This is a genomic window from Streptomyces sp. NPDC004284 (assembly GCF_042874035.1).
Taxonomy (GTDB): Bacteria; Actinomycetota; Actinomycetes; order Streptomycetales; family Streptomycetaceae; genus Streptomyces.
The window spans coordinates 496,492-550,424 of the sequence record NZ_JBIAMJ010000002.1 but is presented as its reverse complement, the minus strand read 5'-3'; the positions used below and the strand labels follow the sequence as shown (position 1 = coordinate 550,424).

General features: G+C 72.6%; 54 protein-coding genes and 3 pseudogenes (2 of these 57 only partly in view). 32 read left to right on the top strand and 25 right to left on the bottom strand.

The features are described 5' to 3' along the window. From ACFYUS_RS07645 to ACFYUS_RS07630, 4 genes and pseudogenes are all read left to right on the top strand, one after another. Positions 1 to 495, top strand: the final stretch of a protein-coding gene (locus ACFYUS_RS07645) for a MerR family transcriptional regulator (RefSeq protein ID WP_388847764.1). Its footprint begins 576 nt before the window's first position; 495 of the gene's 1,071 nt are visible here — the last part of the coding sequence; its start codon lies beyond the left edge, outside the window; its stop codon occupies positions 493 to 495. 22 nt (positions 496 to 517) lie between these two features. After that, positions 518 to 1,027 carry a hypothetical protein gene (locus ACFYUS_RS07640; RefSeq protein ID WP_388846955.1) on the top strand — a complete coding sequence of 170 codons (510 nt, stop codon included), beginning with the start codon at positions 518 to 520 and terminating at the stop codon, positions 1,025 to 1,027. Continuing rightward, positions 1,024 to 2,024 (top strand): annotated as a pseudogene (locus tag ACFYUS_RS07635) (IS481 family transposase). Before ACFYUS_RS07640 ends, ACFYUS_RS07635 begins: the two are co-directional and overlap by 4 nt. A gap of 101 nt (positions 2,025 to 2,125) precedes the next feature. After that, the gene (locus ACFYUS_RS07630; RefSeq protein WP_388847762.1) at positions 2,126 to 2,347 is read left to right on the top strand and encodes a hypothetical protein; all 222 of its coding nucleotides are present in this window, start codon (positions 2,126 to 2,128) and stop codon (positions 2,345 to 2,347) included. A 9-nt stretch (positions 2,348 to 2,356) separates the two neighbouring features. Here the strand turns inward: ACFYUS_RS07630 and ACFYUS_RS07625 are convergent. Together ACFYUS_RS07625 and ACFYUS_RS07620 are read right to left on the bottom strand one after the other, a co-directional pair. Next, positions 2,357 to 3,287 (bottom strand): annotated as a pseudogene (locus ACFYUS_RS07625) (IS5 family transposase). A gap of 175 nt (positions 3,288 to 3,462) precedes the next feature. Further along, on the bottom strand, positions 3,463 to 4,002 hold the full coding sequence (locus tag ACFYUS_RS07620) for an SMI1/KNR4 family protein (protein ID WP_388847760.1): 540 nt from the start codon (positions 4,000 to 4,002) through the stop codon (positions 3,463 to 3,465). Between the two features lie 682 nt (positions 4,003 to 4,684). Between ACFYUS_RS07620 and ACFYUS_RS07615 the strand changes: the two are divergent. After that, positions 4,685 to 5,856: pseudogene (locus tag ACFYUS_RS07615) on the top strand (DNA/RNA non-specific endonuclease); the annotation flags it as partial. A 21-nt stretch (positions 5,857 to 5,877) separates the two neighbouring features. Next, positions 5,878 to 6,558, top strand: coding sequence for a histone-like nucleoid-structuring protein Lsr2 (locus ACFYUS_RS07610; RefSeq protein WP_388847758.1), 681 nt, complete (start codon positions 5,878 to 5,880; stop codon positions 6,556 to 6,558). Between the two features lie 31 nt (positions 6,559 to 6,589). Here ACFYUS_RS07610 and ACFYUS_RS07605 read toward each other — a convergent pair whose 3' ends face one another. Continuing rightward, on the bottom strand, positions 6,590 to 7,555 hold the full coding sequence (locus tag ACFYUS_RS07605; protein ID WP_388846953.1) for a pirin family protein: 966 nt from the start codon (positions 7,553 to 7,555) through the stop codon (positions 6,590 to 6,592). 104 nt (positions 7,556 to 7,659) lie between these two features. Here ACFYUS_RS07605 and ACFYUS_RS07600 point away from each other — a divergent pair, with 104 nt between their 5' ends. The 4 genes from ACFYUS_RS07600 to ACFYUS_RS07585 all read left to right on the top strand — a co-directional run bounded on the left by ACFYUS_RS07600 (position 7,660) and on the right by ACFYUS_RS07585 (position 10,221). After that, entirely contained in the window at positions 7,660 to 8,004 is a 345-nt protein-coding gene (locus ACFYUS_RS07600) for a tetratricopeptide repeat protein (protein ID WP_388846951.1), read from the top strand. 96 nt (positions 8,005 to 8,100) lie between these two features. Beyond that, on the top strand, positions 8,101 to 8,478 hold the full coding sequence (locus tag ACFYUS_RS07595; protein ID WP_388846949.1) for a DUF6153 family protein: 378 nt from the start codon (positions 8,101 to 8,103) through the stop codon (positions 8,476 to 8,478). A 107-nt stretch (positions 8,479 to 8,585) separates the two neighbouring features. Then, on the top strand, positions 8,586 to 9,233 hold the full coding sequence (locus ACFYUS_RS07590) for a DUF305 domain-containing protein (protein WP_388846947.1): 648 nt from the start codon (positions 8,586 to 8,588) through the stop codon (positions 9,231 to 9,233). A 103-nt stretch (positions 9,234 to 9,336) separates the two neighbouring features. Continuing rightward, positions 9,337 to 10,221, top strand: a complete 885-nt coding sequence (locus ACFYUS_RS07585; RefSeq protein WP_388846945.1) for a F510_1955 family glycosylhydrolase — start codon at positions 9,337 to 9,339, stop codon at positions 10,219 to 10,221. On the opposite strand, the gene ACFYUS_RS07580 is transcribed toward ACFYUS_RS07585, so the two are convergent. Together ACFYUS_RS07580 and ACFYUS_RS07575 are read right to left on the bottom strand one after the other, a co-directional pair. Further along, positions 10,215 to 11,885, bottom strand: a complete 1,671-nt coding sequence (locus ACFYUS_RS07580) for an amidohydrolase (protein ID WP_388846943.1) — start codon at positions 11,883 to 11,885, stop codon at positions 10,215 to 10,217. The genes ACFYUS_RS07585 and ACFYUS_RS07580 overlap by 7 nt on opposite strands. Positions 11,886 to 11,927: 42 nt before the next feature. Beyond that, on the bottom strand, positions 11,928 to 13,340 hold the full coding sequence (locus tag ACFYUS_RS07575; RefSeq protein WP_388846941.1) for a purine-cytosine permease family protein: 1,413 nt from the start codon (positions 13,338 to 13,340) through the stop codon (positions 11,928 to 11,930). 164 nt (positions 13,341 to 13,504) lie between these two features. Here ACFYUS_RS07575 and ACFYUS_RS07570 point away from each other — a divergent pair, with 164 nt between their 5' ends. Then, on the top strand, positions 13,505 to 14,131 hold the full coding sequence (locus ACFYUS_RS07570) for a TetR/AcrR family transcriptional regulator (RefSeq protein ID WP_388846939.1): 627 nt from the start codon (positions 13,505 to 13,507) through the stop codon (positions 14,129 to 14,131). 7 nt (positions 14,132 to 14,138) lie between these two features. On the opposite strand, the gene ACFYUS_RS07565 is transcribed toward ACFYUS_RS07570, so the two are convergent. After that, positions 14,139 to 15,584, bottom strand: coding sequence for a dihydrolipoyl dehydrogenase family protein (locus tag ACFYUS_RS07565; protein ID WP_388846937.1), 1,446 nt, complete (start codon positions 15,582 to 15,584; stop codon positions 14,139 to 14,141). A 112-nt stretch (positions 15,585 to 15,696) separates the two neighbouring features. On the opposite strand from ACFYUS_RS07565, the gene trxA reads away from it, so the two are divergent. Continuing rightward, on the top strand, positions 15,697 to 16,062 hold the full coding sequence (trxA, locus tag ACFYUS_RS07560) for a thioredoxin (protein ID WP_388846935.1): 366 nt from the start codon (positions 15,697 to 15,699) through the stop codon (positions 16,060 to 16,062). Between the two features lie 67 nt (positions 16,063 to 16,129). Here the strand turns inward: trxA and ACFYUS_RS07555 are convergent, their stop codons facing one another. The 3 genes from ACFYUS_RS07555 to ACFYUS_RS07545 all read right to left on the bottom strand — a co-directional run bounded on the left by ACFYUS_RS07555 (position 16,130) and on the right by ACFYUS_RS07545 (position 19,098). Then, entirely contained in the window at positions 16,130 to 17,317 is a 1,188-nt protein-coding gene (locus ACFYUS_RS07555) for a thiolase family protein (protein WP_388846933.1), read from the bottom strand. A gap of 138 nt (positions 17,318 to 17,455) precedes the next feature. Next, on the bottom strand, positions 17,456 to 17,725 hold the full coding sequence (locus ACFYUS_RS07550; protein ID WP_388846931.1) for a hypothetical protein: 270 nt from the start codon (positions 17,723 to 17,725) through the stop codon (positions 17,456 to 17,458). Positions 17,726 to 18,063: 338 nt separating this feature from the next. Next, positions 18,064 to 19,098, bottom strand: coding sequence for a LacI family DNA-binding transcriptional regulator (locus tag ACFYUS_RS07545; RefSeq protein ID WP_388846929.1), 1,035 nt, complete (start codon positions 19,096 to 19,098; stop codon positions 18,064 to 18,066). 155 nt (positions 19,099 to 19,253) lie between these two features. Here ACFYUS_RS07545 and ACFYUS_RS07540 point away from each other — a divergent pair, with 155 nt between their 5' ends. The 4 genes from ACFYUS_RS07540 (at position 19,254) to ACFYUS_RS07525 (ending at position 23,043) form a co-directional block, all read left to right on the top strand. Further along, positions 19,254 to 20,525 carry an MFS transporter gene (locus ACFYUS_RS07540; RefSeq protein ID WP_388846927.1) on the top strand — a complete coding sequence of 424 codons (1,272 nt, stop codon included), beginning with the start codon at positions 19,254 to 19,256 and terminating at the stop codon, positions 20,523 to 20,525. A gap of 69 nt (positions 20,526 to 20,594) precedes the next feature. Continuing rightward, positions 20,595 to 21,302, top strand: coding sequence for an alpha/beta fold hydrolase (locus tag ACFYUS_RS07535; RefSeq protein WP_388846924.1), 708 nt, complete (start codon positions 20,595 to 20,597; stop codon positions 21,300 to 21,302). A 14-nt stretch (positions 21,303 to 21,316) separates the two neighbouring features. Further along, positions 21,317 to 21,547, top strand: a complete 231-nt coding sequence (locus ACFYUS_RS07530; protein ID WP_388846922.1) for a hypothetical protein — start codon at positions 21,317 to 21,319, stop codon at positions 21,545 to 21,547. An 83-nt stretch (positions 21,548 to 21,630) separates the two neighbouring features. Beyond that, positions 21,631 to 23,043: an SPFH domain-containing protein gene (locus tag ACFYUS_RS07525; RefSeq protein ID WP_388846920.1), complete on the top strand. Its 1,413-nt coding sequence runs from the start codon at positions 21,631 to 21,633 to the stop codon at positions 23,041 to 23,043. 60 nt (positions 23,044 to 23,103) lie between these two features. On the opposite strand, the gene ACFYUS_RS07520 is transcribed toward ACFYUS_RS07525, so the two are convergent. Then, positions 23,104 to 23,274 carry a hypothetical protein gene (locus tag ACFYUS_RS07520; protein ID WP_388846918.1) on the bottom strand — a complete coding sequence of 57 codons (171 nt, stop codon included), beginning with the start codon at positions 23,272 to 23,274 and terminating at the stop codon, positions 23,104 to 23,106. 149 nt (positions 23,275 to 23,423) lie between these two features. Between ACFYUS_RS07520 and ACFYUS_RS07515 the strand changes: the two genes are divergently transcribed. After that, entirely contained in the window at positions 23,424 to 23,840 is a 417-nt protein-coding gene (locus tag ACFYUS_RS07515; RefSeq protein ID WP_388846916.1) for a type II toxin-antitoxin system PemK/MazF family toxin, read from the top strand. A 9-nt stretch (positions 23,841 to 23,849) separates the two neighbouring features. Here ACFYUS_RS07515 and ACFYUS_RS07510 read toward each other — a convergent pair whose 3' ends face one another. Further along, positions 23,850 to 24,680 carry a TIGR02452 family protein gene (locus ACFYUS_RS07510; RefSeq protein ID WP_388846914.1) on the bottom strand — a complete coding sequence of 277 codons (831 nt, stop codon included), beginning with the start codon at positions 24,678 to 24,680 and terminating at the stop codon, positions 23,850 to 23,852. Positions 24,681 to 24,861: 181 nt separating this feature from the next. On the opposite strand from ACFYUS_RS07510, the gene egtA reads away from it, so the two are divergent. From egtA to egtD, 4 genes are read left to right on the top strand one after another with little or no spacing between them, the layout of a single operon-like run. After that, positions 24,862 to 26,121 carry an ergothioneine biosynthesis glutamate--cysteine ligase EgtA gene (gene egtA, locus ACFYUS_RS07505; protein ID WP_388846912.1) on the top strand — a complete coding sequence of 420 codons (1,260 nt, stop codon included), beginning with the start codon at positions 24,862 to 24,864 and terminating at the stop codon, positions 26,119 to 26,121. Then, on the top strand, positions 26,118 to 27,443 hold the full coding sequence (gene egtB / locus ACFYUS_RS07500; RefSeq protein ID WP_388846910.1) for an ergothioneine biosynthesis protein EgtB: 1,326 nt from the start codon (positions 26,118 to 26,120) through the stop codon (positions 27,441 to 27,443). Before egtA ends, egtB begins: the two co-directional genes overlap by 4 nt. Further along, positions 27,443 to 28,195: an ergothioneine biosynthesis protein EgtC gene (egtC, locus tag ACFYUS_RS07495; RefSeq protein WP_388846908.1), complete on the top strand. Its 753-nt coding sequence runs from the start codon at positions 27,443 to 27,445 to the stop codon at positions 28,193 to 28,195. The genes egtB and egtC overlap by 1 nt, the downstream gene beginning before the upstream one ends. Next, positions 28,192 to 29,157, top strand: coding sequence for an L-histidine N(alpha)-methyltransferase (gene egtD, locus ACFYUS_RS07490; RefSeq protein ID WP_388846906.1), 966 nt, complete (start codon positions 28,192 to 28,194; stop codon positions 29,155 to 29,157). The genes egtC and egtD overlap by 4 nt, the downstream gene beginning before the upstream one ends. Here egtD and ACFYUS_RS07485 read toward each other — a convergent pair. The 3 genes from ACFYUS_RS07485 to ACFYUS_RS07475 form a co-directional block, all read right to left on the bottom strand. Beyond that, positions 29,052 to 29,993, bottom strand: coding sequence for a lysophospholipid acyltransferase family protein (locus tag ACFYUS_RS07485; protein ID WP_388847756.1), 942 nt, complete (start codon positions 29,991 to 29,993; stop codon positions 29,052 to 29,054). The genes egtD and ACFYUS_RS07485 overlap by 106 nt on opposite strands. Positions 29,994 to 30,007: 14 nt before the next feature. Beyond that, the gene (locus tag ACFYUS_RS07480) at positions 30,008 to 30,844 is read right to left on the bottom strand and encodes a GNAT family N-acetyltransferase (RefSeq protein ID WP_388846904.1); all 837 of its coding nucleotides are present in this window, start codon (positions 30,842 to 30,844) and stop codon (positions 30,008 to 30,010) included. Positions 30,845 to 30,982: 138 nt separating this feature from the next. Next, entirely contained in the window at positions 30,983 to 32,233 is a 1,251-nt protein-coding gene (locus ACFYUS_RS07475; protein WP_388846902.1) for an extracellular solute-binding protein, read from the bottom strand. 278 nt (positions 32,234 to 32,511) lie between these two features. On the opposite strand from ACFYUS_RS07475, the gene ACFYUS_RS07470 reads away from it, so the two are divergent. Further along, positions 32,512 to 32,727 (top strand): dodecin, encoded by a 216-nt coding sequence (locus ACFYUS_RS07470; RefSeq protein WP_388846900.1) that lies wholly within the window; start codon positions 32,512 to 32,514, stop codon positions 32,725 to 32,727. 35 nt (positions 32,728 to 32,762) lie between these two features. Here ACFYUS_RS07470 and ACFYUS_RS07465 read toward each other — a convergent pair whose 3' ends face one another. Further along, a complete protein-coding gene (locus tag ACFYUS_RS07465; protein ID WP_388846898.1) occupies positions 32,763 to 33,251 on the bottom strand; it encodes a hypothetical protein in 489 nt (162 codons plus the stop codon). Between the two features lie 72 nt (positions 33,252 to 33,323). On the opposite strand from ACFYUS_RS07465, the gene ACFYUS_RS07460 reads away from it, so the two are divergent. Next, positions 33,324 to 34,343, top strand: coding sequence for an MsnO8 family LLM class oxidoreductase (locus ACFYUS_RS07460; protein ID WP_388846896.1), 1,020 nt, complete (start codon positions 33,324 to 33,326; stop codon positions 34,341 to 34,343). A gap of 51 nt (positions 34,344 to 34,394) precedes the next feature. Then, on the top strand, positions 34,395 to 36,761 hold the full coding sequence (locus ACFYUS_RS07455; protein ID WP_388846894.1) for an ATP-binding cassette domain-containing protein: 2,367 nt from the start codon (positions 34,395 to 34,397) through the stop codon (positions 36,759 to 36,761). Positions 36,762 to 36,777: 16 nt separating this feature from the next. On the opposite strand, the gene ACFYUS_RS07450 is transcribed toward ACFYUS_RS07455, so the two are convergent. The 5 genes from ACFYUS_RS07450 to ACFYUS_RS07430 all read right to left on the bottom strand — a co-directional run bounded on the left by ACFYUS_RS07450 (position 36,778) and on the right by ACFYUS_RS07430 (position 41,711). Next, on the bottom strand, positions 36,778 to 37,605 hold the full coding sequence (locus ACFYUS_RS07450; RefSeq protein WP_388846892.1) for a tyrosinase family protein: 828 nt from the start codon (positions 37,603 to 37,605) through the stop codon (positions 36,778 to 36,780). Positions 37,606 to 37,626: 21 nt separating this feature from the next. Further along, positions 37,627 to 38,007, bottom strand: coding sequence for a tyrosinase cofactor (locus ACFYUS_RS07445; protein WP_388846890.1), 381 nt, complete (start codon positions 38,005 to 38,007; stop codon positions 37,627 to 37,629). Between the two features lie 290 nt (positions 38,008 to 38,297). Then, the gene (locus ACFYUS_RS07440) at positions 38,298 to 39,047 is read right to left on the bottom strand and encodes a succinate dehydrogenase/fumarate reductase iron-sulfur subunit (RefSeq protein ID WP_388846888.1); all 750 of its coding nucleotides are present in this window, start codon (positions 39,045 to 39,047) and stop codon (positions 38,298 to 38,300) included. Next, complete coding sequence (locus tag ACFYUS_RS07435) at positions 39,044 to 40,984, bottom strand: fumarate reductase/succinate dehydrogenase flavoprotein subunit (RefSeq protein ID WP_388846886.1); 1,941 nt, start codon at positions 40,982 to 40,984, stop codon at positions 39,044 to 39,046. The genes ACFYUS_RS07440 and ACFYUS_RS07435 overlap by 4 nt, the downstream gene beginning before the upstream one ends. Before the next feature lies 1 nt (position 40,985). After that, positions 40,986 to 41,711, bottom strand: coding sequence for a succinate dehydrogenase (locus tag ACFYUS_RS07430; protein ID WP_388846884.1), 726 nt, complete (start codon positions 41,709 to 41,711; stop codon positions 40,986 to 40,988). A 96-nt stretch (positions 41,712 to 41,807) separates the two neighbouring features. On the opposite strand from ACFYUS_RS07430, the gene ACFYUS_RS07425 reads away from it, so the two are divergent. Then, positions 41,808 to 42,686, top strand: coding sequence for a LysR family transcriptional regulator (locus ACFYUS_RS07425; RefSeq protein ID WP_388846882.1), 879 nt, complete (start codon positions 41,808 to 41,810; stop codon positions 42,684 to 42,686). 67 nt (positions 42,687 to 42,753) lie between these two features. Here the strand turns inward: ACFYUS_RS07425 and ACFYUS_RS07420 are convergent, their stop codons facing one another. Both ACFYUS_RS07420 and ACFYUS_RS07415 read right to left on the bottom strand, forming a co-directional pair. Further along, a complete protein-coding gene (locus ACFYUS_RS07420; RefSeq protein ID WP_388846880.1) occupies positions 42,754 to 44,919 on the bottom strand; it encodes a putative bifunctional diguanylate cyclase/phosphodiesterase in 2,166 nt (721 codons plus the stop codon). Next, on the bottom strand, positions 44,916 to 45,728 hold the full coding sequence (locus tag ACFYUS_RS07415; RefSeq protein ID WP_388846878.1) for an SAM-dependent methyltransferase: 813 nt from the start codon (positions 45,726 to 45,728) through the stop codon (positions 44,916 to 44,918). The genes ACFYUS_RS07420 and ACFYUS_RS07415 overlap by 4 nt, the downstream gene beginning before the upstream one ends. Positions 45,729 to 46,273: 545 nt before the next feature. Between ACFYUS_RS07415 and ACFYUS_RS07410 the strand changes: the two genes are divergently transcribed. The 3 genes from ACFYUS_RS07410 (at position 46,274) to ACFYUS_RS07400 (ending at position 48,553) form a co-directional block, all read left to right on the top strand. After that, on the top strand, positions 46,274 to 47,020 hold the full coding sequence (locus tag ACFYUS_RS07410; protein ID WP_388846876.1) for a hypothetical protein: 747 nt from the start codon (positions 46,274 to 46,276) through the stop codon (positions 47,018 to 47,020). A 50-nt stretch (positions 47,021 to 47,070) separates the two neighbouring features. Continuing rightward, positions 47,071 to 47,835, top strand: coding sequence for a hypothetical protein (locus tag ACFYUS_RS07405; protein ID WP_388846874.1), 765 nt, complete (start codon positions 47,071 to 47,073; stop codon positions 47,833 to 47,835). A 163-nt stretch (positions 47,836 to 47,998) separates the two neighbouring features. Continuing rightward, positions 47,999 to 48,553: a hypothetical protein gene (locus tag ACFYUS_RS07400; protein WP_388846872.1), complete on the top strand. Its 555-nt coding sequence runs from the start codon at positions 47,999 to 48,001 to the stop codon at positions 48,551 to 48,553. Positions 48,554 to 48,664: 111 nt separating this feature from the next. Here ACFYUS_RS07400 and ACFYUS_RS07395 read toward each other — a convergent pair whose 3' ends face one another. Further along, entirely contained in the window at positions 48,665 to 49,192 is a 528-nt protein-coding gene (locus ACFYUS_RS07395; protein ID WP_388846870.1) for a hypothetical protein, read from the bottom strand. Between the two features lie 405 nt (positions 49,193 to 49,597). Between ACFYUS_RS07395 and ACFYUS_RS07390 the strand changes: the two genes are divergently transcribed. Then, positions 49,598 to 50,257 carry a class F sortase gene (locus ACFYUS_RS07390; RefSeq protein WP_388846868.1) on the top strand — a complete coding sequence of 220 codons (660 nt, stop codon included), beginning with the start codon at positions 49,598 to 49,600 and terminating at the stop codon, positions 50,255 to 50,257. A gap of 67 nt (positions 50,258 to 50,324) precedes the next feature. Here the strand turns inward: ACFYUS_RS07390 and ACFYUS_RS07385 are convergent, their stop codons facing one another. Further along, positions 50,325 to 51,188 carry a polysaccharide deacetylase family protein gene (locus ACFYUS_RS07385; RefSeq protein WP_388846866.1) on the bottom strand — a complete coding sequence of 288 codons (864 nt, stop codon included), beginning with the start codon at positions 51,186 to 51,188 and terminating at the stop codon, positions 50,325 to 50,327. Between the two features lie 90 nt (positions 51,189 to 51,278). On the opposite strand from ACFYUS_RS07385, the gene ACFYUS_RS07380 reads away from it, so the two are divergent. Continuing rightward, on the top strand, positions 51,279 to 51,740 hold the full coding sequence (locus ACFYUS_RS07380; protein ID WP_388846864.1) for a universal stress protein: 462 nt from the start codon (positions 51,279 to 51,281) through the stop codon (positions 51,738 to 51,740). 23 nt (positions 51,741 to 51,763) lie between these two features. Here the strand turns inward: ACFYUS_RS07380 and ACFYUS_RS07375 are convergent, their stop codons facing one another. Beyond that, a complete protein-coding gene (locus ACFYUS_RS07375) occupies positions 51,764 to 52,966 on the bottom strand; it encodes a CapA family protein (RefSeq protein WP_388846862.1) in 1,203 nt (400 codons plus the stop codon). A gap of 260 nt (positions 52,967 to 53,226) precedes the next feature. On the opposite strand from ACFYUS_RS07375, the gene ACFYUS_RS07370 reads away from it, so the two are divergent. Next, positions 53,227 to 53,769: a sigma-70 family RNA polymerase sigma factor gene (locus tag ACFYUS_RS07370; RefSeq protein WP_388846860.1), complete on the top strand. Its 543-nt coding sequence runs from the start codon at positions 53,227 to 53,229 to the stop codon at positions 53,767 to 53,769. Between the two features lie 55 nt (positions 53,770 to 53,824). Beyond that, a protein-coding gene (locus ACFYUS_RS07365) for a PaaI family thioesterase (RefSeq protein WP_388846858.1) crosses the window boundary here: on the top strand, positions 53,825 to 53,933 show its start. Its footprint extends 314 nt past the window's final position; 109 of the gene's 423 nt are visible here — the first part of the coding sequence; the start codon lies at positions 53,825 to 53,827; the stop codon falls past the right edge of the window.

Genomic DNA, 53,933 nt, shown 5'->3' with positions numbered 1-53,933 from the left:
CGGGCTGCGGTCGCGGCGAGCCGCCGCAGCCCGCTGGTGCGACTGGAAGCGGTCTCGAACGGGATCTGGTTCCGCGTGGCCGACCGAGAGGACCGGCACTGCCGGTTGCTGCCCGAGGAGTTTCCCGACTATCGGCTGATGCTCGCGTCACTGGGCGAGGTCACGACTCGCGCGACGGTCTCGAAGGATCTGCTCCTGCGAGCCCTGGAAGAACACCCCGGCGAGCGCATCGGGCTGCATGTCGCTGACCACGGAGTGAGCGTCATGTCAGCGGACGACGGACACCCCGACACCCCGCTCCCGGCCACCGCGGCGGGCCAGGCCCTCCAGATCTGGTTCGAGCTGACCACGCTCTATCCCGCCGTGAGCACGGCGATCGGCCCCGACGTACTGCTCGACCTACGGGGACACGACCAGCCCGTCGCGATCCGATCCGCCGACCGCGGCGATCTCACCACCCTGGCCATGCCCATCAAGTCCGACCACTTCGCCTGAGAAAGACGACGAGGAACAGTCCATGACCACCGCACCCGCCAGCCCCGACCCGACCATGGAAGCAATAGGCCACGCCGTCGCCGAGGGCCGAGCCGGTAACAGCGCCTCCGCCCGCCGGAAACTGCTGGGCCTGTGGTCTGCGATCGGTGTCACCGGTGACCCGCTGCACCGCTGCTCGCTCGCCCACTACCTGGCAGATCTCTACGAAGATCCCGCCCAGGCCCTCGCCTGGGACATCCGGGCCCTGGACGCTGCCGACGCCGTGACCGAACAGCGCGTCCAGGAGCACCACGCCGGCCTCCACATCGCTGGTTTCTATCCCTCCCTGCACCTCAACCTCGCCGACAACTACCGCCGACTCGGCTCCTTCGAAGCCGCCACCGAGCACATCAACGCGGCCAAGACGCACGCCCCCAGCCTTCCTCAGGATCCCTACGGCAACCTTCTTCGTGGCGCCATCCAAGAGGTCGCTGAGGCTATCGCCGAGCGAGACCGGTCACAGCGAGCCTCTGCACCTGGTTCCGCTGCGTGACGCACAAGAATGCACCCCTCGCCATGGAGGGACGGCGTCGCCTCGTCGAGCGATGCCGTACGAGGCCCATCGCCCATGTTGCAGCCGAGATGGGGATCTCCCGGGCATGTGCATCGAAGTGGGTCAACCGATACCGGCGACACGGCGAACTCGGGCTTGAGGACCGCTCCTCCGCACCTCACCATCAGCCCACCGCGACATCGTCCGAGATCCTCAACCTCACAGAAGAACTGCGCCGCACCCACAAGTGGTCCGCAGCCAGGATCGCCTTCGAGCTGTCCCAGGCCGGCACGCCAATCGGCCGAAGAACCGTGAGCAGGCACCTGGCCGAGATCGGCCTCAACCGACGCCGATTCATCGACCCCGACGGTGAAGCCAACCGACAGCCGCGGAAAATCCACGCCCGACGGCCCGGCCACATGATCCACATCGATGTGAAGAAGGTAGGCCGCATCCCCGACGGCGGAGGCTGGCGTGCGCGCGGACGCGGCAGCGACCAGGCGAAAGCCGTGGACCGGCGGAAGAAGAAAACCGAGCGCGGGGCTATGTCTACCTGCACTCGGTCGTCGACGGGTACAGCCGGCTCGCCTACAGCGAAGCACTGCCCGACGAGAAGGCCACCACGGCGATTGTCTTCCTCCATCGTGCCCGGGCCTGGCTCTCAGCACATGGGATCACACGCATCGAACGCATCGTGACAGACAACGGCGCCTGCTACCGCGCCGAGAGCTTCTCCCGGGCTCTCCTCGGCGCCAGACACCAACGCATCGCCCCATACACCCCACGGCACAACGGCAAGGTCGAGCGATACAACCGCATCCTGGCCGAGGAGTTCCTCTACGCCCGGACCTGGACATCGGAGGCCCAACGCACCCGACTCCTGGGCCGATGGAATGTCCACTACAACTACCACCGACCCCACACCGCGATCGGAAGCCAACCACCGGCAGCACGGCTACCAGCCGGCGTCACCAACGTCATGACCTCCTACACCTAGGACTTGTCCGGGCGATCACCGTCTCGACTGTCCCGCATGCGTTGCCTGGCCCTGCCATCGCTTGCTGACCGGGCGATGGCAGGTCTTACGATCGGCTCGTGATGGATACTCCGACGCACTGGACCGTGCGCCATTTCTCGCAGGCCAACCCCGCCGGCCCCGGCTGCGACAGCGTTCCAGCCCTCTTGCGGCGGCTGGCGGATTCCATCGAGGCGCTGGGCCCCGCCGAGATCCAGGACGTGGTGATCGCGTCCGAGATGACCGAGCACGGCCCCTGGCGGTCGGGAACCGTCTACTTCCACCTGCCCGAGGATGAGGAGTGATCCTCGCCCTCACGAGCGGAGCCAGATGGTGAGGGCTGCGACGGTCGCGGTCCCGAGGAAGACGTAGCCGCGCTTGTCGTAGCGGGTGGCCACGGCTCTGGCGTGCTTGAGCCGGTTGATCGCCCGTTCGACGGTGTTGCGCTTCTTGTACCGCTCTTCGTCGAAGCCAGGTGGCCGTCCGCCGCGTGACCCTTTGCGCAGACGGGAGGCCTGGCTGCCGCTCTTCTCCGGAATCGTGTGCCGGATGCCCGGCGCCGCAGATACTCGCGGCATGGGCCGTTGCTGTAAGCCTTGTCCGCCGCGATGCTGTCCGGCTTCTCGCGCGGTCTGCCCGGCCCGATCCGCGGAACGCGAATCTTCTCCAGCACGGGCTTGAACTGCGTGCAGTCCGCGCGCTGTCCCGGTGTGACGATCAGGGAAAGCGGGCGGCAGCGGCCGTCCGCGCTCAGGTGGAGCTTGGTGGTGAACCCGCCCCGCGAGCGGCCCAGGCCCTCACCTCCCGCACCACCTCCACCAGGCGGGCGAGGAGGCTCTGCCACGGCGCTTCGCCCTGGTGTTCTGCCGCTGCGTCCCCCTTTGAGGCGGGAGCCGGCGGTGGTTCGGTGCGGGCGCCGGCGGCGTGCTGGTGTGCCCGCACGATGGTGGAGCCGACCGAGATGTCCCAGTCGATCTCTCCGGCCGCGTCGGCCTCGGCCTGGACCTGCTGGAGCAGACGTTCCCAGGTGCTGTTGGCCGACCGCAGGCGGTGGCGTTCGTAGACGGTCTTCCACGGCCCGAACCGTTCGGGCAGGTCACGGCACTGCACCCCGGTCCGCACCTGGTGCGGAATCCTGTCGATCACCTGCCGGTGGTTCCGCCACCTGCCGCAACGGCTGTTGCTGACCGGCAGGAACGGCCGCAGCCGTTCCCACTCGGCATCCGTCAAATCGCCCCGCCCCATGTCCACATCAACGACACGACTGCGGAGGAGTCACATGATCGGCCGGACAAGTGCTGACCGCATGACCGCCATCGCCGCGGCCGTCCTCACCCTGCAGCAGCAACGCCGATGAAGCTCATTGCCGTTCCGGGGTGAGGACGGAATGGCGATGGCCGTCATGCGGTGGGGAACCGTCTCACGACCAGACGAGCCGGCCCTCGACGACCCCACAGACCAGGTAGCTTCCATCGGCGATCTTCGTCAGCATCTCCGCTAGGGAGTCGAAATACTGGGCCATCGATTCGTACTCGCCCGTGACCGTGACCTCACCCACGAACCACCTGCCGACACGCCCGTCCCGCACATCGATGAACTTTCCCATCCAGCCGTCCTGGTCCGACAGGAACGGGATCCACTCATTGCGCCAGAACGGATTGTCCGGCTGGTCCGGAGGGTCGAATCCACCGGGCATGGAGCGGTTCGCGTAGAGCTTCTCCATCGCCCGGATGCCCAGAAAGAAGCTTCCCTCGTCGGGGAACCCGTCGAAGCCGCAACATTGCACTTCGTCGTCGACGTCTTCCTCAGGCAGATCCAGACTGTTCTGCAACAGCCACGTCCGCAGATCCCCGGGCAGGGAGATCCCCATCCGCTCCTCGGCGGCCGCGAGCATCTGCTCCGTCGCGGGCCCTGGCAGATCCGCGTGATCGGCCGGGGCGTGCTGCTGAAGAAGAGTCATCACGCGGGACCAACTCTCAGCCACACTCATTGCACTCTGTCCCCTCTACATGGATGCCTATGTCCGACTGCGCCACGACGGAGGTTGCGAAGTGCCGACCGGAGAACCTTCCAGGATGCTACTGCGAGCATGTCTCCCATCCCCTTCGCACGGCCATCTTGCGACCCCAGGCGCTGGGCCGGCTCCTCAGCGAGGTGACCGCCCACGACTTTCCACAGACAACCTCTACGCCCGGCGGGCCCAGCCGAGGAGCCTCCAGGACGGGGGGCCACGGCGTCCGGTAAGAGAAACCGCAACGGTCACATGCCGAGGCCGCCGAGTGCACAGACCGAGCCACCCTGCTCCTGTGCTTCCTTGCCCACCTCTTCTCGGCCCTCCGGGCCAGTCGGCCGGAGGGCCCGCTCACGCCCACCACACGACGTCAGCCGCCGGTGGTGACTTGCCGAGCTCCGCGAGGCCGTGTCCCCTACCTCCTGGAGCCCAGTCGCATGTGCGACGACGTTCACGGTTCGCTGCGCAGGTCCCATTGAGTGCACAAGCGCGTGAGCTGTTGCGTTCATCAGACCGCGGATGTTTTGCGCCATCCATCCGGACAGGTTGCTATAGCGGATTACATGTCGTCCAGACACCGCGGTAGGAGTGTTTGGCTGACTGGTCATCACCTGACGGGGGATTTCACGTCATGGCTGTCACGGTGCCGGACTGGGCGGAGACGCTGCTCGACTTGATGGGGGTGAACTGGCCCAACGTCGACGAGGGCGCCTACCGGGAGATGGCGGACGCGCTGCGGGGGTTCGCGGACGATCTCGCCGACGACGGTCGGCTCGCCAACAACCACATGGAGCGTCTGCTGTCGTCGGGTCACGGCGAGGCGATGGACGCGCTCGACGAACAGTGGACCAAGGGCAAGGGCAAACACCTGAAGGACAAGGGCATGGTCTCCGCGGCCCGTACGATCGCGGACGCGCTCGACATGGCGGCGGGCGCGATCGAACTCATGAAGGGGAAGGCGCTCGTCGAGCTGGGGGGGCTGGCCGGCCGGACCGGTCTCGCCATGGCGCTGATCCCGGTGACCGGTGGCCTGTCCGCGCTGCTCGGTGCCGGAGCGATCGCCTTCGCGAAGAAGCAGGTGCTGAAGCTCATCACGCAGGCGATGGAGGAGGCCGTCGACCACATCGTCTCGGTGATGACCGAGCCGGTCGTGGCAGCCCTCGAGAACATGGCGGCGGACCTGGTCGTCCAGGTGAGCAGGGACGCGCTGGGCGTCCAGAACGGCGTGGACCTCGACCAGACGAGACAGGCCGGCAAGGACGGCTTCGACGACGGGGGCAGGGCGCCGAGGAGGGGTTGAACCTCGCCTCCGCCGGAGGTGGGGGCGGCGGCGGTCGATCCGGGGGCAAGGGCTTCCACATCGAGCACGACGAGCACGGGCGTCCCTACGAGATGCGCGCGGTGATCACACGGAACATGCTCGACGAGGGCACGCACGCCCGGAACTCGATCATCCCTCCCGGGTACCAGTCGGGTAAGGGACAGGCCCGCGGGCACATGCTGGCGCGGCAGCTCGGCGGGGCCGGCGACATCGACGACAACCTGTTCACGATCTCTCAGAACCCGACGAACACGCCGGAGATGAGCGTGTTCGAGCAACGGGTGTACGACGCTGTCTACGACCACGACGTCGTCCACTACAACGTGTACCTGGAATACGCGGACGACGATCCCGATTCGCCTCCTGCGGTCATCCAGGTCGAGGCGTTCGGCACGAAGAAGGACCGCCACGGAAACCTTCTGTTCGACGAGGGGACCTTCTTCGACGACCCCGCCCACCTTGAGCCCCGCCCCAGACGCCGCCCCCGACCACCGAGGGAACCGATGATCTCTCTCGCCGCGCTGACCGCGCTGTGCCCGCCTCCTGCCGTCGTTCCCCCTGCTCCCGACTGGCCGCGGGTCGAAGACACGCTGGGCATGGGCCTGCCCCAGGACTACAAGGAGCTCATCACCACGTACGGACCGGGCCGGTTCTGTGGGTTCATCACCCTCTACCAGCCGCATGCCCCCAGCGAATGGGCCGATCTGACCGGCCCCATGCCGGCGCGTCTGCGGGGGCAGATCGAGGAGGTCCGGCAGGCCGCCCGGCACCCCTGGCAACTGCCGCACTCCCCGGAGGACCTCTTCGCCGTGGGAGTCACCGGCAACGGGGACTACCTCTTCTGGGTCACTCGGCCTGTCGGTACCCCGGACGAGTGGACCGTCGCCGTCAACGAAGCCCTGCGCGCGCCCTGGTTCACCTACAACGGTTCCTTGACCGAATTCCTCGTCAGCGTTCTCAGCGGGACCACAAGCGTCCCCATGTTCCCCAAAGATCTCCTCGACCTCGCTCCCGCCTTCACCCCGTCGCCCCTCGAAAGCGGCTCACCGGCCGCAGTCGCCCGGACGCCGGCCAGCACACGGGTCATCCGCGACTGGGCCAGCGCCAAGGGATACGACCTGCCCGAACGCGGACGCATCCCCATCGAAATCATCGAGGCATGGAAGCAAGAGAATCCCAACTGACACATGTCAGCCACGAGGAGGAAAGCCCAGGTCAGCGCACCCTCCCCCGCGCCTTCAACTGGGTCGCCGGGACCTCCGGGGCGTCCAGACGGTCCCCGTCGTACCCCTTGACCTCGCCGAAGCGGTCGCCCGTCATCCACTGCTCGCGCGCGACGCGGATCTCCTCGTCCGTGCGGCCCACGAAGTTCCACCACATGACGATCTCCTCCTCGAAGGGTTCGCCGCCGAGGAGCATCAGGCCCGCGTCGGAGAGGGCGCGGAGGGGGAGTCCGGTGCGGCCGCAGCCGAGGTAGAGCATGGAGCCGGGGAGGACGGGGACGCCGTCGACGTGGGCTTCGCCGGACATGGCGAGGACCGCGTACTCGAAGTCGGGGTCCAGGGGCAGGTCCGTCTCGGTGCCGGCGGTGAGGGAGAGGTCGGCGCCGACGAGGGGGGTGTAGGTGGTGCCCGGGGAGGAGGCGCCGTCGAGGGTGCCGAGGATCACCGTGGCGGTGAGGCCGGGCGCGGTGACCCGGGGGAGTTCGGCGTGGTGCTGGAAGTGCGGTTCCACGTGGCGGTGGGCGTCGGGGAGGGCGACCCAGAGCTGTGCGCCGTGGAGGAAGCGGGCGTGCGGCCGGGGACTCTCCTCCGAGTGGGAGATCGCCCGGCCGGAGGTCATGAGGCCCAGTTCGCGCGGGCGGATCGTCTGCAGGCTGCCGGTGGAGTCGCGGTGCAGCACCTCGCCCTCGTGGAGCCAGCTGACGGTCTGCAGTCCCATGTGCGGGTGCGGCGGGACCTGCATGCCGGGTTCGTCGGCGATGTCGTCGGGGCCGTAGTGGTCGACGAAGGCCCAGGCTCCGACCATGCGCCGGCCCAGGTTCGGGAGCAGCCTGCGGACCTCGGTCGACTCGCCGAGCTGGACGCGGCGGGGGCTGAGGAGCTCCCGCACCGGTTCGGCGACGACGAAGCCGCGGCCGCCGCACACGGTCAGCGCGGCCTGGCGATCGAGATTGCTCATGGTGCCCCATCCATCCTTGGTGGAATGTTCAACTGACCTGCGGTGTTGACCTGGTCGACCACCCCACAGGGTGACAGATCCGGAGCTCCGGAAAGGGAGAGCAAGTGAGCGACACGTACTACGAGTTCGGAACGGCCGGAGAGCGGTGGGACCGAGCGCAGCTGTTCTTCGAAGCCAAGGAGTACGGAACGGCCATCCGCATCCTGAACGGCCTCGTCGCCGAGCACCCGGAGCAGACGGCCCAGCGGCTCCTCCTCGCCCGGGCCTACTACCACTCCGCGCAGCTCTCCCGCGCCGAGACCGAGCTGCGCGCGATCCTGGAGCGCGACCCGGTCGAGCACTACGCCCGGCTGATGCTCGGGCGCACCCTGGAGCGCCAGGGCCGCCCGGACGAGGCCGCGCCGCACCTGCGGATGGCCGCCGCCATGACGGGCGAGACCCTGTCCTGACGCGCGACTGATACCCCCGCACGGTATATTCGCGGCCAGGAGGTCCTGGCTGTGCGTACACACCGAGCGGAACGCGGTGGGCGAGCAGGAGGTGCCGTGGCGCACCTCCTGCTCGTCGTCGTGCTCGCGCTCGGGGTGTTCCTGATGCACGCGGTGGGCCACCCCGAGGGCTCCGGCGGCGGCATGGACGCCGCTCCCGCCTCGCACCACAGCGCCCCGGCGCAGGCCGCCGCCGCCCCGCACCACGGCGACAGCTCCGACGCCCGGCACGAGCCGGGGACGGGGATGGACATGACCACCCTCTGCGTGGCCGTCCTCTGCGTCTGGCTGCTCGCGGCGCTCATCCGGGCCGCGCTCGCGCGCCGCCCCGACTGGCTCGCCGTCCTCCTCGCGCGGCTCACGCCCGCGCTCGGCCCGCACGCCCCGCCGCGCCGGCCCCCCGACCTCGCCCAGCTGTCCGTCCTGCGGATCTAGGCCGTACGCCACCGCGGGCGCGTCTCGCGCTGCCCGTGAACGTTTCGGCCTGCCCTTTTCCGTACGCGTACTCCGTACGTACGAACAGCACACGAGGTGTCACCCCCATGCGTGCCTTCACCCACCGCACCGCCCGTAAGTTCGCCCTCGCCGGAGCCGTCACCGCGGCCGGGCTCCTGCTCGCCGCCTGCGGCACGGAGGACGGCATGAGCGGGATGGACCACGGCGGCACGTCCGCTTCCGCGTCCGTCACCGTCTCCCCCTCCGCCACCGCGGCCGGTGGCGAGGCCGGCGCGCCCGGCGCCTTCAACGACGCGGACGTCATGTTCGCGCAGATGATGATCCCCCACCACCAGCAGGCCCTGGAGATGGCGAAGCTCGCCGACGGCCGGGCCGAGGACCCCGAGGTCAAGAAGCTGGTCGCCGCGATCGAGCAGGCCCAGGACCCGGAGATCCGGAAGATGAGGGCCTGGCTGAAGGGCTGGGGCAAGCCCGAGTCGCCCGCGATGAACCACGGCGGCATGGCCGGGATGATGTCCGAGCAGGACATGAAGGACCTGGCCGCCACCAAGGGCGAGGACTTCGACCGCAAGTTCGCGGAGCTGATGATCGCCCACCACGACGGCGCCGTCGCCATGGCGAAGGACGAGCAGCGGAGCGGCGGCAACGCCACGGCCAAGAAGCTCGCCGACGACGTCGTGCGGACCCAGTCCGCCGAGGTCGCCCAGCTGAAGAAGATCCTCGACCGGCTCTGATCCGGCCCGGCTCCCGGGCGGCCCGTCCCTTCCCGGACGGGCCGCCCCGCCGCCGCGCCCCCGCCCGTCCCGTACCTCCGTGCCCCACCCTGGCGAAAGAACCATGAAGACGTACTTCTCCGGCCGCCCGGCCACCACCCTCGGCGCCGTCCTCACCGCCGCGGCCCTCGCGCTGACCCTGACCGCCTGCTCCTCCGGGGACCCGGCCCCCGCCGACGGCTCCGGATCGGCCCTCAGCCACATCCACGGCCTCGGACTGCGCGGCGACACCCTCTACGTCGCCACCCATCAGGGCATCCACAGCCCGGACGCCGACGGCCGGCCCAGGCTCGTCGGCGACCGGCGCGACGACTTCATGGGGTTCACGGTCACCGCGAAGGGGGACTTCCTCGCCAGCGGGCACCCGGCGCCCGGCACCGACGGGCCCGCCGACCTCGGGCTCATCGCGTCGACGGACTCCGGCCGCACCTGGCGGGAGAAGTCCCTCGCGGGGGAGGTCGACTTCCACGCCCTCGACACCGGGTCCGACGCCACCGTCTACGGCTACGACAGCGCCAGGGGCGTGCTGCGGGTCAGCGCCGACGGCGTCGCCTGGGACGAGCGCGCCGAGCTGCGCGCCCTCGACATCGCCGTCTCCCCCACCGCCCCCGGCACCGTCCTCGCCACCACCGAGACCGGCGTGGTGCGGTCCACGGACGGCGGCCGGACCTTCGCGCCCGCCTCCGAGCGGGTCCTCGCGTACGTCTCCTGGGCCGCCCCCGACGCCCTCTACGGCATCGATCCCGACGGCGTCCTCTTCCGCGGGACGGACGGGGGCGCCTCCTGGACGCGGGTCGCCTCCGTGCCGGGCGGCGCCCCGCAGGCGCTCACCGCCGTGGACGTCCGCAGGCTGCTCGTCGCCACCCAGGACGGGGTGTACGAGTCGCGTGACGCGGGCCGCCGCTTCGAGCGGCGCATGGCGGTGGAGTCCGGCAACGGCGGTCACTGAGGGGCCGGGTCACCCGCGCGGTCCACGACCACCTCGCCGCCCACCACGACCGTCTCCGCCACCGTGCCCGGGATCTCCTCGGGGGCGATCCGGAGGATGTCGCGGGAGAGGACGACGAAGTCGGCCAGCTTGCCCACCGTCAGCGAGCCCCGCTCGTGCTCCAGGAAGTTGGCGTGGGCCGAGCCCATCGTGTAGCCCTCGACGGCGGTCGCGACGTCGATCGTCTCGCCCGCCGTCCAGGCCTCGCCGCCGCCGGGCGGGCGGCGGGTGACGGCGGCGTGGATGCCGACCATGGGGTCCATCTCGGCGACGTTCCAGTCGCTGGAGAGGGCGAGGACCGCGCCGGCCGCGTGCAGGCTGCGCAGCGGCCAGGCCTTGTGCCAGCGCTCGGGGCCGACGTTCTCGGCCCAGTCCTGGCCGGGTCCGGCGATGTCGGGGGCGGCGTGCCGGGGCTGCATGCAGGCGACGACGCCGAGCGCGGCGAAGCGCGGGGTGTCGGCCGGGTCGAGGCACTCGACGTGGACGACCTGGTGGCGGGCGTCGCGCGGCCCGTTGACCGCGCGGGCCCGCTCGACGGCGTCGAGGACCGTGCGGATGCCCCGGTCGCCGGTGGCGTGGACGAAGCACTGGAAGCCGCGCGCGTCGAGCCGGGTGAGCAGCTCGGCGAACTCCTCGGGCGGGTAGAAGGTGTCGCCGCGGTGGTGGGAGCAGCCGGCGTACGGCTCCAGGAGGGCGGCCGTGCGGGGTTCCACGACGTCGTCGATGTACAGCTTGAGCGGGCCGACCCGCAGCCGGTCGTCGGCGTACGCGCCGGCCGCCGCCTCGAAGGCGTCCAGGTCCGCGTCGGTGGTGCCGCGCGGGTGGAAGAGGGCGGCGACGATGCGGGAGCGCAGCCGGCCCTCGTCGCGGGCGCGCTCGAAGAGGGCGAGGTCGTCGAGGGAGTTCTGCGGTTCGACGACGGTGGTGATGCCGTAGCCGATGGCGTCGTCCAGGCTCTTGGCGAGCCGTCCGTACTGCCGGTCGGGCGAGGCCCAGGGGAGGCCGAGCTCGCGCAGGGCGCGGTGGCCGTCGCGGGAGAGGCCCTTGACGGCGAAGTCCTTGACGAATCCGGTGGGTTCGCCGCTGGCGGGGTCGGTGACGGCCCGCCCGAAGGGCAGCTCGGTGTGGTCGCGGTCGACGCCGAGCGCCCGGAGGGCGGCGGTGTTGAGCCAGGCGGTGTGGACGTCGTAGCTGAGGACGAAGGCGGGGGTGTCCCCGGTGGCCGGGTCGAGGTCGGCGGCGGTGGGCATCCGCCCGTCGGGGATCGCGGAGTAGTCGAAGGCCTCGGCCTCGATCCAGCGGGCGTCCGGGTGGGCCTCGTGCCAGGTGCGGACGCGTGCGTGGATCGCGTCGAGGGTGCGGGCCCCGGCGAGCTGGACGCAGGCGTCGTCGGAGCCGAGGCGGACGTGGTTGTGGGCGTCGACGAAGCCGGGCAGGACGAGCCGCCCGCCGGCTTCGAGGACGCGGGTGCCGGGACCCGTCCAGCCGGCCGCTTCGGCGTCGGAGCCGATCCAGACGATGCGGCCGTCGCGGACGGCGAGCGCCTGGGCCTCGGGGAGTGCCGGGTCGACGGTGTGGATGCGGGCCCCGGTGAGGACGAGGTCGGCGGGGGCGGTGCGGTTCATGGGGTGGGGCTCCGTGTCGTACGAGGGGAGTTACGGGAGGGGTTACGGGACGGGGACGGGGGCGACGGTGCGGCGGGCGAGGAGCACGTACACCAGGGCGGAGACGACCGAGCCGAGGAGCGTGAGGTCCGCGCCGCCGAGCGGGGCGACGAGGGGGCCGGTCCACAGCTCGGAGTCGCAGGTGAGCGCGGAGAAGAGGAGGCCGGCGAGGAGTGCGGTCATCCCGGCCGGGTGCCAGCCGGAGCGGTACCAGTAGGCGCCGCCGGTGTCCGCGTGCAGTCCTGCGGAGTCGTAGGTGCAGCGGCGGAGCACCATGTCGGCGAGGAAGACCCCGCCCCAGGGGGCGAAGACGATGATCAGGAGGGAGAGGAAGGAGAGCAGGGAGGTGGTGAAGTCGGTGAGGAAGAGGGCGCCGAGGGAGCCGACGGCGGTGACGGCCGCGCTGATGACGATGGCGCGGGCGCGGCTCCAGGGGATGCCGAGGACCTGGAGGTTCAGGCTCGACGAGTAGAGCGTGATGATCGAGTTGGTGACGGAGCCGCCGAGGACCAGGGCGAGGAAGAGGGGCTGGAACCAGCCGGGGAGGAGGCTCTCGGTGCCCGCGACGGCGTCGGTCATGTCGGTCTGGGTCGCGGCGGCCACCCCGGCGACGCCGAGGGCGACGGAGGAGACGAAACCGCCGAGGGCGCCGCTCCAGGTGACCGCCTTCAGGCTGGTGGTGCGGGGCAGGTAGCGGGTGTAGTCGGCGGGCATGGGGAGGTACGAGAAGGGGCCCGCGAGCATGACGACGAAGGCGAGGCTCCAGCCGGAGGCGCCGGGCGCGGCGGCGGGGGCGGAGGTGTCGGCGCCGGGCAGGACGAGGACGAGCAGGGCGGCGAAGCCGGCGGCGAGGACGTACGCCATCCAGCGTTCGGCGAACTGGACGGTGGCGTGGCCCCAGAGGGCGACGGCGAAGGTCAGCGCGAGGGTGACGGCGAGCGCGAGGGCGCGGGCGGTGGGTCCGCCGTTCCAGCCGAGGTCGGGGAAGAAGGCTTCGAGGGCGAGGGTGCCCACCACGGTGTTGACGATGGTGTAGCCGATGCTGACGATCCAGTTCAGCAGGCCGGCGGGCCAGTTGCCGCGCCGGCCGAAGGCCGCGCGGGAGATGACGAGGGTCGCGGTGCCGGTGCGCACGCCGCTGAGTCCGGCCGCGCCGATGGCGAGGAACGAGAGGCCGCCGAGCACGACGACGGCGGTGGCCTGCCAGAAGGAGAGCCCGAAGGCGACGGCGAGGGCGCCGTTGATGACGTAGGTGAAGGTGAGGTTCGAGCCGAACCAGAGCCAGAAGACGTCCTTGGCTCCGCCGTGCCGCTCGGCGTCGGGGATGGGGTCGATCCCGTGCTCCTCGACCTGGAAGACCTCGTCGGTCGCCGTCCGGCCCGTGGTGGTCACGGGCGCCGTCTCGTGTTCGAGCACATCGCACTCCTGTCGTGGATCGATCTTGAATGCCGTTCTAAGTCTTAGAACGGCATTCAAGATGTGCGATGGGTTCAGGCCACGTCAAGACCTCGGCAGGTTGCGGTTAAGGTCGGTTCCGGACACAGCGGAACGCACAGGGACACGGAACGGGGACGGCGGCGGTGGCAGGCGCGGCACGACGGCGGGACGGACACGTCACCCAGGAACGGATGCTGGAGGAGGCCATGGCGGCGATCGCCGAGGACGGCCTCGCCTCCCTCACCATGTCGGCGCTCGCCGAGCGGCTCGGCACGAGCGGCGGCCACATCCTGTACTACTTCGGCAGCAAGGACCTGCTGCTGCTCGCCGCCCTCCGGTGGAGCGAGGCCGCGCTCGCCGAGGAGCGGCGCGCGCTGCTCGCCCGCCGGATCACGGCCGAGCGCAAGCTCGACCTCTTCCTGCGGCTCTACCTCCCGCGCGGCCCGCGCGATCCGCGCTGGACCCTGTGGATCGAGCTCTGGGCCCGCACCCCCGGCAACGCCGCGCTCCGCGAGGCACAGGCCGAACTGGACGCGGGCTGGCAGGAGGACCTGGAGACCCTGCTCGCGGCGGGCGCGGCACGCCGGCGTTTCGCCCCGCTGGACGCCGGCGCCCGCGCCTCCGAACTCCTTGCCCTGCTCGACGGGTTGAGCACCAGGGTGGTCCTGGGCCAGGAACCGGGCCGGGACCCCCGGCCCGCCCTGGAGGCCGCACGCTCGGCAGCGCGCGCCATGATCCCCCTCGACACCGAGAGGAGCGAAGGGAAATGACGGGGCGTCAGCCCCGGTAGGCCTCGAGCAGGCGCAGCCACGCCTCGCTCAGCGTCGGGTACGCGGGGACTGCGTGCCACAGGCGGGCGATCGGCACCTCGCCCGCGACCGCGACCGTCGCCGAGTGGAGGAGCTCCCCGATGCCGGGCCCGACGAAGGCGGCGCCGAGGACCACCTCCCGGTCGAGGTCGACGACCATCCGGGCGTGCCCCCGGTACCCCTGGGCGTACAGACCGGCTCCGGCGACGGCCCGCATGTCGAGGTCCACGGCCCGGACCCGGTACCCGGCCCGCTCCGCCTCGGCGAGGCTGAGCCCGACGGCCGCCGCCTCGGGGTCGCTGAACACGACCTGCGGCACGGCGGCGTGGTCGGCGGTGGCCGTGTGCGCGCCCCACCGCCCGGTGTCCAGGGACGCGTCGCCGCCCTGCGCGCGGGCGGCGATCGCCGCGCCCGCGATCCGGGCCTGGTACTTGCCCTGGTGGGTCATCAGGGCGCGGTGGTTGACGTCCCCGACGGCGTAGAGCCAGTCGCTTCCGGTGACCCGGAGGCTGTCGTCGACGTCGAGCCAGGAGCCCGGCGTCAGGCCGACCGTCCCCAGGCCGATGTCCTCGGTGCGCGGCTTCCGTCCCGTCGCGAAGAGCACCTCGTCGCCCTCGACGTGGTCGCCGCCCTCCAGGACCACGGTGACCGGGCCGGTGCCCCCGTCGCGCACCACCGCGCTCACCGCCACGCCGGTCCGGACGTCCGCGCCGCGCGAGGCGAGCGCGGCGGCCACGTGTTCCCCGAGGAACGGTTCCATGCGCGGCAGCAGCCCCCCGCCCCGTACGAGCAGGGTCACCTTCGCGCCGAGGGCCTGCCAGGCGGTGGCCATCTCCACGCCCACCACTCCCCCGCCGACCACGACGAGCCGCTCGGGGACCCGGTCGGAGCTGGTCGCCTCACGGCTGGTCCAGGGATGCGCCGCGGGCAGTCCCGGCAGCTCCGGGAGGAGCGGGCGGGTGCCGGTGCAGACGGCGACCGCGTGCCGGGCGGTGAGCACGTGGCGCTCGCCCTCGGGGCTCGTGACCTCGACCCGGCGCGGCCCCTGGAGCCGGCCGTGCCCCCGGAAGGCCCGTACGCCGATCGAGTCCAGCCAGTCGATCTGGCCGTCGTCCTTCCAGTGGCCGACGACCCTGTCCCGGTGGGCGAAGACCTCCATCGCGTCCAGCGGGCCGTAGACCGACTCGCGCAGGCCGGCGACCTTCCGCGCGTCCGAGCGGGCGATCGCGGGGCGGAGCAGTGCCTTGCTGGGCATGCACGCCCAGTACGAGCACTCGCCGCCGATCAGCTCGCTCTCGACGATCGCCGCGGTGAGGCCGCCCGCCCGCACCCGGTCGACGACGTTCTCTCCGACCGGGCCCGCGCCGATCACCACCACGTCGTAGGCGTGCTCGTCTTCCACCGTTCGTGTCATGGGTCCCAGTCTGGTGGCCGCGGTGCGGAATAGCGCGGCTCGATACGCCGTTGTGCCGGGCGAGTCCCCAGGGGAACGTGAGGACCACGCCAGGACCCGAAAGGCAGGCAGCATGAGCACCGTAGAGCTCACCAAGGACAACTTCGACGAGATCGTGGGCGGAGGGGACTTCGTTCTGATCGACTTCTGGGCTTCCTGGTGCGGTCCCTGCCGTCAGTTCGGCCCGGTCTTCGAGGCGGCCTCCGAGCGCCACCAGGACCTCGTCTTCGCCAAGGTGGACACCGAGGCGCAGCAGGAGCTGGCGGCGGCGTTCGAGATCCGCTCGATCCCGACCCTGATGATCGTCCGGGACAACGTGGCCGTGTTCGCGCAGCCCGGAGCGCTGCCGGAGGCCGCCCTCGAGGACGTCATCGGGCAGGCGCGCAAGCTGGACATGGACGAGGTGCGCAAGTCCATCGCGGAGGCGCAGGCGAAGTGACCCGCGGCGAGGGGGGTACGGGAGAGCCTCCCGTACCCCCCTCGCGTCATGTCCGTACGCCTGGGGCCTAGCGCTCCAGGACCAGCGCGATGCCCTGGCCGACGCCGATGCACAGCGCCGCGAGGCCCGTGCCGGAGCCGGCCGCCGCGAGCTGGTGCGCCACCGAGCCGGCCAGCCGGGCACCGGACGCGCCCAGCGGGTGCCCCAGGGCGACCGCCCCGCCCCGCGGGTTCACGATCTCGGGGTCCAGTTCCGGCCATTCCGCGAGGCAGCCGAGCGCCTGGGCCGCGAAGGCCTCGTTGAGCTCGAAGGTCGTCAGGTCGGCGAAGGAACGCCCGGCCTTCCCCAGGGCCCGGCGGACCGCCTCGACCGGGCCGAGGCCGAAGAGCTGCGGCTCGATCCCGGTGACCGCGGAGGTACGGATCCGGGCGAGGGGCTCGCGGCCGGTCTCGCGCAGTCCGTCCTCGTCGACGAGGAGCAGGGCGGCGGCGCCGTCGTTGAGCGGCGAGGAGTTGCCCGGGGTGACGGTGCCGCCCTCGGCGCGGAAGGCGGGCTTGAGCTTGGCGAGGGCCTCCATCGACGTGGAGTCGCGGATGCACTCGTCGCGGGTGAGCTCCACCCCGGGGTACGGGACGACCTCGTCGTCGTAGAGCCCCTTCGCCCAGGCCTCGGCCGCCTTGCGGTGGCTGGCGAGGGCGAAGGCGTCCTGCTGCTCGCGGGTCAGGCCGTGCTTGTCGGCGACGAGCTCGGCGCCCTCGCCGAGCGCGACCGTCCACTCGGCGGGCATCTTCGGGTTCGTCATGCGCCAGCCGAGGGTCGTGGAGTGGAGCTGCTGGTGGCCGGCGGGGAAGGCCCGCTCGGGCTTCTGCAGGACCCAGGGGGCACGGGACATCGACTCGACGCCGCCCGCGATCGCCACGGAGGCGTCGCCGAGGGCGATGGCGCGGGCCGCCTGGACGACGGCTTCGAGGCCGGAGCCGCAGAGGCGGTTGACGGTGACGCCGGGGACGCTGACGGGCAGCCCGGCGAGCAGGACGGCCATCCGCGCGACGTCGCGGTTGTCCTCGCCCGCGCCGTTGGCGTCGCCGAAGTAGACGTCGTCCACGCGCGCGGGGTCGAGCGCCGGCGAGCGGTCGACGAGCGCGCGGACGACATGGGCCGCGAGGTCGTCGGGACGGACGGAGGCGAGGGCGCCCCCGAACTTCCCGATCGGGGTGCGGACGGCGTCGACGATGTAGACGTCGCGGATGCTCATCGGTTCTCTCCCACGTGACCTGCGGAACGACTCTGTTCGCCTGGTGAAGCAATCTTCGCCCCATCGGGCGCGCAGAGTCTCTGCCGGACGGCCCGCCGTGTCAACGGGCCCCTTCGGGACACCGGGGAGGGAGGGGGATCAGTGGGTCGCCGCGGGGCGGACGAGGGCCGTGAGGCCGTAGTCGAGTTCGCGGCCGTCGACGAGCAGCGCCTCGACCGTGAGCGTCCCGAGGTCGATGTCGGCACGGATCCCGTGTCCCTCGTAGATCGGGTAGCCCGTCTCGCCGTGCCGCCCGGTGGCCTCGACGACGGCCGTGCGGACCGCGCTGTCCACGACCGAGGCGCCGCCCCGGTCCTCGACGTGCTCGGGCACCAGCAGGATCTCGAACCGCTTCGGAACTGTGCTCATGCACCGAAGCTAAGCGCTCGACCGAAGCCCCGCCCGCCCGAACCCGACCCCCGGCCGGACTCCCGCCGGACCACGGCCCCGGCCGCCGTCACCGCTCCCCGGACCCCCACCCGGCAGCGGTCCCGCCGATCAGCCGGACTCCCGCCGGACGACGACCCCGGCCACTGCCACCGCTCCCCGGACCCCCGCCCGGCAGCGGTCCCGCCGATCAGCCGGACTGCCGCCGGACGACGACCCCGGCCTATCCCGCCGCCCGGCCGGGCTCCCGCCGGACGGCACCCCGGCCGTCGTCACCGCTCAGCCGGCCCGCCGGGCGGCACTCCGGCCGTTCCCGCCGTTCAGCTGGACTCCCGTCGGACGACCCGCGAGTCGAGCAGGTCGCGGGAGAGGGGCACGGTGTCCGGTTCCCGTACGGCGCGGTCGACCAGCTCCGCCAGCTCGTGGCCGGGCACCATGTCGATCCGTACGGTGCTGAGGCGGGGCCGGAGGAGCCGGCCGAGGAGCAGGTCGTCGGCGCCGATCACGGCGGTCTGCTCGGGGACGGAGATCCCGACGTCCTGGAGCGCCCGCATCAGGAGCATCGCGTACTCGTCGTTGTACGCGAAGACGCCGTCGAGCCCCAGCTCGCGCCACCGCGCGGCGAGCGCCTCCGCCGACTCCTCCTCGTACCGCAGCGGCAGGGGTACGACGGTGGCGCCGGTGCCCTCGGCGGCGCGGCGCGCCCCGTCGAGGCGGGGGCCGGAGAACAGGCTGAGGCCCGGCTCCTCGGGCACGACGACGCCGATCCGACGCCGGCCGGTCTCCACGAGGTGCCGGGTGGCGACCTCGCCGACCCGCCCCTGGTCCATGACGAGGGCGTGGGCGCCCTCCACGCGCTGGGTGCCGAGGGTGATCACGGCCCGGGCCCCGGACCGCTTGAGGATCTCGACGCCCGGCCCGGTGAGCTCGACCTCGCCGACGGAGACCACGGCCACCGGCCGCAGCTCGGCCCAGGCACGGGCGGCCTCCTCGGGCTCCAGGCCGACGCTGCCGTACTGCACGACCGTGTAGTCGAGGCGGCGCAGCGCCCACTGGAAGTCGTTGAAGAACTGGCTGTACAGCGGCCCGACCGCGACGTGGGGGGTCGGGAGCAGCACCATGCGGCTGTGGCCCGCGCGCAGGCTGCGGGCCGCGGCGTGCGGCACGTAGCCCAGCTCCTCGGCGGCCTCGCGCACCCGCTGCCGGGTCGGCTCGCTGATGCGGACGGCCGCGGTGTTGTTCAGGACGTACGAGACGGTGGCCCGGGACACGCCCGCGAGGCGCGCGACATCGGCGCTGGTCGGGACCGCGCGCCCGGAGGGGCGTTCGGGGGACTGTTCGGTTGGCTGGCTCATCGATCCGGCATCTTTCCAGACCAATCCGGCCCCGGGTCTGGCGGATGGCCGGAAATGAGTGCTACACAATGTTCACACGTGTCAGTGACACGTGTAACCATATCGTTCAATCCGCTCCTCGCCCCCGCATCGGGCGATCTCCTCAGGAGGGCAAAGTGGCCCTTTCCTCCCCCGGGACCGGCTCCGACACGGGCGCCCCCGACTCCGCCACCGCCACCGGCTCCCCCGCGCCCCCCCGGCCGACGCGCGGCCTGCTGCCCCTGCTGCTCGCCGGGAACACCGCGATGTACGCCCTGTACATCGGCGTCCCCGGCATGCTCCTCGCGCTCCAGATCGAGGACATCGACCCCGCCGACAAGGTGGCGAACTTCGGCCTCGTCTCCGGCATATCCGCGATCTTCGCCACGGTCTTCAACCCGGTCGCGGGCGCCCTCTCCGACCGCTCGGGCCGCCGCAACCCGTGGATCCTCGCCGGCGGCCTGCTCGCCCTCCCCGTGATGCTGCTCCTCGGCAGCGTGCACACGATCCTGCTCGTCACCATCGCCTGGTGTCTGGGCCAGGCCGTCATGAACATCTACCAGGCGGCCATCACCTCCGTGGTCCCCGACCGGATCCCCATGGCCTCGCGCGGCAAGGCCTCGGCCGCCGTCGGACTCGGCCTCCCCATCGGCTCCACGATCGGCGCCCTCGTCGGCGCGGCCTTCTCCGAGCACTACCGCACCGGCTACCTCGTCTTCGGCGCGATCGTCGCCGCCACCGCCGTGCTGTTCACCACCTGCGCCCGCGAGGAGCGCATGCCCCCGAAGGCGCCGCTGCCGGTCAAGGAGCAGATCGCGGCCTTCGGCAGCGCCCTCAGGAACCACGACTTCCGCTGGGCCTTCATCGGCCGCGCCCTGCTCATCCTCGGCTACTTCGCGGTGGCCGGGTTCCAGCTGTACATCCTCAAGGACCACACCGACCTGCCCGCCGGGCTGAGCCCCGAGGAGGCCGTGGCGATCCTCATGCCGGTCAACTCGGTCGCCATGGTGGTCTCCACCGTCCTCGGCGGCTGGCTCTCGGACCGCTTCGCCCGCCGCAAGCTCTTCGTCGGCGCCTCCGCCGTCCTCGCCGCCGTCGCGCTGGTCATCCCGGCCGTCTCCAGCAGCTGGGCCGCGATGCTGGCCTTCTCCGTCGTCAACGGCCTCGGCTTCGGCTGCTACATGGCCGTCGACACCGCCCTGGTGACCATGGTGCTGCCCAAGGCCGAGGACGCGGCCCGGGACATGGGCGTCCTCAACGTCGCCAACGCCGGCCCGCAGATCGTCGCCCCCTTCGTGGCCTCGCTCATCGTCTCGCTGAGTGGCGGATACACGGCGCTCTTCCTGATCGCGGCCGTACTGTCGGTACTCGGCGCGCTGGCCGTGCGCCCCATCCGCAGCGTGCGCTGACCCCGTCGGCACCCGCCGAGCACCGAGCACCGAGCACCGAGCACCGAGCACCGAAGGAAAGGTGGCGCCATGCGACTGCACACCACCACATGGGGATCCGGTGACCGGACCGCCCTGCTCGTCCACGGCATCATGGCCGACCACCGCACCTGGCGCCGGGTCGGGCCGGCGCTCGCGGAGCGCGGCTACCGGGTGATCGCCGTGGACCTGCGGGGACACGGGGCGAGCGGCCGGGCCGCGGGCCCGGAGGCGTACCGCCCGGAGGACCACGCCGACGACCTCGTCGAGACCCTCCCCGCCGGCGCGGAGCTGGCGATCGGCCACTCGCTCGGCGGGCTCGTCCTCGCGCAGGCGGTGGAGCGCCTCGCGCCGGCCAGGGCGGTGTACTCCGACCCGGCCTGGCACCTGTCGGCCGGCCCCTGCGGCTACCGGGCCGAGCTCTTCGTCCGGGGCAAGTCGATGACCCGGGAGCAGATCAGGGGCTTCAACCCGCACTGGCCGGAGGAGGACGTCGACATCGAGATGGCCTCGGTACGGGACTGGGACGAGCGGACGGCCCACGGCCTCACGCCGTTCGTGGGCGCCGACCTGTGGCCGGCCCGGCCCGTGGTGCCCTCCCTCGTCACCCTCGCCGATCCGAGCGTGCTGGTCCGGCCGGAGCACGCCGGGATGCTCGCCGACCGCGGATTCGAACTCCGTACGGTGGAGGGAGCGGGGCACACGATCCACCGGGACGACTTCGACGGGTTCATCTCCGCCCTGGAGGGCTGGATCTGACGTACCGTTCAGCCATGGACGACGAGTCGATGGACAGCTCGATGGTGGGACTGCTCGGCCGGGTGACCGGCACCGTCGGCCCCGGCCTCGTCGGCGAGGTGATCGTCCGGATCCGCGGTGGTGCCGAGCACTTCCTCGCGCATCCCGCCTCGCCGAAGGAGCGGATCGAGGTCGGAACGGTCGTGATGGTCATGGAACATCTCCCTCCACGCACCGTCTATGTCACAGCCGCGTACGACAGTTGACCGAACCGTTGAGTGTGCGCCCGTCACGGGCGCACACTCCCTTCACCGGGTCCGCTCGGCTCCGGTGAAGGGGGACCTTGTCCATGAGCATCGGCATTCTGGCGGGCGTCGTCGTCGGCGCGCTCGTCGTTCTGATCGGTGTGTTCAAAATGATGTGGCGCGTCGCGGAACCCAACGAGGCGCTGATCATCTCCGGTTCCAACCACAAGATGGAGGGCCTCGGCACGGGCATGGGGTTCCGCATCGTCACCGGTCGGGGCACCCTCGTGCTCCCCGGTGTGCAGGCGGTGCGGAAGCTCTCGCTGGACCTCAACGAGACGCAGCTGTCCGTCGAGTGCGTCACCCACCAGGGCATTCCGCTGAAGGTCCGCGGTGTGGTGATCTTCAAGGTCGGTGACGACTTCGTGTCGATCGCCAACGCCGCCCGCCGCTTCCTCGACCAGCAGAAGCTGATGTCGGAGCGGGTGCACATCGTCTTCGCCGGTCATCTCCGCGCCATCGTCGGCGGGTTGACGGTCGAGGACATGATCCGTGACCGGGAGAAGCTGACCGGGCAGGCGCGGTCGGCCTGTGGCACGGAGATGGAGAAGCTCGGTCTGATCGTCGACTCGCTGCAGATCCACGAGATCGAGGACCCGACCGGGTACATCAAGAACCTGGCCGCCCCGCACGCGGCCGCCGTCCAGCGGGACGCGCGGATCGCTCAGGCGGAGGCGAACCGGCGGGCGACCGAGGCCGAGCAGCAGGCCGCGGCGCGCATGTCGGAGGCGACCCGCGACAGCGAGATCCTCCAGGCGGGCTACCAGGCCGAGCGGGACCAGGCGTCCGCCCGGGCCCGGCAGGCCGGCCCGCTCGCCGACGCGGCCTCGCGCCAGGAGGTCGTCGTCCAGGAGACCCGGGTCGCCGAGCTGGAGGGCCTCCGCAAGGAGCAGCAGCTCCAGGCGGAGGTCCGCAAGCCGGCCGACGCGATGGCGTACGAGACCCGGACGCTGGCCGCGGCCGAGCGTGACGCCCGGATCTCGGCCGCCGAGGCCGAGGCGAAGGAGACGGAGCTGGCGAGCGCGGCGAAGGCCACGGCGACCCGGCTCACCGGTGAGGCCGAGGCGGCGGCGCAGCACGCCAAGGGCCTCGCGGTCGCCGAGGCCACGCGCGCGAAGGGTCTGGCGGAGGCCGAGGCGATCAAGGCACGGGCGGCGGCGCTCGCGGAGAACCAGGAGGCCGTGGTCGCCCAGCAGCTGGCCGAGAAATGGCCGGAGATCGTCTCCGCGGGCGCGTCCGCCTTCGGGAACGTCGACCAGATGGTCCTGCTCAACGGCGCCGACGGCATGGCGGACGTCTTCGCCAAGGCGCTGACCATGGGCGGAACGGGCCTCGGCCTGGCCCGCCAGCTCCTGGCCACGATGAACCCGGCGGCGCAGGAGAAGCTGGGCGGAGCGGTTCTGCCGGCACCACGGGCCGAGGAGACCGTGGAGATCCCGGTCGGCGACGAGCGGTAGGCGCGTACGAAGGGCCCGGTGCCGTCACGGCACCGGGCCCTTTCGTGTGATCCGCTCGGCCTAGTTGTGGCCGAACTTCCGCTCCTTGCGGTGGGACGCGTGCTCGACGAGGGGCATCGACGTCTCTCTCGCGGGGGCCGGCGCGCTCTTCTCCTTCGCGACCGCGTCGGTGCGGTGCTCATGGCCGCCGGTACGGGCTCCCCGGTTCGTCCGGGTCTGTTTCTTGCCCACGATCGTGCCTCCCGTGACGGGTGTCGGACGGTGGTCCGCCTGCCCTCAGCCTGGCACGGGGGTACGAGACCCGCACGTCAGGCCGGTCGTGTGCATCGCGTACGGAGAGAGGCCCCGGAACCGTCCCGGCAGGCCCTACGGTGGCCCTCATGACGACGTACCCGCACTCCACGACCGAGGCCGATCCGCAGCTGATCGGGCCCGTCCGCACCTCCTACGCGCCGGACTGCGACGGGGCGCCCGACCCCGGGGAGATCGTCTGGACCTGGGTGCCGTTCGAGGAGAACGACGGCAGGGGCAAGGACCGGCCGGTGCTCGTCGTGGCGCGGGAGGAGTCCGGCACCCTGCTCGCCGTCCAGCTGTCCAGCAAGCGGCACGATCACGACCGGGAGTGGGTGCCGATCGGAACGGGTTCCTGGGACGCCGACCGGCGCGAGTCCTGGGTGGACCTGGACCGGGTGCTGCGGGTGCACGAGTCGGGCATGCGCCGCGAGGCCTGCGCCCTGGACCGGCCCCGGTTCGACCTGGTGGCGGACCGGCTCGTGGAGCGGTACGGCTGGTCCTGACGGTCCCGGTCAGCCGCCCTCGCCGAGCACCCGCCGGAACGCGGCGAGGGTCGGGGTGCCGGTGGAGCGGTCCAGGACGGCGAAGGTGATCTCCTCGAAGTGACCGGCGAAGCGGCCCTCGCCGGTGAGGAGGGCCTTGAAGGCGCCCGCGACCTCCGCCGGGTCGTTCTGGAAGACGCCGCAGCCCCAGGCGCCGAGGACGAGCCGCCGGTATCCGGCCGCGGCGGCCGTCTCCAGGACGCGTTCCGCGCGGGAGGCGAGGGCGGCGGGCAGGCGGTCGGCGCGTTCGGGGGTCCGGCGGCGGACGACGCCCGCGTTGGGTGCGGGCGAGGTGAGGAAGCCGACCGTGAAGGGCTCGGGGAGCAGGGCGCCGCGGTCGTCGCGGAAGACGGGGACGCGGGGCGAGTGGATGACCCGGTCCGTGTAGAAGGCCTCCCGTTCGGCCCGGTGGTGGGCGTAGTAGGCGGGGGCGCGCAGCAGGGTGGAGTGGAGGGCGGAGGCCCGGCAGAGGGCCTCTTCCTGGGCCTGGGCGCCGTTGAGGTAGCCGCCGCCCGGGTTGCGGGCCGAGGCGAAGTTCAGGACGGCGACCGGGCGGGTGGGGTCCGCCGTGGTCATGCGGCGGGCCGCCGCGAGGCTGCTCTCGGGGGTGACCGTGAGGGTGGGCACGCGGTCGGTGTCGGGGGTGACCGGGACGGGTTCGGGACCGTGGAGACGGGTTCCGGCCAGGGCGGCGGCCAGGTCCTCGGCCAGGGAGACCGTCCGGCCGTCGGGGGCGCGGTAGTGGCCCGCCGCGACGATCTCCTCGGTCTGCCGCGCGATCGCGCGCAGTCGTGCACTCATGCTCCTCAGCTTGATCGTTTCGTTCCGGTGGGGACAACGGGTTTTACGGGGCTGCGGGGAATTTTGGACAAGTGGGGGCACAGGGGGCGCGCGGGGGACGACCGGGGCGCTCTTGCACGCCGTCCGACGGTGGCTTTAGGTGGAAGCAGCAGCTCGACCCCGAGGACCAGGAGGTGCACGGATGTCGCCCAGCGGCATACCGCGTGGCGGCCCCCCTCTGACCGAGGCGGAGGCGGAGGACCTGCTGCGATGTATCTGTTTCAAGACGGGTCCGCCCCGCACGGTGGGGGTGGAGCTGGAGTGGCTCGTGCACGAGCTGCGCGACCCCCGTCTTCCCGTACGGCCGCCGAGGCTCGCGGCCGCGCTCGACACCGTACGGGCCGTGCCCCTGGTGTCGGCCCTCACGTTCGAACCCGGCGGGCAGCTGGAGCTCAGCTCGCGCCCGGCCGGCTCCCTCATGGAGTGCCTCGACTCGCTCGCCGCCGATCTGCGCGCGGTGCGGGCCGCGCTCGGGCCGCTCGGTCTGACCCTCAGCGGTTACGGGGTGGACCCCTGGCACGCGCCGCGCGACCGGGTCCTGCACGAGCCGCGGTACGACGCGATGGAGACCGTGCTCGGCCGGACCGGGCCGTCCGGGCGGGCGATGATGTGCGACTCGGCCTCGGTGCAGATCTGCCTGGACGCCGGTCTGGAGGAGCCGGGTCCGCTCGGCTACCACCGGCGCTGGCAGCTCGCCCATCTGCTCGGCGCGGTGCTGGTGGCCGCGTTCGCCAACTCCCCGGTCCACGGCGGGCGCCGCACCGGCTGGCGCTCGACGCGGCAGGCCCTGTGGACGGACCTCGACCCCCGGCGGGCGCTCGCGCCGCCGCCGGACGGGGAGCCGCGCGCGGAGTGGGCGGCGCACGTCCTGGACACGCCGGTGATGTGCGTGCGGGCCGAGGAGGGGCCGTGGGCGGTGCCGGAGGGGCTGACCTTCCGGGAGTGGCTGCGGACGGGACTTCCGCGCCCGGCCGACGCCGACGATCTGCGGTATCACATGACGACGCTGTTCCCGCCGGTGCGGCCGCGCGGCCATCTGGAGCTGCGGATGGTGGACGCGCAGTCGGGCCCGGACGGCTGGATGGTGCCGGTGGCGGTGACGACGGCCGTGTTCGAGGACCCGGAGGCGGCGGAGGCCGTGTACCGGGCGGTGAAGCCCCTCGCGGAGCAGGCGGGTCCCGGGCCCGCCCCGCGCAATCCGCTGTGGCTGGCGGCGGCCCGTGACGGTCTCGCCGATCCCGGGCTGCACGCCGCCGCCCGTGCGGTGTTCTCCGCCGCGCTCGACGCGCTGCCCCGGATCGGGGCGAGCGAGGAGGTGCGGCGGGCGGTCGCCGCCTTCCAGGAACGGTACGTGATCCCCGGGAGCTGCCCGGCCGACGACTTCGAGGTGGTGACGTCATGACCGCGACCGGGACGGGAGCGGATCCCGAGGTCCTGCGGAGGCGGGCCCTCGACGCCCTCACCGCCGCGCGGGACCGCACCGCGCTCCTCACCTCCTGCGTGGAGGACGGCGAACTCACCGCGCAGCACTCGCCGTTGATGTCCCCGCTGGTCTGGGACCTGGCGCACGTCGGGAACCAGGAGGAGCAGTGGCTGTGGCGGGCCGTCGCGGGGCGCGAGGCTCTGCGGCCCGAGATCGACTCGCTGTACGACGCCTTCCAGCATCCGCGCGCGACCCGCCCGTCGCTGCCGCTGCTCTCGCCGGGCGAGGCCCGCGTCTACGTGGCGGACGTCCGGCTCCGGGTCCTCGACGTGCTGGAGCGGACCCCGCTGGAGGGGCGGCCACTGCTCGACGCGGGCTTCGCGTTCGGCATGATCGCCCAGCACGAGCAGCAGCACGACGAGACGATGCTGATCACCCATCAGCTGCGGAAGGGGCCGGTCGCGCTGACCGCTCCCCCGCCGCCGGACCTGCGGTCCGGCCCGCTGCCCACCGAAGTCCTCGTCCCCGGCGGTCCGTTCACCATGGGAACCTCGGACGAGCCCTGGGCCCTGGACAACGAACGGCCGGCGCACCACCGCGTCGTCCCCGCCTTCCACATCGACACGACCCCCGTCACGAACGGCGCCTACCTCGCCTTCATCGCCGACGGCGGCTACACCGACCGCCGCTGGTGGCGGCCGGAGGGCTGGGCGCAGATCCGGGAGCACGGCATCGGGGCCCCGCTGTTCTGGCGCAAGGACGGCGGGCAGTGGCTGCGCCGCCGTTTCGGGGTGACGGAGCCGGTGCCCGAGGAGGAACCGGTCCTGCACGTCAGCTGGTACGAGGCGGACGCCTACGCGCGCTGGGCGGGGCGGCGGCTGCCGACCGAGGCGGAGTGGGAGAAGGCGGCCCGCCACGACCCGGCGTCCGGGCGCTCCCGCCGCTATCCGTGGGGCGACGCGGATCCGGGTCCGGAGCACGCGAACCTCGGGCAGCGGCACCTGCGGCCCGCGCCGGCGGGCAGCTATCCGGCGGGGGCCTCGCCCCTCGGCGTACGGCAGCTGATCGGTGACGTGTGGGAGTGGACGGCGAGCGACTTCCTGCCGTATCCGGGGTTCACGGCCTTCCCGTACAAGGAGTACTCGGAGGTTTTCTTCGGCCCGGAGCACAAGGTGCTGCGGGGCGGTTCGTTCGCGGTGGACCCGGTCGCCTGCCGGGGCACCTTCCGCAACTGGGACCTCCCGGTCCGGCGCCAGATCTTCTCCGGCTTCCGGACGGCGCGCAGCGCGGAGCTCGACTGATGTGCCGTCATCTCGCCTACGTGGGCGGGCCGGTGGCGTTGGGAGACCTCCTCGTCCGGCCGGCGCACGCCCTGCTGCGCCAGTCCTGGGAGCCCCGTACGCAGGACAGCGGCGTGGTGAACGCCGACGGGTTCGGCGTGGGCTGGTACGCCGAGGGGGATCCGGTACCCGCGCGGTACCGGCGGGCCGGCCCGATCTGGGGCGACCTGTCCTTCGCGGACCTCGCCCGGGTGGTGCGCTCCGGGGCGTTCCTCGGGGCGGTCCGGGGGGCCACGCTCCCCGGCGCCGACGGGGAGGCCGCGGCGGCTCCGTTCACCGCCGGGCCCTGGCTGTTCAGCCACAACGGCGCCGTCGGGGGCTGGCCGGACTCCCTCGCGGCGCTCGCCGGGGCACTGCCGGCCGAAGAGCTGCTGCGCCTGGAGGCGCGCACCGACTCGGCGCTGCTCTGGGCGCTCGTGCTGCACCGGCTGCGGGCCGGGGACGCGCCGGGGACGGCCCTCGGCGACACGGTGCGGGAGGTCGCGGCCGCGGCCCCCGGTTCCCGGCTGAACCTGCTGCTGACCGACGGGGAGCGGATCGCCGCGACGTCCTGGCGGAACAGCCTCTGGTGCCTGTCGGGCCCCGACCGGACGGTCGTGGCCTCCGAACCGTACGACGACGATCCGCGCTGGCGGGAGGTGCCCGAGCACACGCTCGTCACCGCCGACCGCGCGGACGTCACCCTCACCCCGCTCAAGGAGCCCTCCGCGTGAGCCCGTTCCAGCTGACCCGCACCCTCGCCGCGGACGCCGCCGGCGCCGATCTCCGCGCCGACGTCCTCCACGGCCTGACCCGCTCCCCCAAGGAGCTGCCGCCCAAGTGGTTCTACGACGCCCGGGGCAGCGAGCTCTTCGAGGAGATCACCCGGCTGCCCGAGTACTACCCCACGCGAGCGGAGCGGGAGATCCTGATCGAGCGGGCGCCGGAGATCGCCGCAGCGACCGGGGCCCGGACCCTGGTGGAGCTGGGCTCCGGCTCCTCCGAGAAGACGCGGTTCCTGATCGACGCGCTGCTTCCGGGTCTGGACGCGTACGTGCCCGTGGACGTGAGCGAGTCCGCCCTCGTCGGAGCGGCCGAGACGCTGCTCGCGGACCGGCCGGACCTGTGGGTGCACGCGCTCGTCGCCGACTTCACCCGGGGGCTCGCGCTGCCGGGGATGCCGGGGCCGCGCCTGGTGGCCTTCCTCGGCGGCACCATCGGCAATCTGCTCCCCGCCGAGCGGCGGACCTTCCTGCGCTCGGTCCGCGCGATGCTCACGCCGGGCGACGCCCTGCTGCTCGGCACGGACCTGGTGAAGGACGAGGCCACGCTCGTGGCCGCCTATGACGACGCGGCCGGGGTGACGGCCGAGTTCAACAAGAACGTCCTGTCCGTGATCGACCGCGAGCTGGGCGCCGACGCCGATCCGGCCGCCTTCGAGCACGTGGCGGTGTGGGACGCCGAGCGGGAGTGGATCGAGATGCGGCTGCGCGCCCGCCGCGCGCTGACCGTGAAGATCCCGGAACTGGATCTCGTGGTGCCGTTCGCGGCGGGCGAGGAGATGCGGACGGAGGTGTCGGCGAAGTTCCGTCAGGCGGGTGTACGGGAGGAGCTGGCGGCGGCGGACCTCGAACTGGCCCGCTGGTGGACGGACGCCGAGGGCAGGTTCGCGCTGTCCTTGTCGACGGCGGCCTGAGGGGAAGCGGGCTGAGGGACGGCCCGCTGGGAGAGGGCCTGCGGGGAGACGGCCTGCTGGGCTGCCGCGGCGAGGGCGCGGCGGTCCGGATACTGAATGCTGGATATCGGATCCAATATTCGAATATTGGCGACAATCTCCCGTGCGGTGACGACCCGCCACAGCGACGCGCCGAGCGGATCGTCCCCGACGTACGCCGCCGCTCCGGTGGGCCGGTAGTCGATCCGTACCGGCAGCACGGCGCAACCACTGTCCAGGGCGGCCTGGAAGGCGGCCGGGCGGAAGCGCCCCGAGGCCCGTCCGCACCAGGTCGACCCCTCGGGGAAGACGACGACCCTGCCCCCGCCGGCGAGCACCCCGGCCATCGCCCGCACGGCGCCGGGCAGGGCCCTGAGCCGGTCGCGGTCGAGGAAGAGGGTCCCGCCGAATGCGGCGAGCGTGCCGAGGACGGGCCAGCGGCGGACCTCCGTCTTGGCCACCATCCGGCCGGGCAGCACGGACGCCACGAGGGGGATGTCCAGCCAGGAGACGTGGTTGGCGACGACGAGGAGCGGGCCGGTGACCGCGCCGGCCGTCCCCTCGTACCGGACGCGCACGCCGAAGGCGCGGACCACCGCCCGCACCCAGCTCCGGACGAGGGCGAGGCGGGCGGCGGCCGGGAGGAGCGCCGCGGCCGGGGCGAGCAGGACGCCGAGGAGGACGGCGCCGGTCCCGGCGGCCAGCCGGGCCGCGGCGAGGACGGCACCGGCCCGTTCGGCGAGGTCGTCATGGCCGGTGTCCGGGTGGGCGGCGCAGTGGCCCGGGGTGCAGGGCGCCGTGGGGAGCCACGGCGACAGGGCCGTGGTCCCGGTCACCGCGCCGGGACGAGCGAGAGGAAGTGGTTGAGGTAGCGCGGGTTGGTGCGGCGCAGCGAGAGCAGGACGTAGAGGTCGGCGGTGCCGAAGTCGGGGTCGTGCGCGGGGGCGCCGCAGACCCAGGCGCCGAGCCGCAGGTAGCCGCGGAGCAGCGGCGGGAGTTCGGTGCGGCCCTCGGGGCGGGTGACGCCGGCGGGGCTCCACAGCTTGTGCGGGGTGACCCAGTACTCCTCGGGGGCGAGGTGCTTGTCCTTGACGGTGTCCCAGGTGGCGGCGGCGAGGGTGCCGCCGTCGGCGAGCGGGATCGAGCAGCAGCCGGCGAGCCAGTTGTGGCCGGTGCGGGTCATGTAGCGGGCGAGTCCGGCCCAGATGAGGGCGATCACGGCGCCGTTGCGGTGGGCGGGGTGGACGCAGGAGCGGCCGACCTCCACCAGGTCGTGCCGGACGGGGGCGAGGCGGGTGAGGTCGAACTCGCTCTCGGAGTAGAGGCGTCCGGCGACGGCTGCCCGGTCGGGCGGCAGGATCCGGTAGGTGCCGACGACCTCGCCGGTGCTCTCCTCCCGTACCAGGAGGTGGTCGCAGTACGCGTCGAAGGCGTCGCCGTCCAGGCCGGGCTCGGGCCCGTCGAGCAGGGCGCCCATCTCCCCGGCGAAGACCTGGTGGCGCAGCCGCTGGGCGGCCCGTACGTCCTCCTGGTCCCGGGCGAGACCGACGACGTACCGGGGGGTGGGCTGCTCGGCCGGGCCCTGGGGCTGCCCGGGGACGGCCAGGGGCGGTGCGGAGACGGCCTGGGGCTGTGCGGGGACGGCGAGCGTGCGCGTCGGTGCGGACATGGCGGGCTCCTCCGGCGGACGGAAGGGGAAGGGGCGGGGCCGGGCCTCGTGCGCGGTGGCCCGGCTCCCTACTTCTCCCGTCGCCGGCTGGATTCGACATGACGGCCCGGGGGCTCGTGGGTGTGCGAACGCTGAATGCTATTCGGCGAGGGTGTCCGTGATCGCGGCCGAGGCCTTCTCGGCGGCCTTGACGGGGTCCTTGCCCTGGAGGACGGCCGTCATGTACGGCTTGATGGGGTTGTCGGCCTCGACGTCCGCCCACTGCGGGGAGTTCGGGGTGGCGCGGCCGCGTGCGGCGGCCTTCGCCATGACGGCGGTGGCCTCCTGGCCGGCGACGACGGAGGCGAGGCTCTTCTTGTTGGGCACGTAGCCCATGGTGCGGGCGAGTTCGGACTGCCACTTCTCGCCGGCGAGCGCCTTGACGACGTCGAGGGCCGCGCCGCGGTCGGGGGCGTTCTCAGGGATGATGAGGTCGGAGCCGCCGGTGAAGACGACGCAGGGCTGATCGGCCTTCTTGCCGGGTATCGGGAAGTAGCCGAGCCCGTCCTTGAGGTCCGGGTTGGCCTTGAGGATGGCGGCGACGGCGCTGGGCGTGGCGATGAGCTGGGCGACATCGCCCTTGGCGAAGACGTCGGCCTGCGGCGGGGTCTGCTCGTCGGCGTTCTTGGGGCCGCGGCCGAGGGCCTGGAGCTTCTTGTAGAAGGCCATGCCGCGCTGGGCGGCCGGGCTGTCGAGCGCGCCGGTCCACTGGCCGCCCCTGTCGACGGCGAGTTCGCCGCCCTCGTCCCAGACGAAGCCGGCGAGGGTGTACCAGTCCTGTCCGGCGAGGTAGATGCCCTGGGAGCCGTCCTTGTCGAGCTTCTCGGTGTCGTCGAGCCACTCGTCGCGGGTGGCCGGCGGCTTGTCGATGCCGGCTTCCTCGAACAGGTCCTTGTTGTAGATGACGATGCGGTTGGCCGCGTACCAGGGGATGCCGTACTGGGATCCGGAGATGCTGCCGGGCTCGGCGAGACCGGGCAGCCAGTCCTCGCGGCCGAGGTCGCGGACCGACTCCAGGGTGAGGTCGAACAGCTTGTCGGTGTCGGCGTACTGGGCGACCTGGGTGTTGCCGACCTCGATGACGTCGGGGCCGCCGGAGCCCTGGATCGCCTCGGTGACCTTCTTCCCGATGCCGGTCCACTCCTGGATGGTGAACTCGAGCTCGACGCCGTCGTGCTCCTTCTCGTACTCCTCGGTGAAGCGCGAGAGGAAGTCCTCGCTGACGCTGTCCCGCATGAGCCAGATGTTCACGGTCTTCGTCCCGCCGTCGCCACCGGGGAGCAGTCCGCAGCCCGCGAGGGCGAGCGCGGTGGCGGCGGCCAGGGGGCCGGCGAGATGACGGTTCTTCACGGAGGTCACCTTCTGCGGTTCAGCACAGAGTCGTGCGCATGGGGGGGCTGACCCGACATGGGGGGACCGAACGGGGTGTTCGCGCGGGTATGTGGCCTGGATTCTGGTCTGGACCAACGGGATGGTCAAGTCCTTGACGAATCCGTTCCGCGCCCGAGGGGACGCCCCTCGTCCTTACCGTCGGTAGTTACTCGCGGGTCGCCCGGCCCCCGTCGTGTCGCGCGCCGACGCGCCCTGGGGCACCGTGGAGGGAACGCACCGAGAGGAGTCCGGCCCCCATGTCGAATCACACCTACCGCGTCACCGAGATCGTCGGCACCTCCACGGAGGGCATCGACCAGGCCATCCGCAACGGCATCGAGCGCGCCTCACAGACCCTGCGGGGACTGGACTGGTTCGAGGTGACGCAGATGCGCGGCCACCTCGTCGACGGCGCGATCGAGCACTACCAGGTCGGTCTGAAGGTCGGCTTCCGGCTGGAGGACGGAGACTGACCCGGACGGCGCGGACCGACCCGGTCCGGTCGGCGTCAGGTGCGGCCCTCCTTCTCCTGAGCCTCCCTCAGCGCCTCGGAGGGCTCCGCCCAGCGGGCCCGTACGACGTGGAAGCCCGCCGCCTCCGCCGCGTCGCACACCGCCGGGTCGTCGTCGACCAGCATCCTGACCGCCCGGTCGGCGGCGAGCCGGCGCAGGATCTCCACCTTGGTCACCCGGGCCGGCCGGAAGTCGCGGTGGCGACGCATGTGGACGGGCCCCTCCGGGAGCCCCTGCCCGGCCAGCCACTCCACGGTCGAACGGCGGCAGCGCTCGGGCCGCCCGGTGAGGTAGACCACCTCGCACTCCTCGGCCGCCTCGCGGCACAGCGCGACGCCCTCCTCCAACGGCGGATCGTCGGGCGCCGCCGCGAAGAACGCGTCCCAGTCCTTGGGCCTGCGCTCCAGGAAGTGCTGGCGGTGCGCGGTGGCGGCCAGCGTGTTGTCGAGGTCGAAGACGGCCAGGGGCCTGTTGTCCGATGTCACGCGCCCCAGCCTAGGAGGAGCCCCCGGCCCCCTCTCCGGGAATCCCCTACGGCCCCACCCGTTGAAGTCACCGTGAGCACCTTCCCCGACGGCATCCGCTTCTCCGTCCTCGACCGCTCCCGCACCCGGGAGGGCGAGGACACCTCGCAGGCGCTGCGCGCCACCGTGCGCCTCGCCCGGGAGGCGGAGGCCCTCGGCTACCACCGCTTCTGGGTGTCGGAGCACCACGGCGTGCCCGGGGTCGCCGGTTCGGCGCCCACGGTGCTCGCGGCAGCCGTCGCCGCCGCGACCTCCACGATCCGGGTCGGTACGGGAGGGGTGATGCTCCCGAACCACCGGCCGCTGGTCGTGGCCGAGCAGTTCGGTGTGCTCGAATCCCTCTTCCCCGGCCGGATCGACATGGGGGTCGGCCGTTCGGTGGGCTTCACGGACGGCGTCCGCCGGGCCCTCGGCGGGGCCGAAGAGGACGCCGACCGGTTCGGGGAGCAGCTCGCCGAGCTCCTCGGATGGTTCACCGGCGATCAGACGGCCCACCCGCAGGTGCACGCCCGTCCCGCCGAGGGGCTGAGGGTGCCGCCCTTCGTCCTGGCGACCGGGGAGGGCGCCGGGATCGCCGCGGCGGCGGGGCTGCCCCTGGTCATCGGCGACCTGCGCGGCCGGGACCGGCTGCTGAAGGCCGTCGACGCGTACCGCACGGCCTTCCGCCCGTCCCCGTGGGCCGCCGAGCCGTACGTGGCCGTCGCCGGGACGGTCGTGGTGGCCGCCACCGGGGCGGAGGCGCGACGGCTGCTGATGCCGGAGGCCTGGTCCCTCGCGTACTCGCGCACCCGCGGCGTCTTCCCGCCGCTCGCCGCGCCCGAGCGGATCGAGGGGCTGCCGATGACGGAGAAGCAGCGCGGCTTCTACGAGTCGGGGCTCGCCGGGCATGTGCACGGCACGGAGGAGCAGGTGGCCGAGGCGCTGGAGCGGGCGGTGAAGGAGACCGGGGCGCAGGAGGTCCTGGTCACCACGAGCACGTACGACCGGGCGGCGCTGAGCGAGTCGTACCGTCGTCTCGCCCGGGCGGTCGGCCTCACGGCGCCCGCCTCCTGACGGCCGGGGAGCGAACGGGGGCAAACAGGGAGCATTCGATAGGGTCGCCCCATGCACGACACCCCTCATGATCCCTATGTCCGCGTCCGAGGCGCCCGTGAGCACAATCTCGCCGGAGTCGACGTCGACATCCCGCGCGACGCGCTCGTCGTGTTCACCGGGGTCTCCGGGTCCGGCAAGTCGTCGCTGGCGTTCGGGACGATCTACGCCGAGGCCCAGCGCCGCTACTTCGAGTCGGTGGCCCCGTACGCGCGGCGGCTCATCCACCAGGTGGGGGCGCCCGCGGTCGGGGAGATCACCGGGCTGCCGCCGGCGGTCTCCCTGGAGCAGCGCAGGTCCTCGCCGAACGCCCGCTCCTCCGTCGGTACGGTGACCACCCTCTCCAACTCCCTGCGGATGCTGTTCTCGCGGGCAGGGGACTATCCGGAGGGGGCGGAGCGGCTCGACTCCGACGCCTTCTCCCCCAACACGGCGGCGGGCGCGTGCCCTTCGTGCCACGGCCTCGGGTTGATCCACGACACGAGCGAGGAACTCCTCGTGCCCGACGCGGACCTGTCGATCCGTGAGGGCGCGATCGCCGCCTGGCCGGGTGCCTGGCAGGGGAAGAACCTGCGGGACGTCCTCGACACCCTGGGGTACGACGTCGACCGGCCGTGGCGGGAGCTCGCCGCGAAGGACCGCGAGTGGATCCTGTTCACGGACGAGCAGCCGGTCGTGACCGTGCACCCGGTGCGGGAGGCGAACCGCATCCAACGCCCGTACCAGGGAACGTACATGAGCGCGCGCCGCCATGTGCTGCGCACCTTCTCCGACTCGAAGAGCCCGACCCTGCGGGCGAAGGCGGAGCGCTTCCTCACCAGCGCGCCCTGTCCGGCCTGCGGCGGCGGCCGGCTGCGGCCCGAGGCGCTCGCGGTCACCTTCGCCGGCCGGAACGTCGCCGAGCTCGCCGCGCTGCCGCTCACGGCGCTGTCCGGTCTCCTGGCGACCGCGGCGGCGACGGCGGACGTCTCGGAGGCGGCGCGGGTCCTCACCGAGGACCTCGTCGCCCGGATCGCCACGGTCACCGAGCTGGGCCTCGGCTATCTCGCTCTGGACCGGGCCACCCCCACGCTCTCCAACGGCGAGCTCCAGCGGCTGCGGCTCGCCACCCAGCTGCGCTCCGGTCTCTTCGGCGTGGTGTACGTCCTCGACGAGCCGTCCGCCGGGCTGCACCCGGCCGACACCGAGGCCCTGCTCGTGGTCCTCGACCGGCTCAAGGCCGCCGGGAACTCGGTCTTCGTCGTCGAGCACCACCTCGACGTCGTCCGGCACGCCGACTGGCTCGTGGACGTCGGCCCGCGCGCCGGTGTGCACGGCGGGCGGGTGCTGCACAGCGGACCGCCCGACGAACTGGCCGGCGTCGAGGCGTCCGCGACCCGGCGCTTCCTCTTCGACCGGGCGCCCGCGCCCGCGCGGGCGGTGCGGGAACCGGCGGGCTGGCTGCGGCCGGGGCCGGTCACCCGGCACAACCTGCGGGCGGTGGACACGGCCTTCCCGGTCGGCGTCCTCACGGCCGTGACGGGTGTGTCGGGCTCCGGCAAGTCGACGCTCGTCGATGCGCTGACCGATGAAATCCCCGGAGTGGGGCGGATGGTGACGGTGGATCAGCGTCCGATCGGCCGTACGCCGCGCTCCAACCTGGCCACGTACACCGGTCTGTTCGACGTCGTGCGCAAGCTCTTCACGGAGACCGAGGAGGCCGGGGCCCGCGGGTACAAGGCCGGCCGGTTCTCCTTCAACGTGCCCGGCGGCCGCTGCGAGACCTGCCAGGGCGAGGGCTTCGTCTCGGTGGAACTCCTCTTCCTGCCCAGCACGTACGCCCCCTGCCCCGACTGCCACGGCGCCCGCTACAACCCGGAGACCCTCCAGGTGCGGCTGCGCGGCCTCACCATCGCCGAGGTCCTCGACCTGACCGTCGAATCCGCCGCCGCGTTCTTCGCCGACACCCCCGCCGCCGCCCGGAGCCTGCGCACCCTCCTGGACGTGGGCCTCGGCTATCTGCGGCTCGGTCAGCCCGCCACCGAGCTCTCCGGCGGGGAGGCGCAGCGCATCAAGCTCGCCTCGGAGCTCCAGCGGCCGCGCGGCGCCCACACCCTCTACGTCCTGGACGAGCCGACGACCGGGCTGCACCCGGCCGACGTGGAGGTCCTGATGCGCCAGCTCCACGGCCTCGTGGACGCCGGGCACTCGGTGGTCGTCGTCGAGCACGACATGGACGTCGTCGCCACTGCCGACTGGGTCGTCGACCTCGGCCCCGGCGGCGGCGACCAGGGCGGCCGCGTGGTGGCGGCGGGTCCCCCGGACCAGGTGGCGCGGGCGGCGGAGAGCCGCACCGCGCCGTATCTGGCCCGGGCCCTGGGGTCCGGCGAGCCGCGCTGAGCCCCGGGGCCCGGGGTCAGGCGGCCGTGTCGAAGGTGTAGTGGCGGGTGTGGTCCAGCATGTCCGCCGGGGTCACGTCGTTCCACGGCCGCATGGTGTCGCCGAGGTCGACGACGTTCGCGGTGCCGGCGGTCGGCAGATACGTCGACCGGGGGTGGCGGGCCTGCCAGTCGGCCCACAGCTTGTCCACGAAGGCGTGGTGCAGCCAGAACACGGGGTCGTTCGGGGAGACCCCGGTGGCCATCTGGCCGCCGACCCAGACGTGGACGCGGTTGTGGAGGTTCACTCCGCGCCAGCCCTCCAGATGGTTGCGGAAGCCGTCCGACGAGCTGTTCCAGGGGGCCGTGTCGTAGGTCTCCATGGCGAGCACGGAGTCCACCTCGGCGCGGGTGGGCAGCTGGCGGCCGCCGGCGCCCAGGTCGCGCCGGAGGTAGTCGCGCCCGTCGACGCGGACGTTGACCGTCCAGCGGTTCCCGGAGCGGGCGAACGGGCCGTCCGTCACCTGGCCGTCCCGGACCCGGCCGGTGCCGCCGAGGAAGTCGGGTGCCCAGAGCGAGGCGCGGGAGGTGCGGTCGGCCGTCCAGTCCCAGTACGAGAGGGTGACGGCCGGGTCCACGGACTGCAGCGCCTCCTCGAACTGTATGAGGAAGCGGCGGTGCCAGGGCAGGAACGAGGGCGAGCGGTGGCCGACCCGGTCGCCGCCGTCCGTGTCGCTCATGATGAAGGCGTTGTGCGTGGTGACGAAGGCGTCGTACCGCCCGGAGCGCTTGAGCTCCAGGAGGGCGTTCACGAAGCGCCGCTTCTCGTCGGCGGTGAGGGTGGCCTGGTTCTTGCGTACGGTCATGGTGGTGCGCTCCTGGATCGGTCAGGCGGGGGTGAGCGGAACGAGCGGGGCGCCCTGGAGTTCGCGGACGGCCGCGCGGGCCACCGCCCTGGGCGTGGCGACGGGCTCGTAGTGGTTGATCACGCTGATCCAGGTGCCGTCGGCGTTCTGCATGACGTGCAGTTCCTCGCCGTCGATCGTGACGGAGTAGCCGCCCGCGTGGTGGCCGCCATGATGGCCGCCGTGCGACGGGCCGCCCTTGATGCGGCGGCCCTGGTAGACCTCGTCGAACGAGACGGGGCCGGCCGTGGGAACGGCGGGCCCGGGAGCGGCGGCGGCCTGGCCGGCCAGGGCGAGGCCCGCGGCGACGCCTGCCGCGCCGGCCGCGACGCCGAGGGCCCGGCGGCGGGTGATGCTGGACATGAGTCCCCCAGTGGTCGATGCGACCGGGGGGTCGGTCATGTCCCCCCGGCGGTTCCCATCAGTACCCGGGGGTGTCGGCGCGCCAGAAATTCCCGGCGGCGGGTTGGCCGCGAAGTGGACAAGTTGCCACGGTAAGTACAGGTTTGAACGGAGTTGATCTTGCTGTCTCGGCGCACAGGAGCACCCCGGAGCGAAGATCCTACGGAGAGGGTGATCGTTCCGTGAAGGATCTTCGGTCGCGGGGTGCGCGGAGTGGCGGAGCCCACGCCGCCAGACTGTCCGGAATCCGGTCAGCCGCGGGGAGCCTTCCTCCGGGCCCGCAGCCACTCCCTGTTCATCGCCGTGATCGACGGGAGCGGGATGCCCTTCGGGCAGGCGGTCGCGCACTCGCCCGTCAGGGTGCAGCCTCCGAAGCCCTCGGCGTCCATCTGGGCCACCATGTCCAGGACCCGGGTCTCGCGCTCCGGGGAGCCCTGGGGCAGGACGTTCAGGTGGTTGACCTTGGCGGAGGTGAAGAGCATCGCCGAGCCGTTCGGGCAGGCCGCCACGCACGCCCCGCAGCCGATGCACTCGGCGTGCTCGAAGGCCGAGTCCGCGTCGGCCTTCGGGACGGGCGTCGCGTGGGCCTCGGGGGCGGCGCCCGTGGGCGCGGTGATGTAGCCGCCGGCCTGGATGACCCGGTCGAAGGCGGAGCGGTCGACCACCAGGTCCTTGACGACGGGGAACGCGGACGCGCGCCACGGTTCGACGTCGATCGTGTCGCCGTCGCGGAAGGACCGCATGTGGAGCTGGCAGGTCGTGGTGCGCTCCGGCCCGTGCGCGTCGCCGTTGATGACGAGGCTGCACGCGCCGCAGATGCCCTCGCGGCAGTCGTGGTCGAAGGCCACGGGGTCCTCGCCGCGCAGGATGAGCTCTTCGTTGAGGGTGTCGAGCATCTCCAGGAACGACATGTCGGCGGAGATGCCGCCCACGTCGTAGGTGGACATGGCGCCGGGTGCGTCGGCGTTCTGCTGGCGCCAGACGCGCAGGGTGAGCCTCATGCGTAGCTCCGCTGGGTGGGGTGGACGTACTCGAAGGTGAGGTCCTCCTTGTGGAGGACGGGGGCGGCCCCGGTGAACTCCCAGGCCGCGGCGTACGCGAACTCCTCGTCGTGGCGGGCCGCTTCGCCGTCGGGGGTCTGGGACTCCTCGCGGAAGTGGCCGCCGCAGGACTCGGCGCGGTGGAGGGCGTCGAGGCACATGAGCTCGGCGAGCTCCAGGTAGTCGACGATCCGGTTGGCCTTCTCCAGGGACTGGTTGAACTCCTCGCCGGTGCCGGGGACCTTGATGCGTCGCCAGAACTCCTCGCGGATCTCGGGGATGCGGCGCAGGGCCTCGGTCAGGCCCTCCTCGGTGCGGGCCATGCCGCAGTACTCCCACATGAGTTCGCCGAGTTCGCGGTGGAAGGAGTCGGGGGTGCGGTCGCCGTCGACGGAGAGCAGGAGGTTCAGGCGGTCCTCGGTCTCGGCGAGGACCTCGCGGACCGCCGGGTGGTCGTCGGTGACGGGTTCGCCGGCCGGATGGCGGGCCAGGTAGTCGTTGACGGTGGCCGGCAGGACGAAGTAGCCGTCGGCGAGACCCTGCATGAGGGCGGAGGCACCGAGCCGATTGGCCCCGTGGTCGGAGAAGTTGGCCTCGCCGATGGCGAAGAGGCCGGGGACGGTGGTCTGGAGGTCGTAGTCGACCCAGAGGCCGCCCATCGTGTAGTGGACGGCGGGGTAGATCCGCATGGGGACCTCGTACGGGTTCTCGGCGGTGATCCGCGCGTACATGTCGAAGAGGTTGCCGTACTTCTCCTCGACGGCCTTGCGGCCCATCCGCCGGATGGCGTCGGCGAAGTCCAGGTAGACCCCCTGCCCGCCGGGCCCGACGCCCCGCCCCTCGTCGCAGACGTTCTTCGCCGCGCGGGAGGCGATGTCGCGGGGGACGAGGTTGCCGAAGGAGGGGTAGATCCGCTCCAGGTAGTAGTCGCGCTCGTCCTCGGGGATCTCGGCGGCGGGCCGCGCGTCGCCCTTCGCCTTCGGGACCCAGATGCGGCCGTCGTTGCGCAGCGACTCGCTCATCAGGGTCAGCTTGGACTGGTGGTCGCCGGTGCGCGGGATGCAGGTGGGGTGGATCTGGGTGAAGCAGGGGTTGGCGAAGTACGCGCCGCGCCGGTGGGCCCGCCAGACGGCCGTGGCGTTGGAGTTCATGGCGTTCGTCGACAGGTAGAAGACGTTGCCGTAGCCGCCGCTGGCGAGGACGACCGCGTCGGCGTAGTGGGGGGAGATCTCGCCCGTGATCAGGTCGCGGGCGACGATGCCGCGGGCCCGCCCGTCGACGACGATCAGGTCGAGCATCTCCGTACGGGCGTGCATCTCGACGTTGCCGGCGGCGATCTGCCGGGACAGCGCCTGGTAGGCGCCGAGGAGGAGCTGCTGGCCGGTCTGGCCGCGGGCGTAGAAGGTGCGGGAGACCTGGACGCCGCCGAAGGAGCGGGTGTCGAGGAGGCCGCCGTACTCGCGGGCGAAGGGGACGCCCTGGGCGACGCACTGGTCGATGATCTCGACGGAGATCTGGGCGAGGCGGTGGACGTTGGACTCGCGGGCCCGGAAGTCGCCGCCCTTGACGGTGTCGTAGAAGAGGCGGTGGATGGAGTCGCCGTCGTTGCGGTAGTTCTTGGCGGCGTTGATGCCGCCCTGGGCGGCGATGGAGTGGGCGCGGCGCGGGGAGTCCTGGAAGCAGAACTGGACGACGTGGTAGCCCTGTTCGGCGAGGGTGGCGCCGGCGGAGCCGCCGGCGAGGCCGGTGCCGACGACGATGATCCGGTGCTTGCGCCGGTTGGCGGGGTTGACCAGCTTCGCCTGGAAGCGGCGGGTGTCCCAGCGCTCGGCGATGGGCCCGGCGGGCGCCTTGGTGTCGGCGATCGGCTCACCGACGGCGTATTCGAGATGGCTCATGTCAGCTCACCACTCCGGTCATGACGGCGACGGGGACGGAGACGAAGCCCGCGGTCAGGACGAGCGCGAGGGCGTTGGCGAGGACCTTCAGGAGGCGCTCGCGGCGGGCGTTGCCGACGCCCAGGGTCTGGGCGGCGCTCCAGAAGCCGTGCCGGACGTGGAGGCCGAGGGCGAGCATGGCGGTGATGTAGACGACGTCGCCGTACCAGGTGGAGAAGGTGTCGACGACGTTCTGGTAGGGCTTGCCCTCCTCGAAGCCGCCGGGGTGGACGGTGCCGGTGGTCAGGTCGAGGACGTGCCAGACGATGAAGAGGCCGAGGATGATCCCGCCCCAGCGCATGGTGCGGGTGGCGTACGAGGAGCGCTTGCGGCGGTGGACGTACGCGGTGGGGCGGGCCTTCAGATCGCGCCGGCTGAGCTGGTACGCGGAGACCGCGTGGGCGACGACGGCGGCGAGGAGCACGATCCGGACGATCCAGAGGGCCCAGTGGTGGTGCAGGACGGGGGCGCCCATGACGCGCAGCCAGTGGCCGTAGGCGTTGAACTCCTCGGGGCCGAAGAAGACCTTGAGGTTGCCCGCGACGTGGGCGACGAGGTAGCCGAGCATGATGAGCCCGCTGACGGCCATGACCGTCTTCTTGCCGAGGGTCGACGACCAGAATCCGCGGGAGGGTGTGGGGGACGGCGGGCGGGCGGCCGTCCGGTCCCTCGTGGGTGCCAGAGCCATGTCCTCGACGCTAGGGCCGAAGGCCCCGAGAGGTCCAAGACATGGTCCGGCTGATCTCGATAGGACGTCTCTATCGATGTCCTCTACGCTGGGAGCATGCAGTTCCAGCAGCTCCTCTACTTCGTCGCCGTGGCCGAGACCCGGCACTTCACCCGGGCCGCCGAGCGCGTCCACGTCTCGCAGCCCTCGCTCTCCCAGCAGATCAAGGCCCTGGAACAGGAGTTGGGCGCGGAGCTGTTCAGCCGCGCCCGGGGGAACATCACCCTCACCGACGCGGGCGAGGCCCTGCTGCCGCTCGCGCGCCGGATCCTCGCCGACACGGAGACGGCCCGCCTGGAGGTGCAGGAGCTGGCCCAGCTCAAGCGGGGCCGGGTGCGGCTCGGCGCGACGCCGAGCCTGTGCACGGGGCTCCTCCCGGACGTGCTGCGGTCCTTCCACGACCTGCACCCGGGGATCGAGCTCCTGATCGAGGAGGGCGGCTCGCACGATCTCGTACGGGAACTGGCGCGCGGCGCGCTCGACCTCGCCCTGGTCGTCCTCCCCCTCCCCACCCCCTCCCCCGCCCTGACCACGGTCGAGCTGCTCCGGGAGGACCTGGTGGTGGTCTCCGCCGCCTCGGAGCCGGCCCCCCGCCGGCCGGTGCGGATCAAGGACCTCCGGGACCAGCCCCTCGTCATGTTCCGGCACGGCTACGACCTGCGGGAACTGACCGTGGCGGCCTGCCGCGCCGAGGGCTTCGAGCCCACCTTCACCGTCGAGGGCGGAGAGCTCGACGCGGTGCTCGGTTTCGTACGGGCCGGGCTCGGGCTCGCGGTCGTACCCGCGATGGTCGCGGCCCGCGCCGGCCGCGACCTGCGGGTGACCGCCCTGGCCCGGCCGGGCCTGCGCCGCACCATCGCCCTGGCCCACCGCAGCGACGTGGCGCCACCGCGAGCGGCCCGCGAACTCCAGCGCCTGCTGCTGCGCCGCACCTGACCCGCCCCTCGTCGCGGGCGATCGGCCGCACGGCGGGACGATCGCCCGCACGGGCGGTGGGTGGGCGCTACACCGCGTCCGCCAGGACCAGGGAGTGGATGCGGTCCGGGGCACCGGGGCGGGCGTAGTACCAGCCTTGGGCCGTGTCGCAGCCGAGGTCGCGGAGTTGGCGGGCCTGGGCGGCGGTTTCGACGCCTTCGACGGTGACGGCGAGTTCGAGGCTGTGGGCCAGGGAGACGATCCCCTCGACGATCTTGAGGTCGACCGGGTCCACCGGGTGCTGCTGCATGCCCCGGGTGAAGGAGCGGTCGAGCTTGAGGACGCTCACCGGCAGCCGCCGCAGGTTGGCCAGGTTCGAGTAGCCGGTGCCGAAGTCGTCGAGGGCGATGTCCACGCCCATCTCGGCGAGCTGCCGGAGCGGCTTCAGCAGGTCCTCGTCGGCGCCTATCAGGGCCGATTCGGTCACCTCCAGGCACAGTGCGCCCGGTTCGAGGCCGGAGCGCTCCAGGACGTCGACCGTGTCGGCGACCAGGCGGGGGTGGTGGAGCTGTGTCGGGGAGAGGTTGACGTTGATCCGCAGGGGGCCGCCGTCGGAGTGCCGGGTCTGCCAGAAGCGGGCCTGGCGCACGGCCTCCTGGAGCACCCAGCGGCCGAGCGGGACGATGAGGCCGGTGTCCTCGGCGAGCGGGATGAAGCGGTCCGGGCCGAGCACGCCGTGCTGCGGGTGGCACCACCGGACGAGGGCCTCCGCGCCGTGCACGCTGCCGTCGTCGAGGTGGACGAGCGGCTGGTACTCGATGAAGAACTCGCCGCGCTCCAGGGCGGTCGGCAGGGCGGTGGTGAGCCCGTGCCGGGTGATGGCGCGGGCGTCGGCCTCCGGGTCGGCGAGCTCGAAGCGGTTGCCACCCGCCGACTTGGCCCGGTACATGGTGATGTCCGCGCTGCGGAGCACCTCGGCCGGGGTCCGCTCCCCCGCCGGGCCCTCGACCAGGCCGAGGCTGCCGCGGACGGTGAGTTCGCGGCCGTCGATGCGCAGCGGCGTGGCGAGGGCGGCGAGGATCCGGTCGGCGAGCTCGGTGACGTCCCGCTCGCCGCCGGGGGCGGTGGTGAGGGCGACGAACTCGTCGCCGCCGAGCCGGGCCACCATCTCGCCCGCCCCGGTGACGCAGCTCTGGAGCCGGTCGGCGACCTCGACGAGCAGCCGGTCGCCTGCGGAGTGGCCGAGGCTGTCGTTGATGACCTTGAAGCCGTCGAGGTCGAGGTAGCAGAGGCCGAAGCGGGCGTTCTCGCCGGGGGCGAGCGCCTTCTCCAGGCGTTCGAAGAACAGGGTCCGGTTGGGGAGTCCGGTGAGCGCGTCGTGGGTGGCCTCGTACCGCAGGCGCAGATGGAGCAGGCGCCGTTCGGTGGTGTCCTCCATGAGGGCCAGCTGGTACTGGGGGCGGCCTTCGGCGTCGCGGAGGAGCGAGACGGTGAGGTTGGTCCACAGAACCGTTCCGTCGCCCCGGTAGTACGGCTTCTCGACGCGGTAGTGCTCGCGCTCGCCCCGGACCAGCTCCTCGTACAGCTTCCAGACGTGCGGCCCGTCCTCCGGGTGCACCCACTCGCTGACCTTCCGGCTGCGCAGCGGCCCCTCCATCCCGCCGAACATGCGGGTGAGGGTGTCGTTGACCTCCAGGACGTTGCCGTCGAGGTCGGCGATGCCGATGCCGATCGCCGCCCCGTCGAAGACCGCGCGGAAGCGGCTCTCGGTGGCGTGCAGGGCGATCTCGGCGGCGGTGCGGGCGGCGAGCGCGGAGCGGGCGATGGCCTCCTGCTCGGTGAGGGTCCGCTCGCGCAGCGCCTGCGCGTAGCCGGTGGCCATGGCGTGCTGGAGCCGGGCGCAGCGGGCGCGCAGCTCCTCGGCCGCGAGGTCGGACTCCGTACCGCAGTAGAGGACCAGGTACGAGTCGACGACGCCGAGGCTGCGGCCGAGCGCGTCCGGGTCGGTGCAGTGGGCGGCGACGAGGGCCGCTCCGGTGCGCTGGGCCGGTGCCGTGTCGAAGGGGCGGGCGTGCAGGGCGTCGCACAGGGTGCGGGCCAGCGGCAGCAGATGCCCCTCGAACTCGGAACGGGTCAGCGAGGTGGCGGTCACCGGGAAGATCGCGCGGCTCCAGATGGTGACGAACCGCCTGAGTCTGTCCTCCGGGCCGTCGGCTTCGGCGAGGGCGCCGGACGGCTGCGACGGGACCTTCACGCCTTGCGCCCCACCCCTGCGAACCCGGAGAAGGCGTACGGATCCTCCTCCTCGGCCGGATTGTCCGGGCGCCAGAGCGGCATCGGGACGAGTCCGGGCTCGACCAGTTCGGTGCCCTCGAAGAAGCGGGCGATCTCGTCGCCCGACCGCATCACCAGGGGGTTGCGGATGGTGCGGTAGACCCCGACGGCGCCTCCGGCCCGCTCCTCGGGGAGCGGGATGCCCTCGTACGAGGCGTGGGTGAGGATGACGAGGCTGCCGGGGGCGAGGGCGTCGATCAGTTCGGCGACGGCTTCGTGCGGCCGGTCCTGGTCCTCCAGGAAGTGCAGCACGGCGACGAGGAGCAGGGCGACCGGCCGCTCCAGGTCGAGGAGCCGGGTCACCTCGGGGCTGTACAGGATGTCGGCCGGCTTGCGCAGGTCGGCGGCGAGGACGGCCGCGCCGTCGTCGCCCTCCAGGACGGCGCGGCTGTGGGCCACGGCGACGGGGTCGTGGTCGACGTAGACGACCCGGGCGGCGGGGTCCGCGGCCCGGGCGACCTCGTGCACGTTGCCGAAGGTGGGTATGCCGGAGCCGATGTCGAGGAACTGGGTGACGTCGTTGTCGACGGCGTGGCGGACGGCGCGCCGCATGAAGGCACGGTTCGCCTGCATGACCTTGGGCAGGCCAGGCATGAACTCCATGGCCTTGCGCGCCGCTTCCCGGTCCACTTCGAAATTGTGCGAGCCGCCCAGATAGAAGTCATACATACGGGACACGCTCGGTACCGAGATGTCGATACCGGGCGGGGCCCAGGCGGGACGCTCCATCGATGTCTCCAACAAGTCGCCATGGGGGATGCGGCCATGCGTGCGCGGCCGGTGTTCGAGGTGAGGCTACTGATCGCCCGCCGAGAGGGCGAGTAGAAACGGAAATTCGCGGTCCGTTCTTGGTCACACGCCATTGGCACGTGCTCTTGGAACGCAGAGTTCACGCCTTCAGGCTGTGCAAATTCACGTGCATATGATCGTGCGTCGGTTCCCGGACCGGTGCCGCTCGCGCCCGGTGGAGCCCCAGGGGCCCTTCCGTACCTCGGCTGTTGCCGTTGCCGGGGCCCCGTCGCCGGTGCAGGATGCCCTGCCGGCCGTTCTCTCCGACAGGGCGACAACCGGACAGATCTCGCCCCGGAGGCCTGAACGGGTCGTCTCGGCCACCCTTCGGGAAATCAGCGGTCCCGGCAATACCGGGCATTGCGCCGAATCCGCCTCACACGCCTGGCGAAACGTCAAGTCCCTACCCCCGGAGATGCGCTCCATCCGGCGAATCCCAAGCGATTCCGCCCCGGCGCGCCGCCGATGTGATCAAGCTCGACGGCGTGTCTCTGTACGGATCACTCCTCGCGCGGCCGCTGGCGGCCCTCGGACTCGTGTGGCTGCTCGCCGCACCGGTGCCCGCCGCCGCCGACGCCTGCGCCTATGCCTCGACCGATTCGGACGGTTCGCTGATCGCGGTGGCGGTCGCCGGCGGCGGCCACCACGACGACGACCGGAGGGACGGGAACGGCGAAGGAAAGGACAAGGGCAAGGACCACCCCGGCCACGGCCACGGCAAGGGCCACGAGCCCCACGGCGAGGGGAAGGGCAAGGGCCACGAGCACCACCACCACCCGAAGCCCTGTCACCCCGAGCCGCCCCCGCCCTGCCCGTCACCCACGCCCACTCCCACGCCGACGCCCACGCCGTCCCCGACGCCGACGCCCCGGCCCCCGAAGCCCACACCGTCCCCCACACCGCCGCCGAAGCCGAGGCCGGAGCCGCCCAGGCCCCGGCCCACGCCGAAGCCGCCGACCACCCGGCCCGTACCCCGCCCGGAGCCGCCGTCCCCCGCGCCTCCGACCACGAGGCCGCCGGAGCCCGCGCCCGCTCCGCCGCCTCCCCCGCCCCCGACGCCGCCGCCCACGGTGCGGCCCCACCCGGCGCCTCCCGCTCCCGTGGCGCTGCCCAGCTACCGCCCGGCGACGCACACCAAGAAGCAGGGGGGCACCTCCGTCGTCACGGCGACGCTGATGATCACCGCCCCCGCCGTGCTCGCGACGGCGATCCTGCGCCCCCGGTCCAAGTGACCCGCCGTCCCACCCGTCCACCGACCCTCTGAATCCCGCCGGAGGAATCCATGTCCGAATGGCTTGTTCTCTCCCTCGCGATGGCCGCCGCCTGCGCCGTCGTGCTCACCATCGTCGTCATCAACAACCGCCGGATCCCCGAGGACGACGACCCCAGCGAGACCCCGGACGTCATCGAGTACATGACGATGATGATCGGCGTGATCTACGCGATCGTCCTCGGTCTGGCCATCGCCGGCGTCTGGGAGGCCCGCGGGGCCGCTCAGGAGACCGTGCGGCAGGAGGCCCAGGCGATGCACGAGATCTCGGCGCGCGCCGAGGTGTACCCGCCGGCGGTCCGCGCCCGGATCCGCGCCGACGTCGACGCCTACGTCTCGTACGTGGTCAACGACGAGTGGACGCACATGTCCGAGACGGGCGAGCTCAGCGACGAGGGCACCGCGCTCCTGGAGAAGGTGCGGCGCAGCGTCACCGACTACCAGCCGGCCAACGACTTCGAGGGCCAGGCGTACCAGCCGCTCGTGGACCAGGTGGCCGCCGCCGACGACGCCCGGGGGGCCCGCGGGCAGAGCGCGGGCGAGACGATGCCGGGGGTGGTCTGGTTCGGCCTGATCATCGGGGCCCTGGTGACGGTCGGCCTGATCTTCACGCTGCAGATCCGCAGGACCGGCCGGGAGTTGCTGCTCGCCGGCCTCTTCAGCGTCCTGATCGCCTTCCTGCTGTTCCTCATCTGGGACTTCGACGCGCCGTTCGGCCGGGGCATCTCGGCCACCGCCGCGCCGTTCACCGATCTGTTCCCGCAGCTCACGCGGTGAACCGGCGCGTGCGAGTGGGCCACCCGGGGGACATCGGTGCCCCATTCGCACGTCTGGGATCGCGGCTGTGGTAGGGCGCTCCTAGCGTTTCGGGCAGCGAGGTGCACGGTCCTTCGCGGGAACCCCCTTCCGCGGCTGCCCCTCGGGACCCGGAGGATTCACCATGCGCGCGATACGTGCCGCATCCACTGCCCTGTCGGTGGCGGCCGCCCTCGCCCTGGCCGCCCCCGCCGCCCTCGCGGCGGACGGTGCTCCCGCGGCCGGCCCGCGAGCGCCCGGGGCCAAGGCACCGGGCGATTTCGTCGTGTCGCCGTCGGTCGTCGCCCCGGGCGGCCGGGTGACGCTGAGCGCCCCCGGCTGCGCGAGTACGGCGACGGCCTCGGCCGGCATCTTCGACACCGCCACGATCGCACCGGGTGCGACGGTGACCGCCACGGTGGACGCGGACGCCAAGCGCGGTGCCGTCTACACGGTGCTGTTCAACTGCACCGGCGGCGTGCAGGACACCGTCGCCCTCACGATCAGCGGCACCCCCACCGCCACCCCGACCATCAGCGCCACGATCCTCACTCCCCCGCGCGGGGTGCAGGGCGGTCTCGGCGGCTCCATGGCCCCCAGCTCCACCGAACTCGCCGCCGGCGGGGCGCTGGTCCTGGCCGCGGCGGCCGGCGCCGTGTACGTGGTCCGCCGCCGCTCCGGTGCCGGCCGGCGCCACTGAGGACGCCCGGACCGGCGCGGTGCGCGGCGTCCCCGGACGCCCGTCGCCCCCGGGCCCTGGCAGGGACTCGGGGGCGACGGGCACCGCGGGCCGACCGGGAGGTTCGGCCGGTCAGACTCCCGCGCCGGTCACGCGGCGGCGACGGGCGATGAAGAGTCCGCCGCCGAGCGCGGCGGCGGCGACGAGGCTGCCGCCGACGGCCATCTCGGTGGAGCTGGGGGCCATGGAGCCGCCGAGACCGCCCTGCGCGCCCTGGCCGGCCAGGACCCGGAACGACTGGGTGAGCGTACGGCCGCCGCACTGGACGGCCAGGTTGTACTGGCCGGGCGTGGCGTTGTCGAAGATGCGCGCGGTGGCGGTGGACACCCCGTTGACGGCGGCGGGGAGCGTGACCGTCGCGAAGGCGTTGGACGTGACCGTGCCACCGGAGCAGCCCCGGACGGTGATCGTGAGGAGCGCGCCCTGGTGGACCGCGAAGGGGGACACGGTGACGCCGTTGGAGTTGTCTCCGCCCCGCGCGGTCTGGAAGGGGCTGACCGTCACGCTGCTGGGCCCGTTGGTGGCGGTGGCGAGGGGGGCCGCGAGTCCGAGCGCCGCGATCGCGGTCGCCGTCACCGCCAGAGTGCGTGCAGCACGCATGGTTGAACCTCCAGTGGAAAGCGCCCCGAAGCGGTGCTCCGGAAGTTTCGACGAGTACGCCTTCCATGACGAACCATCACAAGCCGGTGCGGGCCGTGCATGTCGGCACTGGGCCACCCCGGTGAGGCGACACGCCGGGGACGGGACCTCCTGAAGCGACGGAACCGCAGGTCACAGCTTCCCAGGGTGCTTATCTGACGATTACTCGGATGGGTCAGCAGGTCTGTCACCCGCCTGCCTCGGAGACGCGCACCGCGCCCCCGCTCCCCCGTCGCCCGCCGTCGCACGACGGCGCGCCGGGCCCCGGGCACCCGTCCGGCGGCGGCCCCCACCCGTTCGCACCGTCCGGGGCGACGGCCCGTGCGGCCGCCCTTACCGTTCTGACGACGCCGAGAAGGGAGAACCATGCCCCCGAAGGACTTCCGCGTCTTCGAGCGCAGGAGACGCCAACCCTGGGGCGTCCTGGCCCTCGCCATGCTGTCCGGACTCGCGATGATGCGCAACGGGGTGGACATCCCCCACGGGCCGCCGCAACCCGCCGCGGCGGCCCGGCCGCTGGCGCGCCCGGTCGCCCCGCCGCCCGCCGCGAGCACCGGTCTGGAGCCGCTGCCCTACGCCCCGGCGTCCCGGGTCAAGATCCCGGCGATCCAGGTGGCCGCCCCCATCATGGACGTGGGCCTGGACGAGAACGGCTGGGTGGCGGCCCCGCCCCCGGAGGACCCCAACCTCGCCGGCTGGTACCAGAACGGCATCGCCCCCGGCCAGCGCGGCACCTCCGTCCTCGTCGGCCACGTCGACAACACGAAGGGACCGGCGGTCTTCTACGGCCTGGGCTCCCTCCAGAAGGGCCAGCACATCGAGGTCGAGCGGTACGACGGCCGGGTCGCGGTCTTCGAGATCTACGGCGTCGAGGTGTACGCCAAGGACAACTTCCCCGGCGTGCAGGTCTACGCCGACAACGGCGAGCCGGAGCTGCGGGTGATCACCTGCGGCGGCGGGTACACGCGCGCGCACGGCTACGACGGGAACGTCGTCGTCTACGCGCGCATGGTCGGCTCGCGATAGCCGCGCCCACGCGCGCGTAGGGCCCCGGCACCCGAGGTGCCGGGGCCCCGCCTCCGCATCCGGGCGGTCAGCGCCTGGGGACGGTGATGCGGTAGCCGGCGTCGAGGAGTTGGGGCAGATAGCGGCGGAGGGCGGCCACGCTCTGGGAGCGGTTGCCGCCGGCGTCGTGGGAGAGGACGACGACGCCGGGTGCGGCTCCGTCGAGGACGCGGCGGACGATGGTGCCGGTGCCGGGTTCCGTCCAGTCCAGGGTGTCGACGGTCCAGGCGAGCGGCTCCATGCCGAGTTCGGCGCCGATCTCGAAGGAGACCCGGTTCCAGGCCCCGTAGGGCGCCCGGTACCAGAGCGGGGGCGCCCCGAGGGCCCGTTCGATGACCTCGCTGGTGGAGCCGAGCTCCTCGCGGATGCGGGAGGGCCTCAGCTTGGGGACGAGGGGGTGGGACCAGGTGTGGTTGCCGACGACGTGGCCGTCCGCCTCCATCTCCCGCAGCAGGTCCTGGTTGTCCACCGCCATCTCGCCGCAGACGAAGAACATCGCGCGGCAGTCGTACTGGCGCAGGGTCTCCAGGATGCCGGGGGTGTACCGGGGGTCGGGTCCGTCGTCGAAGGTCAGCACCATGGAGCGGCCGACCCCGGACATGCTGAGGAAGGGCCGCTGCCGGACCGGCGGCAGCGCGCGGCGGAAGGCCGGGGGCGCGTACGCGGTCATGGGCTGGAGCCGGTACGCGGAGGGGCTCAGCCGGGCGGCCTGTGTCTGCGGCCCCGCGGCGGGGCCCGCGTGTCCGGCGCCGGGCGCCGCCCGGGGGGTGGCGGGCGCCTCGGGCGAGGCGAAGCGGTCCGCCGCGAGCACTCCGACGGTGGCGGTGGCCCCGAGGGCGGCGGCGAGGCGCAGCACCGCACGACGCCCGATGAGCATCTCATCCTTTTTCATGACCAATGGTTCGTACGGGCGAGGGTCGGCGCGGCTCAGCGACACCGGCCGCCCGCTCGAAAGCACCCGATGAGCCGATAGCCTCGGAGGGTGAGCGAACAGCAGTCCGACCGGTTCGAACGCGGGACCGACGGCCCGAAAGTGATCATGGCGGGGATCGACGGCTCCGCCTCCTCCCTGCGCGCCGCGGCGTACGCGGCGGGGCTCGCCCGGCGGCAGAACGCCCTGCTCGCGCTCGTCTACGTGCAGCCGGTGATCCCTGCGGGCGTCGCGCTCGGCGCGCCCGTGACCGGGACGACCGAGGAGATCGCCGAGGAGATCGTCGCGGAGATCCGGGCGTCCGCGGAGCGGGTCAAGGACCTGTGGCGCATGCGCTGGGAGTTCCACACCTTCCGGGGCGACGCCTACGCGGGCCTGGTGCAGGCCGCGGAGGAGCTGACGGCGGACGCCGTGGTGGTGGGCGCCTCGGAGTCGGCGGGCCACCGCTTCGTCGGCTCGGTGGCCGTCCGTCTGGTGAAGGCGGGCCGCTGGCCGGTCACGGTCGTGCCGTGACCGGCCGGGCGTAGCCCCTCCGCCTACTTCCCCATCACCAGGCCGTCCCCGGCCGCGCCCCGGCCGAGGACCACCTGCCGGATCGTGTCGCGGATCCCGGCCTCGTGCGCGTCCAGGCCCTCCGCCGCGGCGAGGTTCACCACGCGTCCGTGCGCGGTGTCGAACCACTGCGGGAGGAACTCCGCCCTGGTGACCTCCCAGCGCCCGCCGGCGGTCCTGGGCGGGGCGAAGGTGAAGCGGCCGATGCTGCTCATGTTTCCGCGCGGGTCGTAGGAGCCCTCGTGGTTGATCATGTCGCCGGCGATCTGGTCGCCCATCCCGTAGACGATCCAGGTCCCGTTGACCTTCTCGTACGCCTGCGGCACGTGCGCGTGGGTGCCGATGATCAGGTCGATGTCCGGGCGGCCGCCGCTCCGCGAGGCGGTCAGCGCCCGGCCGAGGGAGAGCTGTCGTCCGTCGGGTTCGGTCTGCCACTCGGTGCCCCAGTGGACGCTGACCACGACCACGTCGGCGCCGGCCGCGCGGGCGGCGCGCGCGTCGGCGATCACCTTGTTCTCGTCGAGCAGCTTCACCGCCCAGGGCTGCCCCTCGGGCAGCGGGTAGCCGTTGGTGTCGTAGGTGTAGGCGAGTTGGGCGATCTTGGCGCCGCCGGCCTCGAGGAGGGTGGGCCGGGCCGCCTCCTCGGCCGTACGGGCGGAGCCGGCGTGCCGGACGCCGGCCTTGTCGAGCGCGTCGAGGGTGCGGCGGAGGCCGGCCGGCCCGTCGTCGAGGGTGTGGTTGGAGGCGGTGGAGCAGGAGTCGTAGCCGGTGGCCCCGAGCGCGGCGGCGATCTCGGGCGGCGACTTGAAGGCGGGGTAGCCGGTGTAGGGCCCGCCCTCCTCCCCGTACACGGTCTCCATGTGGCAGATGGCCAGATCGGCGCGGGAGACGACGGGCTTGGCGCCGGCGAGCATGGGGCCGAAGTCGTAGCCGGCCTCGTCCGCGTCCTCGGCGGCCCGCTGGATGACCGAGTCGTGCGGGAGGACGTCGCCGGAGGCGACGAGGGTGAAGCCGGTGGGCGCGGAGGCCCCGCCGGGGGCGGCGGACGGGGCTCCCGTACCCGCGGTCCCGGTCCGCCCGGTCGTGGCACCCGGGGTGGCGCCGCTCCCCCCGGCACAGCCGGTCGCCGCCGCGAGCAGGAGCGCGGCCAGCGCGGCCGCCTCCGCGGATCTGGTGCGTGAGGTCATGTGCGGCCCTCCACCCGAATCATGCGATGAACATCTGTTCTGATGAATTGATCTCCCGGGAAAGCCGCAGTCAAGGGTCGAGGCCGCTCGGGGCGACGAACCCCGCTGAAACGGACGCACCGACTCCGTCCGACCGTTCGCCGTGCCATTCGTCGCTCGGTGCGACCGTTCGTCGCAGACCGCTGTCCGTTCCCTGTCCCCCGCCGTCCGGATGCGCTCGTATACGCCCCGGACGACGAGCCGCGGGAGAGGCGGGCAGCATGACGACGGCGACGACGACGAGGACCGACGAGCGGACCCTGGAGGAGCTCCAGCGGGACCACGGTCCGGCCCTGCTCACCTTCCTGCTCGGCCTGACCCACGGGGACCGGCAGCGGGCCGAGGACCTCGTCCAGGAGACCCTGGTACGGGCCTGGCTCCACCCCGAGGCCTTCGACGGCCCCTACGCCTCGATGCGCCCCTGGCTCTTCACCGTGGCCCGCCGCCTCGCCATCGACGCCCGCCGCTCACGCCTCGCCCGGCCCGCCGAGATCGGCGACGGCGTCCTCGCCGTGACCCCGGACCCCGCCGACGCCACCGCCTCGGCCGAGGCCGCGCTCGACGTACGGGCGGCCGTACGGGAGTTGAGCCCCGAGCACCGCGCGGTGCTGGTCCGGCTCTACTTCCACGGCCTCACCGTCAACGAGGCCGCCGTCGAACTCGGCATCCCCGCCGGGACCGTCAAGTCCCGTTCGCACTACGCGCTCCGGCAGCTCGGCCGCTCCCTGCCCGGCTACCGGCCGCGCCGCCCGGCCGTCGCATGAGCCCACCCCCGGAAGGCCGTTGCCCGGGCCCGTGCCGGAGCCCCACAATGACGCCGTGACACTGACACTCACCGCCGCCGAACAGGTCCTCGCCGACAACTTCGCCCCCTGGGTGCTCGATCTGGGACTCACCGTCGAATCCGTCGAGTCGGTCGACGGACACG

Excerpts from the sequence above, each read along its gene's own strand:
- egtC (WP_388846908.1), top strand. The coding sequence starts at position 27,443 with ATGTGCCGTCATCTCGCCTACGTGGGCGGGCCGGTGGCGTTGGGAGAC.
- ACFYUS_RS07530 (WP_388846922.1), top strand. The coding sequence starts at position 21,317 with ATGGACGACGAGTCGATGGACAGCTCGATGGTGGGACTGCTCGGCCGG.
- ACFYUS_RS07550 (WP_388846931.1), bottom strand. The coding sequence starts at position 17,725 with ATGAGCACAGTTCCGAAGCGGTTCGAGATCCTGCTGGTGCCCGAGCAC.
- ACFYUS_RS07620 (WP_388847760.1), bottom strand. The coding sequence starts at position 4,002 with ATGACTCTTCTTCAGCAGCACGCCCCGGCCGATCACGCGGATCTGCCA.
- ACFYUS_RS07440 (WP_388846888.1), bottom strand. The coding sequence starts at position 39,047 with ATGAGGCTCACCCTGCGCGTCTGGCGCCAGCAGAACGCCGACGCACCC.
- ACFYUS_RS07405 (WP_388846874.1), top strand. The coding sequence starts at position 47,071 with ATGTCCGAATGGCTTGTTCTCTCCCTCGCGATGGCCGCCGCCTGCGCC.
- ACFYUS_RS07370 (WP_388846860.1), top strand. The coding sequence starts at position 53,227 with ATGACGACGGCGACGACGACGAGGACCGACGAGCGGACCCTGGAGGAG.
- ACFYUS_RS07425 (WP_388846882.1), top strand. The coding sequence starts at position 41,808 with ATGCAGTTCCAGCAGCTCCTCTACTTCGTCGCCGTGGCCGAGACCCGG.
- ACFYUS_RS07545 (WP_388846929.1), bottom strand. The coding sequence starts at position 19,098 with ATGAGCCAGCCAACCGAACAGTCCCCCGAACGCCCCTCCGGGCGCGCG.
- ACFYUS_RS07535 (WP_388846924.1), top strand. The coding sequence starts at position 20,595 with ATGCGACTGCACACCACCACATGGGGATCCGGTGACCGGACCGCCCTG.
- ACFYUS_RS07510 (WP_388846914.1), bottom strand. The coding sequence starts at position 24,680 with ATGAGTGCACGACTGCGCGCGATCGCGCGGCAGACCGAGGAGATCGTC.
- ACFYUS_RS07415 (WP_388846878.1), bottom strand. The coding sequence starts at position 45,728 with ATGGAGCGTCCCGCCTGGGCCCCGCCCGGTATCGACATCTCGGTACCG.
- ACFYUS_RS07390 (WP_388846868.1), top strand. The coding sequence starts at position 49,598 with ATGCCCCCGAAGGACTTCCGCGTCTTCGAGCGCAGGAGACGCCAACCC.
- ACFYUS_RS07455 (WP_388846894.1), top strand. The coding sequence starts at position 34,395 with ATGCACGACACCCCTCATGATCCCTATGTCCGCGTCCGAGGCGCCCGT.
- ACFYUS_RS07450 (WP_388846892.1), bottom strand. The coding sequence starts at position 37,605 with ATGACCGTACGCAAGAACCAGGCCACCCTCACCGCCGACGAGAAGCGG.
- ACFYUS_RS07525 (WP_388846920.1), top strand. The coding sequence starts at position 21,631 with ATGAGCATCGGCATTCTGGCGGGCGTCGTCGTCGGCGCGCTCGTCGTT.
- ACFYUS_RS07565 (WP_388846937.1), bottom strand. The coding sequence starts at position 15,584 with ATGACACGAACGGTGGAAGACGAGCACGCCTACGACGTGGTGGTGATC.
- ACFYUS_RS07470 (WP_388846900.1), top strand. The coding sequence starts at position 32,512 with ATGTCGAATCACACCTACCGCGTCACCGAGATCGTCGGCACCTCCACG.
- ACFYUS_RS07580 (WP_388846943.1), bottom strand. The coding sequence starts at position 11,885 with ATGAACCGCACCGCCCCCGCCGACCTCGTCCTCACCGGGGCCCGCATC.
- egtB (WP_388846910.1), top strand. The coding sequence starts at position 26,118 with ATGACCGCGACCGGGACGGGAGCGGATCCCGAGGTCCTGCGGAGGCGG.
- ACFYUS_RS07585 (WP_388846945.1), top strand. The coding sequence starts at position 9,337 with ATGAAGACGTACTTCTCCGGCCGCCCGGCCACCACCCTCGGCGCCGTC.
- ACFYUS_RS07375 (WP_388846862.1), bottom strand. The coding sequence starts at position 52,966 with ATGACCTCACGCACCAGATCCGCGGAGGCGGCCGCGCTGGCCGCGCTC.
- ACFYUS_RS07400 (WP_388846872.1), top strand. The coding sequence starts at position 47,999 with ATGCGCGCGATACGTGCCGCATCCACTGCCCTGTCGGTGGCGGCCGCC.
- ACFYUS_RS07610 (WP_388847758.1), top strand. The coding sequence starts at position 5,878 with ATGATCTCTCTCGCCGCGCTGACCGCGCTGTGCCCGCCTCCTGCCGTC.
- ACFYUS_RS07640 (WP_388846955.1), top strand. The coding sequence starts at position 518 with ATGACCACCGCACCCGCCAGCCCCGACCCGACCATGGAAGCAATAGGC.
- trxA (WP_388846935.1), top strand. The coding sequence starts at position 15,697 with ATGAGCACCGTAGAGCTCACCAAGGACAACTTCGACGAGATCGTGGGC.
- ACFYUS_RS07395 (WP_388846870.1), bottom strand. The coding sequence starts at position 49,192 with ATGCGTGCTGCACGCACTCTGGCGGTGACGGCGACCGCGATCGCGGCG.
- ACFYUS_RS07555 (WP_388846933.1), bottom strand. The coding sequence starts at position 17,317 with ATGAGCATCCGCGACGTCTACATCGTCGACGCCGTCCGCACCCCGATC.
- ACFYUS_RS07480 (WP_388846904.1), bottom strand. The coding sequence starts at position 30,844 with ATGTCCGCACCGACGCGCACGCTCGCCGTCCCCGCACAGCCCCAGGCC.
- ACFYUS_RS07605 (WP_388846953.1), bottom strand. The coding sequence starts at position 7,555 with ATGAGCAATCTCGATCGCCAGGCCGCGCTGACCGTGTGCGGCGGCCGC.
- ACFYUS_RS07515 (WP_388846916.1), top strand. The coding sequence starts at position 23,424 with ATGACGACGTACCCGCACTCCACGACCGAGGCCGATCCGCAGCTGATC.
- ACFYUS_RS07385 (WP_388846866.1), bottom strand. The coding sequence starts at position 51,188 with ATGAAAAAGGATGAGATGCTCATCGGGCGTCGTGCGGTGCTGCGCCTC.
- ACFYUS_RS07630 (WP_388847762.1), top strand. The coding sequence starts at position 2,126 with ATGGATACTCCGACGCACTGGACCGTGCGCCATTTCTCGCAGGCCAAC.
- ACFYUS_RS07445 (WP_388846890.1), bottom strand. The coding sequence starts at position 38,007 with ATGTCCAGCATCACCCGCCGCCGGGCCCTCGGCGTCGCGGCCGGCGCG.
- ACFYUS_RS07435 (WP_388846886.1), bottom strand. The coding sequence starts at position 40,984 with ATGAGCCATCTCGAATACGCCGTCGGTGAGCCGATCGCCGACACCAAG.
- ACFYUS_RS07430 (WP_388846884.1), bottom strand. The coding sequence starts at position 41,711 with ATGGCTCTGGCACCCACGAGGGACCGGACGGCCGCCCGCCCGCCGTCC.
- egtA (WP_388846912.1), top strand. The coding sequence starts at position 24,862 with ATGTCGCCCAGCGGCATACCGCGTGGCGGCCCCCCTCTGACCGAGGCG.
- ACFYUS_RS07590 (WP_388846947.1), top strand. The coding sequence starts at position 8,586 with ATGCGTGCCTTCACCCACCGCACCGCCCGTAAGTTCGCCCTCGCCGGA.